The following is a 57,189-nucleotide window of genomic DNA, read 5'->3' as shown; positions in this document are numbered from 1 at the left end:
TTCAACGAAACCACCTACGCGAAAGGCATTCTGCCGATCGACACGTACAAAAAAGACCTGGATGCGATCGTCAGCGAGCCGCTGCACCTCGACTGGGAAGGCCTGCGCGAGTCCATCAAAACGCACGGCCTGCGTAACTCCACGCTCTCTGCCCTGATGCCGTCCGAGACCTCTTCGCAGATCTCCAACGCCACCAACGGTATTGAGCCACCGCGCGGCCACGTCAGCATCAAAGCATCGAAAGACGGCGTGCTGCGTCAGGTAGTGCCGGACTACGAAACGCTGGGCAACAACTACGAGCTGCTGTGGGAAATGCCAAACAACGACGGCTACCTGCAACTGGTGGGTATCATGCAGAAGTTTATCGACCAGTCGATCTCTGCCAATACTAACTACGACCCGACGCGCTTCCCGTCAGGCAAGGTTCCGATGCAGCAACTGCTGAAAGACCTGCTCACCGCCTACAAATTTGGCGTGAAGACCCTGTACTATCACAACACCCGTGACGGTGCGGAAGACGCACAGGACGACCTGGCCCCGTCAATTCAGGACGACGGCTGCGAAAGCGGCGCATGTAAGATCTAATGTAAATGCCGGGTGGCGCTCCGCTTACCCGGCCTACGATTTTGTTTGCCCGATTGACAAAATCTCTCACAGGACACACTCATGGCATATACCACCTTTTCACAGACGAAAAACGACCAGCTCAAAGAGCCGATGTTCTTCGGCCAGCCGGTCAACGTGGCACGCTACGATCAGCAAAAATATGACATCTTCGAAAAGCTGATTGAAAAGCAACTCTCCTTCTTCTGGCGTCCGGAAGAAGTGGACGTTTCCCGCGACCGTATCGATTTCCAGGCGCTGCCGGAACACGAAAAGCACATCTTCCTCAGCAACCTGAAGTACCAGACGCTGCTGGACTCCATTCAGGGTCGTAGTCCGAACGTGGCGCTGCTGCCGCTGATCTCGATTCCTGAGCTGGAAACCTGGGTAGAAACCTGGGCGTTCTCTGAAACGATCCACTCCCGCTCTTATACCCACATCATCCGCAACATCGTGAACGATCCGGCGGTGGTGTTTGACGATATCGTCACTAACGAGCAGATCCAGAAGCGCGCGGAAGGCATTGCGCACTACTACGACGAGCTGATCGAGATGACCAGCTACTGGCATCTGCTGGGCGAAGGCACCCACAGCGTGAACGGCAAAACCGTTACCGTGAACCTGCGCGCGCTGAAAAAGCAGCTGTACCTCTGCCTGATGAGCGTTAACGCCCTGGAAGCGATCCGCTTCTACGTGAGCTTCGCCTGCTCCTTCGCCTTTGCCGAGCGCAAGCTGATGGAAGGCAACGCCAAAATCATCCGTCTGATCGCTCGTGACGAAGCCCTGCACCTGACCGGCACCCAGCACATGCTGAACCTGCTGCGCAGCGGTACGGACGACCCGGAGATGGCGGAAATTGCGGAAGAGTGCAAACAGGAGTGCTACGACCTGTTCGTGCAGGCCGCCCAGCAGGAGAAAGAGTGGGCAGACTACCTGTTCCGCGACGGCTCCATGATTGGCCTGAACAAAGATATTCTCTGCCAGTACGTTGAGTACATCACCAACATCCGCATGCAGGCGGTTGGCCTCGATCTGCCGTTCCAGACGCGCTCTAACCCGATTCCGTGGATCAACACCTGGCTGGTGTCCGATAACGTGCAGGTGGCACCGCAGGAAGTGGAAGTGAGTTCGTATCTGGTCGGTCAGATTGACTCTGAAGTCAACACCGACGATCTGAGCGATTTCCAGCTCTGATGACCCGCGTAACGCTACGCCTTTCGGGTACAGAGGTGCTGTGCCAGGAAGAGCACCCTTCCCTGCTGGTGGCGCTTGAAGCGCATCAGGTGGAGGTAGAGTACCAGTGTCGTGAAGGCTATTGCGGCTCCTGCCGCTGCCGTCTGGTCGCAGGCCAGGTGGACTGGCTGACCGAACCGCTGGCCTTTATCAGTGAAGGGGAAATTTTGCCCTGCTGCTGCCGGGCAAAAGGCGATATAGAGATCGAGATGTAACAGTGTCGGGTGGCGCTACGCTTACCCGACCTACAAAACCGCAGTTCGTAGGCCGGGTAAGGCGAAGCCGCCACCCGGCAATTTCAGCGTTTATCCTTCAAAAAACTCACCGCTTTATCCGGGAAATCCGTAAACACCCCGTCCACTCCCGCCTGGTTATACAGTACGTCGTAAAGCTGATTCACGTCCGTCGCATAGTCCGGCAGCTGGTCTGCACGCACGGTATACGGATGCACCTGCATGTTGCTCGCGTGCGCCTCTTTCACCATCGCCGTCAGCTTCACGTGACCCGGCGTTGAGCCTTCCGCCACCAGCATGTGGTAATCCGGCCCAATGCCGTCGGCGTACTGAGCAATCTGCTTCATCGCGCCCGGCTTAAACATCCAGTCGTAGTTGTAGTTCACCCACTTCCCGTCCGGCTGTTTTTCCTGGGTTTCGTTCCAGTCGGTATAGGCAATCAGCTGCACCAGATTGAGATCCATCCCCATCTTCGGCTCCAGCTCGGTTTTGATGCGCTTCAGCTCCGCCGCATCGAAACATTGCAGGAAAACCTTATCCTGCTTGCTGGTGTAGCCGTACTTTTTCAGCACCTTCAGCGTTGTAGCGGCAATGTCTTTTCCTTCCTGATGGTGGAACCACGGCGCTTTGATTTCCGGATAGATACCGATGTTTTTCCCGGTCGAGTGGTTCAGCCCCTGAACAAACTCGATCTCCTCTTCGAAGGTGTGAATACGGAAGTCAGATTTGCCCATCGGGAAACGTCCCGGATAGACCTGCACCTTCTTGCCGTTTTCAATCTCGAAGCCCTCGGTAAACGTCAGCGAGCGGATCTCCGCCAGCGTGAAGTCGATGGCGTAATAGCGACCGTCTTTACGGGCGCGATCCGGGAAGCGTTCCGCCACGTCCGTGACGCGGTCAAGATAGTGGTCATGCAGGACGACCAGCCGGTCGTCCTTCGTCATCACCAAATCCTGCTCCAGATAATCCGCGCCCTGCGCATAGGCCATCGCCTTCGCCGGCAGCGTATGCTCCGGCAGATAACCGCTGGCGCCGCGATGGGCAATCACGATTTTATCCGCCGCCAGCGCGGAGCCGGTCATCAAACCAGCCAGCAGCAGGCCGGCTGCAAGTTGAGTGAATTTCATGACAAGGCTCCTTATTGACGACGCGCCAGCACTTCAGCATGGTGACGTTTTTCACCGATCATCACGACGATCAACAGCAGAACCGCCAGCACGCTGCCGCCAATCATCACCATAAAGCCACCGTCCCAGCCGAAGAAGTCGACGGTGTAACCGACGATGGCACTTGCCGCCACTGAACCGCCGAGGTAGCCAAACAGACCGGTAAAGCCCGCCGCCGTGCCTGCCGCTTTCTTCGGCGCCAGCTCCAGCGCGTGCAGGCCAATCAGCATCACCGGACCGTAAATCAGGAAGCCGATAACGATCATACAGGCCATGTCTACTGACGGATTACCCGGCGGGTTCAGCCAGTAAACAACCGTCGCGATGGTCACCAGGGTCATAAAGAACACGCCCGTCGCGCCACGGTTACCTTTGAACACTTTATCCGACATCCAGCCGCAGATCAGCGTGCCGGGAATGCCCGCGTACTCATACAGGAAGTAGGCCCAGGAGGACTTATCCAGCGCGAAATGCTTCACCTCTTTCAGGTAGGTTGGCGACCAGTCGAGGATGCCGTAGCGCAGCAGGTAAACGAAGACGTTCGCCACCGCGATGTACCACAGCAGCTTGTTGGGCAGCACGTACTTCATGAAGATCTGCTTTGCCGTCAGCTCTTCTTCGTGCTTCTCGCTGTAATCATCCGGGTAGTCGTTTTTGTACTCTTCAATTGGCGGCAGGCCGCAGGACTGCGGCGTGTCGCGCATCAGCGCAAAGGCGATAATCGCCACCAGGATCGCCCCAAAAGCAGGCATGTAGAGCGCGGCATGCCAGTCGTTGAACCAGGCCATCCCCAGCAGGAACAGCAGCGGCGGAAGCCCGCCCCCAACGTTATGCGCGCAGTTCCACACCGACACAATGCCACCACGCTCCTTCTGTGACCACCAGTGAACCATGGTGCGTCCGCACGGCGGCCACCCCATCCCCTGGAACCAGCCGCAGAGGAACAGCAGCACGAACATGATGGCAATGCTGGAGGTCGCCCATGGCACGAAGCCCATGAACAGCATGACCGCTGCCGCGAGGATCAGCCCGGCGGGCAGGAACACGCGCGGATTCGAACGATCCGACACTGACCCCATAATGAATTTCGAAAAACCGTACGCGATGGAGATCCCCGACAGCGCGAACCCCAGGTCGCCGCGAGAGAAGCCCTGCTCCACCAGATACGGCATGGCGAGCGCAAAGTTTTTACGTACCAGATAGTACGCCGCATACCCGAAGAAGATCCCGAGGAAGATTTGCCAACGCAGACGGCGGTAGAGAGGATCGATCTCTGCCTCTGGCAGTCGCGCCCGGTGTGGCGCAGGTTTAAAGATACTGAGCATAACAGCCTCCGTGGCCTTTCAAATAATGACCGGGCATCTCGCGCCCGGCTACAGAGGCGGCGATGTTAAGAAATCACGGTGAATGTTACTGTGAATCAACGCACAGATTGTTACAGAAATATGACAGGATGCGCAAAAAAGCGCATGAAATCACGTTTCACTTTCGAATTTCGCGCGTTTATGTTCGAAATCAAACAAACCACACGATCGCTGTGGCTAAATGCTAAAAAACGAACATAGAGGAAAGGCAATGACAATTCACGATCCACGCTCTAGCGATGTGATTATCATTGGCGGTGGCGCGACGGGTGCCGGCATCGCACGCGACTGCGCCCTGCGGGGGTTGAGCGTCACGCTTCTGGAACGCCACGATATCGCCACCGGCGCGACGGGGCGTAACCACGGCCTGCTGCACAGCGGCGCCCGCTATGCGGTCACTGATGCTGAATCCGCGCGCGAATGTATCGCTGAAAACCAAATCCTCAGGCGCATCGCCCGCCACTGCGTTGAACCCACCAACGGCCTTTTTATCACCCTTCCCGAAGACGACCTCGACTTTCAGCAAACCTTTATTACCGCCTGCACGGCGGCAGGCATTCAGGCTGAGGCGATCGATCCGGCGCAGGCGCGTCGTATTGAACCCTCGGTGAACCCGGCGTTACTTGGCGCGGTGAAGGTGCCTGACGGAACCGTTGATCCCTTCCGCCTGACCGCCGCCAATATGCTCGACGCGCGGGAACACGGGGCGCATATCCTGACCGGGCACCACGTTACCGGACTTATTCGTGAAGGCAATACCGTGCGCGGCGTGCGCGTGTTTGATGCGCAGTACAACGAACACCGCGAGCTGTATGCCGCCGTGGTGGTTAACGCGGCGGGGATATGGGGCCAGCGCATCGCGGAATACGCCGATTTATCCATCCGCATGTTCCCGGCCAAAGGTTCGCTGCTGATCCTCGATCACCGCATCAATAACCACGTCATCAACCGCTGCCGCAAGCCGTCCGATGCCGACATTCTGGTGCCGGGCGACACCATTTCGCTCATCGGTACGACGTCAACGCACGTCGACTACAGCGACATTGACGTCAACCGGGTTACCGCCGAAGAGGTGGATATTCTGTTGCGCGAAGGGGAAAAGCTGGCCCCGGTGATGGCGCAGACCCGTATTCTGCGTGCCTACGCGGGCGTGCGTCCCCTCGTCGCCAGCGATAACGATCCGAGCGGACGTAACGTCAGCCGCGGCATCGTGCTGCTCGATCACGCCGAACGTGACGGCATGGACGGGTTTATCACCATTACCGGCGGCAAGCTGATGACCTACCGGCTGATGGCGCAGTGGGCCACGGATGCTGTCTGCCGTAAGCTCGGCAATACCACGCCGTGCGTGACGGCGGAGCGGGCCCTGCCCGGCTCGCAGCACTCGACAGAAAAAACGCTGCATAAAATCATCTCGCTCCCCGCACCGCTTCGCGGCTCGGCGATTTACCGCCACGGCGACCGCACTCCGACCTGGCTTGGCGAAGGGCGACTCAGCCGAAGCCTGGTGTGCGAATGCGAAGCCGTGACCGCAGGCGAGGTGCAATATGCCGTGGAAAACCTGACGGTGAACAGCCTGCTTGATTTACGCCGCCGCACGCGCGTCGGGATGGGCACCTGTCAGGGGGAGCTGTGCGCCTGCCGTGCCGCCGGGCTGCTGCAACGTTTTCACGCCACCACGTCAACCCAGTCGCTTGCCCAGCTCAGCGATTTTTTAAACGAGCGCTGGAAAGGCATTCAGCCCGTCGCCTGGGGCGATGCCCTGCGCGAAAGCGAGTTTACCCGCTGGGTCTATCAGGGGCTTTGCGGTCTGGAGAAGGAGCACCCCCATGAAATTTGATATCGTGATCGTCGGCGGCGGGCTGGCGGGCCTGCTGTGCGGCCTTAAGCTGACGCAGCGCGGTCTGCGCTGCGCCATTGTGACTCGTGGTCAGAGCGCCCTGCACTTCTCCTCCGGATCGCTGGATTTACTGGGCGCGCTGTCGTTCGAAGATCTGCCGCCTGAACATCCCTACCGGCTGACGGGCGCAGAGAATATGGCCCGCTTTGCCTGTGAAACCGAATATCTGCTCACCACCTGCGGCGCACGTATGCAGGGTGACGCGGAGCTTAACCATCAGCGCGTCACGCCGCTCGGCACCCTGCGCGCCGCCTGGCTTAGCCCGGAAGAGGTGCCTGTCGCCCCCATCACTGCGGAACGCGTGCTGGTGGTGGGGATCAGCGGATTCCTCGACTTTCAGCCGCATCTGGCCGCCGCGTCTCTCAGGCAGCAGGGTGTTCAGACAGATACCGCCGAGATTGACCTCCCTGAACTCGACGTGCTGCGCGAAAACCCCAGCGAGTTTCGGGCGGTGAACATTGCCCGCCTGCTGGATAATGAACGTTACTGGCCGCAGCTGTACGCGGCGCTTCGACCGCTCGGCGAGACCTGCGACGCCCTGTTTATGCCCGCCTGCTTTGGCTTAACGGATAACCGGCTCTGGCGCTGGCTCTCGGCGCGTCTGCCCTGTACGCTCGGTTTACTGCCGACGCTCCCCCCTTCTGTGCCCGGCATCCGTCTGCATACCCAGCTTCAGCGTCAGTTTGTCGCCCAGGGTGGCGTCTGGATGGCGGGCGACGAGGTGAAAAAAATCACCCTGGCAGAAGGCGCGGCAAGCGAAATCTGGACCCGCAACCACGGCGATATCCCGCTTCGCGCACGCTATACGGTGCTGGCAAGCGGCAGCTTCTTCAGTAACGGTCTGCTGAGCAGTCGGGAGGGCGTGCGCGAGGCGATCCTCGGGCTGGACGTCCGGCAAAGCGCCTCCCGCGCGGACTGGTATCAGAGCGATTTTTTCACTCCGCAGCCCTGGCAGCAGTTCGGGGTGATTGTCGACGCCCAGCTGCACCCGCGGCTGGACGGGCAACCGGTTGAAAACCTGTACGCCATCGGCTCGGTTCTGGGCGGGTACGATCCCGTGGCGCAGGGCTGCGGCGGCGGCGTCTGCGCCGTCACCGCGCTGCACGTTGCGGAGCAGATTATTCAGCGCAGGGAGGCAGCACAATGAACGACACCCGGTTTGAAAACTGCATCAAATGCACGGTCTGTACCACGGTTTGCCCGGTCAGCGGCGTCGATCCGCGCTATCCCGGCCCGAAGCAGGCCGGTCCCGACGGAGAACGTCTGCGCCTGAAGGACGGAGCGCTTTACGACGAGGCGCTGAAATTCTGTATCAACTGCAAGCGCTGCGAAGTTGCCTGCCCGTCGGACGTGAAAATTGGCGATATCATCCAGCGCGCCCGCGCGCGCTACAGCACGCAGAAACCGACGCTACGTGACGCGATACTGAGCCATACCGATCTGATGGGCAGCATCTCGACGCCTTTCGCGCCGGTCGTCAATGCCGCCACCGCCCTGAAGCCGGTGCGCAGGCTGCTGGATGCAACGCTCAAAATCGACCATCACCGCAGCCTGCCGAAATATTCTCACGGTACCTTCCGCCGCTGGTATAAATCCGTGGCGGCAAAACAGGCGCGGTTCGCCGAGCAGGTCGCCTTCTTCCACGGCTGCTACGTGAACTACAACCATCCGCAGCTGGGGAAAGACCTGCTGAACGTGCTGAACGCCATGGGAACGGGCGTTCAGCTGCTGAGCAAAGAGAAGTGCTGCGGCGTTCCGCTGATTGCCAACGGTTTTATCGACAAAGCGCGCAGGCAGGCGAAAAGCAACGTCACCGCTTTACGTGAAGCGATCGTCGACAAAGGCATACCGGTACTGGCGACCTCGTCAACCTGTACCTTCACGTTGCGCGATGAATATCCGCATCTGCTGGATGTGGATAACACCGGCCTGTGCGAGCACATCGAGCTGGCGACCCGTTTTCTCTGGCGCAAACTGGACGGCGGGCAGACGTTGCCGCTGGGCAAATTGCCGCTGAAAGTGGTGTATCACACGCCATGTCATATGGAAAAGATGGGCTGGTCGCTCTATACGCTTGAGCTGCTGCGGCTGATCCCGGGGCTGGAGCTGACGGTGCTGGATTCACGCTGCTGCGGCATCGCAGGCACCTACGGCTTTAAGCGCGAAAACTACCCAACGTCACAGGCAATTGGCGCGCCGCTGTTCCGGCAAATTGAAGAGAGCGGCGCGGATATCGTCGTGACCGACTGTGAAACCTGTAAATGGCAGATTGAGATGTCCACCAGCAAACGCTGCGAACATCCTATTACCCTGCTGGCAAACGCGCTGGCGTAACCGTTGCCGGGGCCACCGCCCCGGCAGATTCTCACTCCACGAACAGCGACTCGACGACGTTGATCCAGCCGTGCTCGCTGGCGACCTCTTTGCCGTTCAGCCAGCGGCGCAGCATGTTCAGGGCCATCATCGCGCACACCTCCTGACGCACGGCCAGACTGTGGCGGGTAATACTCATCTTCACCCGCAGGGCGTGCGTTCCTTCCGGGGTTGCCAGGGCGAAGTTGAGATGCTCCTCATCCAGCCCGCCAACGAACAGCGCCAGCCCCGCGAAATGCTTCACTCTGCGCTCGGACGCCCAGCGCGCGGTCTGCGCGAGTGTCTCCTGCTGGAACGGCACCACTTCGCTGGCCAGCAGCGGCGCACCCGCCCGGGTCAGCTGGAGCGCCAGCAGCCCGCCGGTAAACTGCTCGCTTAGCGTCACGCTCAGCTGACGAGACTGCAAATGGCGGGCGATCTGCGCCGGCAGCCCTTCCGTGCCTTCGAAAATCAGGCTTTCCCCGGCGACGCGCTGCACTTCGGGCCACAGCGCCAGCATGGCGGCTTTCTCAGACGCCGGTCCGGTCATCTTCAGTTCAATAATCGGCATGGAGGAGCGATAGCCCATCGACACGCCGGGAGGCAATTGCAGATGATCGAGGCTCTGGGCCAGATCGCTCTCCGAGCGGCCAAACGTGGTCAGACGCAGGCACAGCGGCGGTTCCGGCAGGGTAAAACGGTCGCGCAGGCGCGGCAGGATCTGCTGCTCGACCATCACCTTAAATTCCGACGGCACGCCCGGGGTGAAGAACATCAGGCAGCGGTTCAGCTGAACGGCAAACCCGCAGGCGGTGCCGACCGGGTTATCAATCAGCTCCGCGCTGGCGGGGATCTCGGCCTGCTTGCGGTTGCTGGGGGCCATCACGCGGCCACGATCGGAGAAGAAACGCTCCATCTGCGTCAGCCACGCGTCGTGGAGAACCAGACCTTCGCCTTTGGCGGTGGCGGCAGCCAGCGCGCTGAGATCGTCGCTGGTCGGTCCGAGCCCGCCGTTCACAATCAGTACGTCGCAGCGTTCGCTGCGCTCGCGCAGAACGTTGACCAGCGACTCAAGATTGTCACCCACGGTGTTGCGGCGCGTTAACGGTAATCCTTGCTCAAAGAAGAGATCGGCGAGCCAGGCGGCATTGGTATCAATGATTTGCCCATGCAGCACTTCGTCGCCAGTGGATAACATTTCCACGTTTATCATTGTGTTCTCCCATTTCAATGGTCAAAACACTATAGCGCAATCGAAGACCGGAGGAAGAGAGAAACTGGCGCGACAGAACGCCGCGCCGAGAGGATCAGAAACCTGCGCTAACGCCAACGTACGGGCCGTCTGCCAGGGCGTTGTCGCGGTTGCCGTCTTTACCGGCCAGGTTCAGATAGCGATAGCCCGCTTCGATGGTGATCGGACGCATGATGGTCCAGCGCGCGCCGGCGTTAGCTTCCTGATAGCTGTCGATACCGCTGGAGAGGGAATCCGGAGAGTAGTAGTACTCACCGAACAGGCCAAAGCTGTCGCCAATTTTCCACTGCAAGCCGCCGCCCACTGCCGCCGCGTAACCTTCGTCACCGTCGTTCGGGTTGGTGTAGATCCCTTTACCGCCGACGGTCGCCAGGAACGGGCCGAGAGGAACGTTGAAGCCGAGACCCAGGCTTGCCGCATCGCCGTCGTCGTCGTTATGCGTCCAGCCGCCGGTCATTGCCAGGCCTGCGCTGTCCGTGCCAAGACCGAAGCCCAGGTGGGTATAGTCCTCGCCCGCCGAGCCGTTGAAGGAAATAGCGTTGGCCGCCGCCGATACACACATCAGGCCTAAGCCCATTAATGCCACTTTTTTCATTGTCGTGATCCCGCACAATTTATTCAGAGATGTCCAAAAACCGCGAGATTTTAACCTGACTTTCAGGGGGATCAATGGACTCTGCGTGCGTCGGGCAATTAGTTTGTAACGATTTGATAATATCGACATTTACATCATCAACAAAAAGCGCATTTTCACGCACAGCCCGCCCAGATTTTCACTGGGCATCAGCTGGAGATGGCTGCGGTGCAGGCGGGCAATATCGTTGGCCAGCGCCAGACCAATGCCGGACCCGGCGGCATCGCCCACGTTATCCAGCCGATGAAACGGCAGCATGGCCTGGGAGATCTGATCTTCGGCAATCCCCGGTCCACTGTCCTCCACGCTCAGCTCAACGGCATCGTTATCCGTGCGCAGGTACACCGTGACGATGCCCTGCTCCGGCGTGTATTTGATCGCGTTCTCCAGCAGGTTGGCGCAAAGTTCGCCCAGCAGCACGTCATCTCCCTCAATCATTACCGGCTGCTGTACGCCGTCATAACCGAGGTCAATAGCCTTGCTGCGCGCCTGCGCCAGCCGGGAAAAGCCGCTGTTTTGCACCACCTGAACCAGATCGACAGGGGCAAACTGTCGCTCACCCTGCTCTTTTCGCTTCACCGCCGAAAGCTGTAACAGCCTTTCGGTCAGCACGATGGTGTTATCCAGCGTCACGTTCATTGCCCGTAAACTTTCCTGCCACAGCGCCGGATCGTTACGCGTCAGGGCAACGGACACCTGGGTTTTCAGCACCGCCAGCGGCGTTTTGAGCTGGTGCGAGGCATCGGCATTGAAGCGCGCCTGCCGCGAAAGTACGCCGCGCAACCTGTCGATATAGCGGTTAAATGCCACAATCAGCAGCCGCGTTTCCGACCAGGGCAACAGCTCCGGCAGCGGGGCCAGCAGCCCTGGCTCGCGGCGCACCATCAGCGAGGAGAGCTGGCGCATCGGGCGCAGCACGCGGCGAAGCAGCCAGGCGGTTAAAATCAGCGTCAGCAGCACCAGTAGCCCCTGCGACACGAGCGAGGAAAACAGCAGCTGAGTGGCGAGATAGCGCCGCGACTGCAAGGTTTCGGCAACGTATATCTCCGCCATGCCGAACACGCTGTCTTCGTTAACCGGCTGGAGCAGCTTCGCCACGCGGATCGCCTGCCCGCGATACTCGGTATGATAAAACCAGGCCAGCGCAGGATAGTGGGTGGTGCGCGACGTGGAGGGTGGCATTTTCGGCAGATCGTCATAGCCGGAGATCGTCCGCCCGTCAGGATCAACAACCTTGTAATAGAGGCGATCGTTCATGTTCAGCTCAAAGCTGTCGAGCACCACCCAGGGCACGTTCACCTGGAGCTTGCCGTTGTGCACCACCAGCCGCTCTGACACCGTGCGCGCCGAGGATAACAGCGTGCGGTCATAGGCCTGCGTTGCCGCCTGTAGCGTGCTAACGTAGCTGTTAAAAGCCGACAGCCCCCATAACAGCAGCAGCGGCAACCCCAGAAAGAGCAAAAGTTGCAGGTAAAGCGACTGCGGCTTAACCCACTTCATCGCCGCACTCCAGCACGTAGCCCAGCCCACGGAGCGTGGTGATCCGCACGCCGCTGCCGGTCAGCTTCTTGCGCAGGCGGTGAATATAGAGATCGATGCTCTCGGGGCTAACGTCGTCGTTCAGGCTGAACACTTGGTCGAAGAGTTGCTGTCGGGAAACGGGACGGGTCCGGCGGTGCATCAGCACCTTCAGCAGAGAGAGTTCGCGCGGCGTGAGGGAAAGGGGTTCATCGCGCAGCAGAAAAAAGCCTTCATCATCGTACTCCAGCTCTCCCAGCCGCTGGCGCTCCTGGGTTCGCCCTTCACTGCGGCGCAGCAGCGCGCGCAGGCGGGCATCGAGTTCTTCCAGCTCGAACGGCTTCGGCAGATAGTCATCCGCCCCGGCATTCAGCCCTTTAACCCTGTCCGCCACGTTGCTGCGGGCGGTAAGAAACAGCACGGGAAGCGTCTGCCCGCGCTTTCTCAGGCGATGCACCACCTCCAGCCCGTCGAAGCCGGGCATGCCGATATCAAGAATGGCGACGGCATAGTTTTCCCCCTGCAAAAGGTGGTCGGCCGCCCGCCCGTCGTTGACGCAATCCACGGCAAATCCGTTCTGTACCAGCGCTTTCTCCAGCCAGTGAGCCAGCTCACGATTATCTTCCGCCAGTAAGAGACGCATATCACATCCTGTAAAGTTGGTGTCGCAGTGAAAGGGAAATGAAAGGTTATTGTTTTAACAATCACGCAACGGAACCGCTACAAGGTGGTTCACATAATCAGAAAAAAGACACCCGTACCCGTACTCCCGGTTCTCCGGCGTGAGGATAAACGATGAAAAAACAATTACTTTCTGCTGTTGCTGCAAGCGTATTGCTGTTGAGTGCCTCTGTCGTCCGGGCGCAGGAGGCGCCGTCCCGCACCGAATGTATCGCCCCGGCCAAACCCGGCGGCGGCTTCGACCTGACCTGCAAGCTGATTCAGGTCAGCCTGCTGGAGACGAAGGCCATCGAAAAACCGATGCGTGTCACCTACATGCCCGGCGGCGTAGGCGCGGTAGCCTATAACGCCATTGTTGCGCAGCGCCCTGCCGAACCCGGTACCGTCGTGGCCTTCTCCGGCGGCTCGCTGCTGAACCTGTCGCAGGGGAAATTTGGTCGTTATGACGTGGATGATGTGCGCTGGCTCGCCACCGTGGGCACCGATTACGGGATGATCGCCGTTCGCGCCGACTCTCCCTGGAAGTCCCTGAAAGATCTGCTGACCGCCATGGAAAAAGATCCGAACAGCGTGGTGATTGGCGCGGGCGCGTCTATCGGTAGCCAGGACTGGATGAAAGCCGCGCTGCTCGCGCAGCAGGCCAAAGTGGATCCGCACAAGATGCGCTACGTGGCCTTTGAAGGCGGCGGCGAGCCGGTGACGGCGCTGATGGGCAATCACGTGCAGGCGGTTTCGGGCGATCTCAGCGAAATGGTGCCCTACCTGAGCGGAGATAAGATCCGCGTGCTGGCGGTCTTCTCGGAAAACCGTCTGCCGGGCCAGCTGGCAGACGTCCCAACCGCCAAAGAGCAGGGTTATAACCTGGTCTGGCCGATCATCCGCGGCTTCTTTGTCGGGCCAAAAGTGACCGACGCCGAGTACCAGTGGTGGGTGGATACCTTCACAAAACTCCAGCAAACCGACGAGTTCAAAAAACAGCGCGATCTGCGCGGACTGTTTGAATTCAACCTGAACGGCAAGCAGCTGGACGAGTACGTGAAAAAACAGGTGAATGACTACCGCGAACAGGCGAAAGCCTTTGGCCTGGCGAAATAACCGGAGGCGCTATGAGCGATCGCATTTTTGCCGGGATATGGCTGCTGCTCTGCATTGGCGGGCTGTTCGTCGCCTGGCAGATCCACAGCGAATACAGCTATGAACCCGTAGGGCCACGCCCCTTCCCCGTCGGCATTGTCGGCCTGATGCTGCTCTGCTCGGTGGCGCTACTGCTGCGCCATCCGGACACCGTAGAGTGGCCGCCACGCCGCACCCTGCAACGTCTGCTGGTGATGGTGATTGTCCTGCTGATGTATGCGTGGGGCTTTGAGTGGCTCGGCTTCCCGATTGCCACTGCCCTGCTGACGATGGTGATTGGCATGCTGTTTAACGCCTCGCTGCCCGCGGCGGGGATCTCCGGGGTCGTACTGGGCATTTTGCTCTGGTACGCCTTCGACCGCCTGCTGGACGTGACGCTGCCGCTCGGCGCATGGTTTAACTAACGGAGCACGCTATGGATACCTGGATCTATCTCTCTCAGGGGTTCGCGGTAGCGATGACCCCGGAAAACCTGGTGATCGCCCTGATCGGCTGCTTCGTCGGGACCATCGTCGGCCTGCTGCCGGGCCTTGGCCCGATCAACGGCGTGGCGATTTTACTGCCGCTGGCCTTTGCCCTGCACCTGCCTGCGGAGTCGGCGCTGATCCTGCTGGCGACGGTGTACATCGGCTGCGAGTACGGCGGGCGAATTTCGTCGATACTGCTTAACGTGCCCGGCGATGCCGCCGCCATTATGACCGCGCTGGACGGCTACCCGATGGCGCAGCAGGGACGCGGCGGCGTGGCACTCTCAATTTCCGCCGTCAGCTCGTTCTTTGGCTCCCTGATCGCCATTGGCGGCATCATTTTGTTCGCGCCGGCGCTGGCCCAGTGGTCGCTGGCGTTTGGTCCTGCCGAGTATTTCGCGCTGATGGTATTCGCCATTGCCTGCCTCGGCAGCATGATGGCGCAAAACCCGCTGAAGTCGTTTTTATCTGCGCTGATTGGCCTGGGGTTAGCCACCGTCGGCGTGGATGCCAACACCGGGGTTTACCGCTTTACCTTCGACAGCGTTCACCTCTCCGACGGCGTGCAGTTTATCGTCGTGGTGATTGGTCTGTTCTCCGTCTCAGAAATCTTGCTGATGCTGGAGCATACCAGCAGCGGGCAGACACTGGTGCGTAAAACCGGACGTATGCTGTTCAATGCCAAAGAGGGGGCGCAGTGCGTGGGTGCCACCCTGCGGTCGTCGGTGATCGGTTTCTTTGTCGGCATTTTGCCAGGCGCCGGGGCAACCATCGCCAGCGCCATCACCTACATGACCGAGAAGAAGCTGAGCGGTAACAGCGACGGTTTCGGCAAAGGCGATATTCGCGGCGTGGCGGCGCCGGAGGCGGCCAATAACGCTTCGGCCTGTGGTTCGTTCATCCCGATGCTGACCCTCGGCGTGCCGGGTTCGGGCACCACGGCGGTGATGATGGGCGCGCTTACGCTCTATAACATCACCCCGGGGCCGGCGATGTTCACCGAGCAGCCGGATATCGTCTGGGGCCTGATTGCGGCGCTGCTGATCGCCAACGTGATGCTGCTGGTGATGAACATCCCGCTGATCGGCCTGTTTACGCGCATGCTGACCATTCCCCTGTGGTTCCTGGTTCCTGCCATCGCCGCCGTCTCTGCGGTTGGGGTGTACGCGGTGCACAGCACCACCTTCGACCTGGTATTGATGGTGCTGCTGGGGATCCTGGGCTACATCTTGCGCAAGATGCACTTCCCGATGTCGCCGCTGATTTTAGGATTTGTGTTGGGGGAAATGCTGGAGCAGAACCTGCGCCGCGCGCTCTCCATCAGCAACGGCAACATGGCGATCCTGTGGGAGAGCAACGTGACGAAGATCCTGCTGGCAATGGCGATTATGGTGATTGTCGTGCCGCCGGTGCTGCGCTGGGTCCGTCGACGCCAGCACAAACCGCAGCCGGATATCGGCTGATTAGCCCCTAAACAGGGCATTGACCCACTGCCTTAACGCCTGGCGGGAGATTTTAATCCCGCCATTTTTCAGTTCTGACGGCAGCGCCAGCCAGTGCACCGGCTGCTCAAAGCGCGCCAGCCTGCCCTGAACCCACTCTGGCAACAGCGTGATATCCGTGCCCGGCGCACATTCCACTACCGCCACCGGTCGCTGTCCGTACTCGGCATCGTCCAGCGGAACGACAAACGCCTGGCTTACCTGCGGATGCGTAACGATGACGCGTTCCAGCGCTTCCGGCTGGATCCCTTCTCCGCCGCTGAAAAAGAGATTGTCCATGCGGCCCAGAACGGCCAGGCGGCCGTTATGCCACTCACCGCGATCGCGGGTGGCAAACCAGCCCTGCTCGTTGACCAGCGGCAGTAACGCGCCGTCCCGCCAGTAGCCCGCCGCCATGCTTTCTGCCCGGATCCAGATTTCACCGTTCACCACCTGCACCTCTCTGCCCGGCAGCGCGCGGCCCACGTCCGGCGCGCCGTCGGCCTCTTTGGCGCAGACGGTGGAGGCGAACTCGGTCAGGCCATAGCCGCAGTAGGTGCGAATACCCTGCTCGCGCGCCTGTTCCGTCAGCTCAACGGGGATTTCCGCCCCCCCGAGCAGCACGGCCTTCAGCGCGACGGGATGGTGTGAATTGACCAGCCGCCACAGCTGCGTCGGCACCAGCGAGGCGTGGGTGCAGCCCTGGAGCGCCTGCTCCAGGGGCTGTTTTTCGCGCACGGTGAGGCGGCCTCCGCCCTGCAACCAGCGCCACAGAATCCCCTGACCGGAGACGTGAAACAGCGGCAGGGACAGCAGCCAGTCGTCATCACCGCCGTAAGGCATCAGGGACAGCACGCCTCGTGCGCTGGCAAGGTGGGCAGCACAGGTGTGCACCGCCGCTTTTGGCAGGCCGGTGGAGCCGGAGGTGAGCGTCATTGAGGCCAGACGTTCAGCCCGCCACGCCACGCTGGCAAGCTCCTCGCCCTCTCTCAACGCCAGCGCGGGCAGACCGTCATACTCACCGTTAAGCACCAGCGCAAAGCGCAGCGTCATCTGCGGCAGGAGAACGTCCAGCAGCGGGCGGGGAAGCTGAGGGTTTACCGGCAAAATGCGGGCGCCGCACTGAAGCAGGGCAAGCCAGGCCAGCAGCGTGCGCGGATGGTTGTGGGCGAGGAGCATGACGCCGTCGCCCTCCCTGACACCCTGAGCCTGAAAACCGGCGGCAAGACGATCGATGCGCTCGCACAGCTGAGACCAGCTGTGCGTGACATCGTCTAAACGCAGCGCGGGTTTATCACCACTCCGGGCGCGCCAGTGCCGCCACGGCCAGTCGTTAAAGCTCATCGCAACGGCTCCAGCGCCCCGACGTCAAGGCACGGTAAGGTGCTGTCCGGCCACGGGCGAAGCAGCTGCGCCTGCATCAGGCTCAGCGTATCAAGGCCGGGTACAGTCTCTGGCGTTAACCAGGCGGCAATGCGCGCCAGCTGCGTCAGCCCGAGGCTCGATTCTATGGACGAGCTGATCACCGCCATCATCCCCAGCGCATGGGCCGCTGCAACCTGCTCGCGCACCTTGTCGAGGCTGCCGGTCAGCGTTGGCTTAATCACCACGGCGCTGACGCCCGGTTCGGCGGCAAACGTGAAATCGGCTTCGCGCAGGCTCTCATCCCAGGCGATAGCAATGCCGGTTTCCCGGGCAAAGGCGCGGGAATCGTCGCGCGTTTTGCACGGCTCTTCGAGAAACGCGATGCGGCTGCGGTACGCCGGGTTGACGTACTTCGCAAACTGCTGTGCCTTCAGCGGCGTCCAGGCGCGGTTGGCGTCCAGGCGCAGGTGTAGATCGGGAATGGCTTCCAGCAGCAGGTTGACGACCATCCCGTCGCGCACCGCTTCGTACAGGCCAACCTTAATTTTCGCCACCTTCTCGCCCGGCATCGCGGAGAGCAGCGCGAAGAGTTCATCCGGATCGCCGGTACAGAGCGGCGCGGCGCGATAGTTCGCCGCGTCCGGCAAACTGCCGTCCAGCTCGGCCAGCGCACAGCTGATGCCGAACGCGGCGGAAGGAACGTCCGGCAGTGCCGGAGCCACTCCCTCGCGCCATTGGTGCGTCCAGGCCATCAGCGCCGCCTGCGCCTCGTCCAGCGTTTCCAGGCTAAAGCCCGGAAGCGGGGCGATTTCGCCCCACCCTTCCCGCTCGCCCTGCCGGAGGTGCACAAAAAGTCCGTCACGGGTTTTTAACCGCCGTTCACGCAGCACCACGCCCGCGTCCATCGGTATCTGCCAGCGGTAAACCTGCGCGCGACGCATTACGGGTTCCGTTTGTATTTGCTGAAGTCTGGCTGGCGTTTTTCGTTGAACGCGTTGCGCCCTTCCTGACCCTCTTCGGTCATGTAGAACAGCATGGTGGCGTTACCCGCCAGCTCCTGAAGGCCCGCCTGACCGTCACAGTCCGCGTTCAGGGCCGCCTTCAGGCAGCGCAGCGCCATTGGGCTGTTTTGCAGCATTTCGCGACACCAGCGCACGGTCTCTTTTTCGAGATCGGCGATCGGCACCACGGTGTTAACCAGGCCCATATCCAGCGCTTCCTGTGCGTTGTACTGACGGCACAGGAACCAGATTTCGCGGGCTTTTTTCTGGCCGACGATGCGCGCCATGTAGGAGGCGCCCCAGCCGCCGTCGAAAGAGCCCACTTTCGGGCCGGTCTGGCCGAAGATGGCATTTTCCGCCGCGATAGTCAGGTCACACATCATGTGCAGCACGTGACCGCCACCGATGGAATACCCTGCCACCATCGCCACGACCGGTTTCGGACAGGTGCGGATCTGGCGCTGGAAATCCAGCACGTTCAGGTGGTGCGTGCCCGCATCATCCTGGTATCCGCCGTAGTCGCCACGCACTTTCTGATCGCCGCCGGAGCAGAAGGCTTTCTCGCCTTCACCGGTCAGAACGATAACGCCGATATTGTCGTCGTAGCGGGCATCCGCCAGCGCCTGGATCATCTCTTTGACGGTCAGTGGACGAAACGCGTTGCGCACCTGCGGACGGTTGATGGTGATTTTGGCGATACCGTCGGCGGATTTGTGGTAACGAATGTCGGTGTAGCCTTCGGAGCAGTCCTGCCATTCAACCGGCGCGTAGAGCATGTTTTCATCAGGATAGATCATAGCGTGTCCTTTGTTCGATGACGCAGTATCTGAGCCAGACTCGCGGCAACCGCATCCGGGTTCTCCCGGTGGGCGTTGTGTCCGGCATGGGGGATAGCATGGCGCGTGGCGTTGAGTTCAGCGGCAAGGGCTTTGAACTTCTCATCACGTTCGCCATAGAGAAAGTAAAAAGGAAAATCACGCGCGGTGAGCGCGGGACGTAAATCAGGCTGAACGGCAAGCGAGGTGGCTTCCAGCATATCAGCCAGCCTCGGGCCGTTGTTCCGGCTGCGCAGCGCGATCAGCGCCTTGCGCTGTTCCTCCGTAAGGGAGGCAAAGACCGGCTGTTGATACCAGTCTGTAAAGACAGCTTCCAGCGGCTCGCTGCGAAAACGTGACGCCCAGCGTCGGTCAGCGATCAGCCGCGCCTGACGCGCATCGGTATCTTGCAGGCCAGGGTGTCCACCCTCCACAATCACCCCGTCTAACCCCGCCGGATGCTGGCAGGCATGAAACATCGCAATGCGGCCGCCGAGGGAGTACCCCACCAGCCAGTAGTTTAGTATGTTGTAACTAATAACAGTATGTATGAGCAGCTCGCTCATCTCTGCAAACCCCGCCACGCCCGTCTCCGCTGAACCACCGTGTCCGGGCAGGTCAAGGTAGAGCCGGGGATAGTCATCCAGCGACGCCCCAACGGTCTGCCACTCGTGACAGTCGCCGGAAAAGCCGTGCAGGAAAACCAGCCAGGGGTAGCCTGGTTTTCCGCGCTGAGTGACGCCTGTGAGGATCACAGGTGGCTCACCTGCGCCAGCAGATGTTGCAGCTTCTGCGCGCCGTCCGAATCGTTAACCACCAGCTCAATCAGCGTTGCGCCAGGCTGTCGCCAGGCGGCGTTCAGCGCCGTTTCCAGCGCGTCCCAGCTTTCCGGGCGATGGTACTTAAGGCTGAACATGGCGGCGGCGTGTTCGAACTGCACGTTTTGCGGCATCAGATAGAAGCGCTCACGTTCGCTTTGCGGCGTCGGCAGCAGGGAGAAAATCTGCCCGCCGTTGTTGTTAACGACAATCAACACGAAAGGAGCCGACGCCTGACGCAGGAGCGCCAGCGCGTTGAGATCGTAGAGGGCTGAGAGATCGCCCACTATCGCCAGCGTGGATTTCGCGCTGGCCCGCTGTACGCCCGCCGCGGTGGAGATCAGACCATCAATGCCGCTCGCCCCCCGGTTGCTGTACACCGGGTAACCTGCGGGCAGCTTCGAGAAGGCGTCAATCAGGCGCACCACCAGGCTATTGCCGACAAAAAGTTGCCCCTGCTCGGGAAGGTATTTGCGGATACGGTGCGCCAGACCGGCTTCACTGAACGCCTCGCACTGCGCTTTGGTGAGCTCCCACGCCTGACGCGAAAGTTCGGGGATCTCAACCGCCCAGGGCTTGCGTTTTTCTGCCGGATGAAGCTCTAGCCAGCGCTCAACGTCGCTGACCAGCCTGCGACCGCGGTGGTGCGCCGGGTCAAGGCGTCCTTCGAGCGGATCCACCAGCCAGTACTCTTCCGGCGTGCAGGTGGCCTGCCACTGGAGCAGGCGCTTGCCCGTCAGGCTCGATCCCAGCTGGACGACAATCTGCGCCTGCGCAAGCTCGGTGACCGCCTTCGCGTTCCCCAGCCAGAGGTCCGCGCAGGGCAGCGGCTGGCCCGTCTGGGAAAGCACGTCGCCAATCAGCGGCCAGCCAAGCGTGTTTGCCCACTCCGCCGCCAGCCTGCCTTCCGCCGCGCTCATCCGCCCGGCAATGACCACGCCGCGCTTCTGACGCCAGAAGAACCAGTCGCGCTGTTTCGCGCTTTCCAGATGCGTCTGCTCGCGCAGCCACGGTTTTTCGCTTTCCCACCAGTCGCCGAGCTGCTGCTGCCAGGCGAGGCCGGTATCGTTCATTTCGCCGTACAGCGGCTCGGCAAACGGGCAGTTGATGTGCAGCCCGCCGCTGCGCAGCGCGTTCATGGCGTGGTCGAGAGTGGAGACCAGCCAGCTGGCAGGAATATCCTGCGTGGGGCGCGGCAGCGAAACCGTCCGTGACGGATGCGAGGCAAACATGCCGGGCTGACGAATCGCCTGGTTAGCGCCGCAGTCAATAAGTTCAGGGGGACGATCGGCGGTGAGTAAAATCAGCTTTTCGCCGGTTAACCCCGCTTCAATCAGCGCCGGATAGAGGTTCGCCACCGCCGTGCCGGAGGTGACTATCACCGCCACGGGCGCTTTGCTGACTTTCGCCAGGCCGAGCGCCAGATGACCGAGTCCACGCTCGTCAAAATGGGTGTGATGAATAAAAGCCCGGTTTTCCGCCGCAGCAAGGGTGAGCGGCGTGGAGCGAGAGCCCGGGGCAATACACACGTGCCTGACGCCATGCCGGGTCAGGGCTTCAAGGATCACCGTCGCCCAGCGTCGGTTAAAAGAACTTACTGACATGAGATTGTCCAGTATCAAGAATGCGACACAGTATAAATAATAGAAAAAGTCAGAATTTTGATATGAATCGGGATTGCACGAATCAGTATTAATCCTTCAGGAGAAGGGAACGCAGCCCGGCGGCTTTGTTTTCGATCTCCTGCCACTCCTGTTCCGGATCAGAGCCGCTGACGATGCCCGCCCCTGCATAAAGACGCAGCGCGGCGTCGTGAACGCGGGCGGAGCGTAATGCCACGCAGAATTCACTTTGATCGACCGACAAATAGCCTGCCGATCCGGCGTACCACTCCCGGTCAAACGGCTCCACTTTCTCAATAAATTCTCGCGCCGCCTGACGCGGCAGCCCGGCCACCGCCGCCGTCGGTTGCAGAATATGCAAACACTGCTCGTCGTCAGCGTGTTTGAGTTCGGTCCAGATACAGCGGCGTAAATGCTGCACCTTGCGCAGACGCAGCACCTGCGCAGGCAGGATCTCCAGCGTCCGGGTCTGGTGCTGAAGACGCTGACAGATATCTTCCACCACCAGCATATTTTCCCGCTGATTTTTGTCGTCGTTCATCAGCCAGTCCCCCAGACGCTGGGCCTGCTTATCGTCAGAATGGCTGGCAACGGTGCCTGCCAGCGCTTCGGTGCGCAGCAGCGTGCCGCGTCGCCGCCACAGGCGCTCGGGGGTCGAGCCAAGAAACGCGTTGTCGGCATCGAAGACCATGCAAAAATGGTAGCAGTTGAGGTTCAGCGCGCGGCTGGCGGCCATCAGCGCAATGGCGTCTACGGGCTGCCGGCACTGCACATCGGTGGCGCGTGCGAGCACCACTTTCTCGACGTCGCCGCGAGCAATGGTATCCGTTGCCTGACGGATCAGCGCCAGCCATTCCGGTTTTTCTGGATGATGGGTTTCCTGCTCAATCTGAACGGACAACGGGCGGATCGGCGCGGCGTCGCGCAGGTTATCGACAAAATTCAATGCCAAACGGGCATCTTCGCGCAGCGAGGTTTCGCTCCACAGTTGCAGGCGCAGCGTGGCGACCCCGGCAGACCGTCGCCAGAGAAGACGCGGTAAAAACAGCGTGCCCTGCGCCGGGTTGAAGGCGTTCAGGCCGCAGATACGGGTGTCATTTGCCACGGCATGGGTGTGCAGGAACCGGGAAGCCGAGGCCAGAGAATCAAAATGGGCGAGGCTTCCGAGCGCGGCAAGTTCTTCATCACCGCTGCGCTGTTGCCAGTAAAACTGGGGATAGCACCGCTGTACGCCCAGCCAGGCCAGGGGATCGAAGGCATCGTTTAACGGGAAAGAGACGTCGAAATGACGGAAACCGGGTGTATCAGGCAACGCTTGCGCAAGCTGAGTGCGCAGGCTTTGCAGCGCGAGGAAAATCGAGTGCACGCGAACCTCTCCCTGTTAAAACCTTATATTATACGGGGTACTGACAATAAATAGCAGTACCCACGTGTAGGGAGGGGTTTAGCGGCTTAACGGCGGGCTAACAGCAGACCCAGCACCAGCCCTACGGCCGCACCGACGCCAATACCCTGCCATGGTTTTTCATGCACATAATCGTCGGCACGATACACCGCCTGTTTGGCGCGGTAGTAGTAGTTGTCGGACGCGTTACTGACGCGGTTTTTAACGTCATGCAGCGCCTGCTCGGCGCGGGCTTTGAGCTCAATGTACTTCTGATCGGCAGGATCGCCTGACGAGCGCAGCACTTCTTCCAGCGTTTCGCTTAGCAGCGTCAGGTCGTCGTCTGCTCGGGTTTCCCAGGATTGAAATGACATATTTTTCTCCATGTTAGTACACCAGTCCGATAACTATAGACAACGTCTCGCTATTGCGCCTGTTTCGCTTCGCGCGCCATGCCGACATGGGGGATGCCATCTTCGTCATAAACCCCGGTGACCGCGCTAAAGCCAAAATGGGCATAGAAAGATTGCAAATGCGCCTGTGCGCCCAGGTATAACGCCTTGTCTGGCCACTGTTTTTGGCATGCTTCCAGCGTCTTTTCCATCAGCTGATAGCCCAGCTTTTCACCGCGCGCGCTGCCGCTGACGATGACGCGGCCAATGACGACAGGGTCAAAATCGTCGTCGCTTTTCAGAATCCTCGCATACGCCACCAGCTCGTTATTCCGCCAGCCGAGGATGTGCCGGTTCTCGCCGATTAAGTCATCGCCGTCGATATCCTGATACGGGCAGGTTTGTTCAACCACGAAGACTTCACAGCGCAGCTTGAGCAGGGCGTAGAGTGACTGCACGGTCAGTTCGCTGTGGTGTAGATCTTGCCACTGGATCATGTGTTTCTCCTTCCTGGGGTTCATCACGTTATACTAAACCTCTTCCCATTGGGCAAAGGGCTGATTGCGTTATGGAACTGATTTTTCTGGGTACGTCCGCCGGCGTGCCAACCCGCTCACGAAACGTGACGGCAATTCTGCTGGATCTTAAGCATCCTACCCGGGGTGGGCTATGGCTGTTTGACTGCGGTGAGGGCACGCAGCACCAGCTGCTGCACACCTCATATCACCCAGGGAAAGTGGATAAAATATTTATTACGCATCTGCACGGCGATCATCTTTTCGGCCTGCCGGGCCTGCTGTGCAGCCGTTCAATGGCGGGTAACGCCAACCCGCTGACAATTTATGGCCCAGCGGGCATTCAGGAATTTGTTGAAACCACGCTGCGCCTGAGCGGCTCGTGGACCGACTATCCGCTGGAGGTGATTGAGATAGCCGAAGGCCAGGTGTTCGACGACGGTGATTATCGGGTGCACGCTTACCCGCTTAACCATCCGGTGGAATGCTACGGCTATCGCATTGAGGAGCACGATAAGCCCGGCGCGCTGAACGCCGCCGCGTTGCGGGCCGATGGCGTCATGCCCGGCCCGCTGTTCCAGCGCCTTAAGCTTGGTGAAACCGTCACGCTGGACGACGGGCGCGTCATTAACGGTCAGGATTACCTCGCGCCGCCGCAGCCGGGCAAAAAACTGGCTATTTTTGGTGATACCGCCCCCTGCCCTTCGGCGCTTCGGCTTGCCGGGGGCGTGGACGTGATGGTGCACGAGGCGACGCTGGAAGCGGCGATGGAAGAGAAAGCCAACAGCCGGGGGCACAGCTCAACGCGTCAGGCGGCGCGGCTGGCGCGTGAGGCTGGCGTTGGGAAACTGATTGTCACGCACGTCAGTTCACGCTATGACGTCCGCGGCTGTGAAAGCCTGCTGGCAGAGTGTCGGGAGGTGTTTCCCGCCTGCGAGCTGGCGGAAGATTTCGCTCAGGTCAGCGTTTAGTCCTTTATTTTTCCCTCAGGATGCCGATAACGATTAAAAGGCCAGCATTTCTCTTGAGGGTAGAATGGATAATTTCCAGAAAGATATTGATGACAGGGCGAATCTCACCCTGTCCAACCGTTTTGAACTGTTGCTGTTCCGTCTTGGCACCTCTCTTAACGAAAATAAATCCGAGCTGTTCGGCATCAACGTGTTCAAATTGCGCGAAATTGTGCCGATGCCGACCTTCACCAAACCGGCGGGCATGAAGTCGCCGCTGATGGGGATGGTAAACATTCGCGACCAGGTGATCCCGGTGATCGATCTGGCCGCCGTCGCTGGCTGCAAGCCAACCACCGGGCTGAACATTCTGCTGATCACCGAATATGCCCGCAGCGTGCAGGCCTTCGCCGTGGAATCGGTGGAGAACATCATGCGTCTTGACTGGAAGCAGGTGCACGCCGCCGAAACCGCCGTCAGCGGTCGCTATATCACCAGCATTGCCTGCCTGGATGACAAGACCGACACCAACGATCTGGCGATGGTGCTGGACGTGGAACAGATCCTGTATGACATCACCCCGGCGAATCACGATCTGCACGCCACCCATCTGGAAACCACCAAATTCAACATCAAGCCAGGCTCCGTCGCGATTGTTGCAGAAGACTCGAAGGTGGCGCGTTCGATGCTGGAGAAGGGTTTGCAGGCGATGGAGATCCCGGCTCAGCTGCATATCACCGGCAAAGACGCATGGGAGAAAATCACCCAGCTGGCCGCGCAGGCGCAGGCTGAGGGTGTCCCCGTCACCGACAAGATCGCTCTGGTATTAACCGACCTCGAAATGCCGGAGATGGATGGCTTTACGCTGACGCGCAAAATCAAAACCGACCCGATTCTGAAAGATATTCCGGTGGTGATCCACTCGTCCCTTTCCGGCAACGCCAACGAAGATCATATTCGCAAAGTGAAGGCGGACGGCTATGTGGCGAAGTTTGAGCTGAACGAGCTGTCGTCGGTGATTGAGGAAGTGCTGGAGCGGTCGATGAAGAAAATTGACGGGCCGTTAATTAGCCGGAAGCAGCTGGCTTAGTCGGGTGGCGCTACGCTTACCCGACCTACAAAACCCGCAGGCCCTGCAAGCGTAGCGCCGCTGGACAATAAAAAACCCGCCGAGGCGGGTTTTTTGTTTTTACATCAGCGGCATCGCGCGCTGAACAATCTCAATCAGCGGCTGCGGATAGATACCGAAGATCAGCACCAGCAGCGCGGAGATGAGCACCACAATCCCGCCGGCGCTGTACTGCCAGTTGGATGGCGCATCGCGGTTAAGCTGCTGAGGCGCGCTCAGGTACAGGCTCACCGCTACGCGCAGGTAGTAATAGAGACCAATCGCGGAGCCGATAACGACACCGGCAGTCAGCCACCACAGACCCGCCTGCACACCGACGGCCAGCACGTAGAACTTACCGATAAAGCCCAGCGTCATCGGGATACCCGCCAGCGAGAGCATCATCACGGTCATTACCGCCGACAGAATCGGACGGTGCCAGAACAGGCCACGGTAGGAGAACAGGGAATCTGCATCCGGTCCACGGTACGGGCTGGACATCAGGCTCACCACGCCGAAGGCGCCGAGGCTGCTGAACAGGTAACCGGCCAGATATACACCCACGGTTTCCATCGACATCTCACCGCTTTGCAGCGCAATCAGCGCCACCAGCAGGTAGCCCAGATGGGAGATAGAGGAGTAGCCCAGCAGACGCTTGATGTTGGTCTGGCTCAGCGCCATCAGGTTACCGAAGATGATGGACACGAACGCGATAATGCCCAGCACCACGCGAACCGCTTCGCTGTCACCCACCGGCGCGTACAGGAACAGACGCATAACCACGCCGAAGATAGCGATTTTACTCGCCGTCGCCAGGAAGGTAGAGACCGGTGCAGGCGCACCCTGGTATACGTCTGGCGTCCACAGGTGGAACGGCACCAGAGAAAGCTTGAAACCAAGGCCAACAATCATCATGCCCAGACCCGCCAGCAGCAGCGGCTCGTGCATCATGCCGTCGTCCAGGCTCTTGCCGAGCGCCATGAACGAGAGGTTGCCCGTCTGCGCGTACAGCAGCGCAATACCGAACAGCAGGAACGACGACGCGGCAGCAGACAGAATGGTGTACTTGATTGCCGCTTCCAGCGAGCGTTTCTGGCGGAAGGCGTAACCAATCAGGCCGAACAGCGGCAGTGAGATCAGCTCAATACCGAGGAACAGCGCGGCCATGTGGTTCGCGTTCGCCAGCAGAATGCCGCCCAGCGCGGCAATCAGTACCAGCAGGTAAAACTCTTCTTTGTTGTCGTTGTAACCTTCCAGCCACGGGTAGGCAAAGGTACAGGTTGCCAGGCTCGCCAGCAGCACCAGACCGGTGTAGAGCATGGCGTAGCCGTCAACGCGCATCAGCGGCGTGACGTCCATCGCGCCCGCCTGGCCAACAAACCAGAGGGAGACTAACGCAGCGTTCAGACCCAGAACGGACAGGGTCGCATTCAGGAAGTGATTGCGTCGCCACGCAATGGAGAGCATCACAACCACCACCGTCAATCCGACGATCAGCAGCGGTAGCAGCGCGATCAGTTGTTGTGGAGTTATTGTCATGGCGAATTACGGCCTTGTAGTAGAAGCAGAATTAACAAACCACTGCTGGATGTTACCCATCGCGCTGTGCGAGGTATCCAGAATCGGCTGCGGATAGAAGCCCAGCAGCACCAGCAGTACGACCAGCAGCAGGATGATGAACAGCTCACGCAGCGACATCCCCGGCAGTTCTTGTGCAGCAATTTCGCTCTTCGCTTTACCGAAGTATGCGCGGTGCAGCATCGCCAGTGAGTACACGGACGCGAACACCAGACCGAAGGTAGAGATGACGGTAATCATCGGAACCACCTTGAAGCTGCCGAACAGGATCATAAACTCGCCGACGAAGTTACCGGTACCCGGCATACCCAGCGTTGCCACCGCGAAGAACATGGAGAGCGCAGGAAGCCATTTCATTTTGCCCCACAGGCCGCCCATCATGCGCATGTCGCGGGTGTGCAGACGCTCGTAGAGCTGACCGCACAGGATAAAGAGACCGGCTGCGGACAGGCCGTGCGCAATCATCTGGATCACCGCACCCTGGTACGCCAGCTGGCTGCCGGTGTAGATGGCAATCAGCACGAAGCCCATGTGGGAAACGGAGGTGTACGCAATCAGACGTTTGATGTCGTACTGCGTGAAGGCCATCCACGCGCCGTAGAAAATACCGATCACGCCCAGCCACATGGCAATCGGCGCGAACTCTGCGGATGCGTTCGGGAACAGCGGCAGGGAGAAGCGCAGCAGACCGTAGGCCGCGGTTTTCAGCAAGATACCCGCCAGGTCAACGGAACCCGCCGTTGGCGCCTGTGAGTGCGCGTCCGGCAGCCAGCCGTGCAGCGGTACTACCGGCATTTTCACCGCGAAGGCGATGAAGAAGCCCAGCATCAGCAGGTATTCCACGCCGTGGGACATCGGGGTCTTCAGCAGATCTTCATAGTTGAAGGTCCAGACGCCGGTGGCGTTGTAATGCACAAACACCAGCGCCAGGATGGCAATCAGCATCACCAGACCGCTCGCCTGGGTATAGATGAAGAACTTGGTGGCCGCCGTGATACGCGTTTTACCGTCGGAGGCCTTGTGGCCCCACAGCGCGATCAGGAAGTACATCGGCACCAGCATCATCTCCCAGAAGAAGAAGAACAGGAACATGTCGATGGCCAGGAACACGCCGATTACGCCGCCCAGGATCCACATCAGGTTCAGGTGGAAGAAGCCCTGGTATTTTTCGATTTCTCGCCAGGAACACAGTACCGCCAGAACGCCGAGCAGACCGGTCAGTACCACCATCAGCAGCGACAAACCGTCAATCGCAAGGTGGATCGTGATACCGAAACGGGGGATCCACGGCAGAATGAACTCAGACTGCCACTGTGGAAGGCCCGCAGACTGAGTCAGTGAGTAGCCACCCTGCAACCACAGTTGCAGGCCAAGCGCGAGCGTCAATCCCATGGTGATCAGCGCGATCCAGCGCGGCATCTTCACGCCAAAGCGTTCAGTCTGCCAGCACAGGAAGCCGCCGATGAAGGGAATTAATATTAGCCAGGGTAGTAACATGGCGATTTATATTCCTTTTTAAGGCCCCCAACAGGGGCCTGATTTTCAACGAATTCGAATAAAATTCACTTAACGATCAACGCAACACCATCAGCAGCGCCAGTACAACAACCGCACCGATGCTCATGGACGCCACATACCAGCGCAGATAACCGTTCTCGCTGAACAGCAGGCCTTTACCTGCAAAGCGAGAGAGGATCGCCGGGATATTCATCAGGCTGTTCAGTGGATCGCGCTTCAGCAGCCACGCAATGCCCAGGAACGGCTTCACGAAGATCATGTCGTACAGCCAGTCGAAGCCCCACGCGTTGTACCACCAGGTGCCCAGCAGACGGCCCGGCGCGCTGTTGGCAACGGCGGTCACCAGCGTGCGTTTACCCAGCCACAGCCAGGCGGCAATCAGGATGCCCGCAATTGCGACCACGCCGGAGGTGATTTCAAGCGTCAGAACGCGACCGTGCTCAAGCTCGGTTGTCGCCGGCAGTACGCCCTGCAACGGTGGCACAATCATCGCGCCAACGAAGGTGGAGAGGACCAGCAGCACAATCAGCGGCAGGTGATGGGTAATCCCCTTCCCTGCGTGAGCGTGAATTTGTTCTTTACCGTGGAATACGATGAAAATCATACGGAAGGTGTACAGGGAGGTCATGAACGCACCGACCAGACCCGCAACCATCAGATTGATATGACCATTCGCCATGGCGCCCGCAAGGATTTCGTCCTTACTGAAGAAGCCCGCGGTAATCAGCGGCAGTGCCGCCAGCGCCGCACCGCCCACCAGGAAGCAGACATAGACCAGCGGGATGGACTTACGCAGTCCGCCCATTTTGAAGATGTTCTGCTCGTGGTGGCAGGCCAGGATCACCGAACCGGATGAGAGGAACAGCAGCGCTTTAAAGAACGCGTGCGTCATCAGGTGGAAAATGGCTGCGTCCCACGCCTGAACGCCCAGCGCCAGGAACATGTAACCAATCTGGCTCATGGTGGAGTACGCGAGAACGCGCTTGATGTCAGTCTGCACCAGCGCGGCAAAGCCAGCCAGCACCAGCGTAACCGCACCGACGATACCCACCAGATGCAGAATTTCCGGGGTCATCAGGAACAGGCCATGGGTACGCGCAATCAGGTAGACACCGGCGGTAACCATGGTCGCGGCGTGGATCAGCGCGGAGACAGGGGTTGGACCCGCCATCGCGTCGGCCAGCCATGTCTGCAACGGCAGCTGCGCGGATTTACCCACGGCGCCACCCAGCAGCATCAGCGTTGCCCACCACAGCATGTTGTTGCCTGCTTCGAAGTGCGCCGGCGCCAGTTCCACCATTTCGCGGAAGTTCAGCGTGCCCAGTTCGTTGTAGAGAATGAACAGCGCGAAAGCGAGGAACACGTCACCCACGCGGGTCACGACGAACGCTTTCATGGCCGCTGCGCCATTCTTCGGATCGGTGTAGTAGAAACCGATCAGCAGGTAAGAGCACAGGCCCACGCCTTCCCAGCCCAGATACATCAGCAGCAGGTTATCGGCCAGCACCAGAACGACCATGCTGGCGATAAACAGGTTGGTGTAGGCGAAGAAGCGGGAATATCCCTCTTCACCGCGCATATACCAGGAGGCGAACATGTGGATCAGGAAGCCCACGCCGGTGACCACGGAGAGCATGGTCAGAGACAGACCATCCAGCACCAGGTTAAAACCGATGTTGAAGTTACCGACCGACATCCAGTTCCACAGCGGTACGCTGTAGGCCTGACGCCCGTTGTTAAAGAAGTCGATACCCGCATACGCTGTGACCAGCGCCGACAGGCCGATAGCGCCAATGCCCACGGTCGCGGACAGATTCTCAGACCAGCGGCCGCGAGAAAATGCCAGCAGCACGAAGCCAATCAGCGGAAAAATAATGGTTAAGGCAAGCATGTTCATCCACGCAACTCACTTACTGAATCGATGTTCAGGTTCTGGCGGCGACGATGGAGCTGTAGCAACAGCGCCAGGCCAATACTCGCTTCAGCAGCCGCGAGGCTGATGGCGAGAATGTACATCACCTGACCATCGGTCTGGCCCCAGTAGCTGCCGGCGACCACGAAGGCCAGCGCGGAAGCGTTGATCATGATTTCCAGACCGATCAGCATAAACAGCAGATTGCGGCGGATAACCAGACCGGTTAAGCCCAGAACGAATAAAATCGCAGCGAGGATCAGTCCATGTGTTAAGGGGATCATGCGCGTTCCTCCGTTTTTCTTTTCGCGCGGTCGTCAGTGCGGTTGCTCAGCACCTCGCCAGCACGCTCTTCGCGGCCAACGTGGAAGGCCACAACCAGACCCGCCAGCAGCAGCATTGAGGCCAGCTCAACCGCCAGAACGTACGGACCAAACAGGGTGATACCCACGGCTTTCGCGCTGATTGGCGTCCCGTCGATCCCCTGGTCGTTGACGCCCAGAATGGCGTAAACAATGACCGCCAGCATAATGGCCGACAAAATTGCCGGGCCGATCCACACCTGCGGTTTCAACCACTGACGTTCCTGCTCAATTTCAGAGCCGCCCAGGTTCAGCATCATCACCACGAACACGAACAGCACCATGATGGCCCCGGCGTAGACGATGATTTCCAGCGCACCGGCGAAGTGCGCGCCCAGCGCAAAGAACACCCCGGAAATGGCCAGCAGCGAAATGATCAAGTACAGCAGCGCATGCACCGGATTGGTGTGCGTGATCACTCGCAGCGTAGCCAGGATGGCGATAAGGCCACAGATATAAAAAGCGAATTCCATTGCCCTCTCCTTACGGTAACAGGCTCTTGACGTCGATAGGCTTAGCTTCGTTCTCTGCTTCGCCTTTATCTTTGCCGTCGATTGCCATACCCGCCATCCGGTAGAAGTTATATTCCGGGTATTTGCCCGGACCGGAAATCAGCAGATCCTCTTTCTCGTACACCAGATCCTGACGCTTGTACTCACCCAGCTCGAAGTCCGGGGTCAGCTGAATCGCCGTGGTTGGGCACGCTTCTTCACACAGACCGCAGAAAATGCAGCGTGAGAAGTTGATGCGGAAGAACTCCGGATACCAGCGGCCATCTACCGTCTCCGCTTTTTGCAGAGAGATACAGCCCACCGGGCACGCTACCGCACACAGGTTACAGGCAACGCAGCGCTCGGCACCGTCCGGGTCGCGCGTCAGCACGATACGGCCACGGTAGCGCGGCGGCAGATATACCGGCTCTTCCGGGTACATCCGGGTTTCGCGTTTAGCAAACGCGTGCAGGCCGATCATCCAGATACTGCGTACCTGGGTGCCGAAACCTACCAATAATTCTTTTAAGGTCATGATCTCAAAGCCCCTTATGGCTGCTGCCAGAGAATGACAGCCGCCGTTACCAACAAGTTGACGAGCGTCAGCGGCAGGCACACTTTCCAGCCGAAGGACATTACCTGGTCATAACGCGGACGCGGTAAGGACGCACGAATCAAAATGAACATCATCATGAAGAACGCGGTTTTCAGCGCGAACCAGATGAACGGCGGTAAGAACGGGCCATGCCAGCCACCAAAGAACAGCGTTACCATCAACGCGGAAATGGTGACGATACCGATGTACTCGCCCACGAAGAACAGACCGAACTTCATGCCGGAATATTCGATGTGGTAACCGTCGGCCAGTTCCTGTTCGGCTTCTGGCTGGTCAAACGGGTGACGGTGACACACCGCCACGCCCGCGATAGCAAAGGTCACAAAACCAAAGAACTGCGGGATAACGTTCCAGATGTCGGCCTGGTTGTTGACGATGTCGGTCATGTTGAATGAACCGGCCTGCGCCACCACGCCCATCAGGGAGAGCCCCAGGAACACTTCGTAGCTCAGCGTCTGCGCGGAAGCACGCATCGCGCCCAGCAGCGAGTATTTGTTGTTACTGGACCAGCCTGCAAACAGCACCGCGTAAACCGCGAGGCCTGCCATCATCAGGAAGAACAGAATGCCGATGTTCAGGTCAGCGACAACCCAGGTCGGGCTGACGGGAACAATAGCAAACGCCAGCAGCAGCGAGGTGAAGGCGATCATCGGTGCCAGCGTAAAGATCACGCGGTCCGAGAAGCGCGGAACCCAGTCCTCTTTGAAGAACATCTTGATCATGTCCGCCACCAACTGGAGTGAACCACCCCAGCCCACGCGGTTCGGTCCGTAACGGTTCTGGAACAGACCGAGAAGACGACGTTCACCAAAGCTCATGAACGCGCCGCAGGTGACGACCACCAGCAGAATCACAACCGCTTTCAGAATGCTCAGCAGGATATCGATAAGATCCGGCGTTAACCAACTCATGCTTTTGCCTCCTGAAGGTTATCAAGATGCGCACCCGCCAGAACCGGCGCGATGCCAGGCATCCCCATCGGCAGACCCACCTGCCCTGCTGACAGACGTTCAGAAATAATCAGCGGCAGGCTGATGGTCTGGCCGTCGTAGCTAAAGGCAATGTTCGCACCCGCGTTCACGCCAAGCTTCGCGGCATCCGCCGGGTTGAGCTTGATGTACGGCTGCGGCATACGCTGCTGGAATACCGGAGAACGCTGGGACATTTCGTCGCTACCGAACAGGTGGTAGTACGGCGCAATACGCCACTGACCTTCCTGAGCCTGGAAGCTCGCCGGAACGGTAGTGAAGAAGTCCAGACCGGTTTCGGAGGCTTCAATCAGTCGCACGCCCGGATCGCCGTGGCGCAGGTGACCGCCCACTTCAGCCTGGAACTTGTTCCATGCCTGCGGGGAGTTCCAGCCCGGTGCCCATGCAAACGGGATTTGCGAACGCGGCGCAGACGGCTGGTTGTTCCCTTCCATCGAGAAGGCAAACATGGTGTCTTTATCCTGCGGCTGGCGCGGTTCGTGCACGCTGATGTTGGCGCGCATCGCGGTACGACCGCTGTAGCGGTGCGGTTCACGCGCCAGTTTCTGACCGCGAATGCGGAAGCTTGCGTCAGGCGCGGCGTCTTTAATACCCGCCAGCTGAGGCAATTTCTCAACAACCGCGTCGATAACGTGGTCGAGCTGCGTCCAGTCCACTTCACGGCTCTGCACGGTGCTGTGCAGGGAGTGCAGCCAGCGCCAGCTTTCCAGCATCACGGTGTTGCTGTCGTAGTACGCCGGGTCATAAACCTGGAAGAAACGCTGTGCGCGGCCTTCGTTATTGATAACCGTACCGTCACTTTCTGCAAAGCTTGCCGCAGAGAGTACCAGGTGCGCTTTGTCCATGATCGCGGTGCGCTGATGGTCAATGACCATCACCAGCGGCGCTTTGGAGAGCGCTGCGTCAACGCGTGCGGCAGACGCGTGGCGATGCAGGTCATTTTCCAGCACCACAACGGCGTCAGCGGCACCGGATTCCAGTTCGCTTAACGCTTCTTCCAGCGAGCCGCCGCCAATCATGCCCAGACCGATGCTGTTTACCGCACGGGCAATCATGGTCACACCGACGTCAGCGCCGCGGCCTTTCAGGGCTTTAGCAACGTTCGCGGCGGCCTGAATGATTTCAGCGCTTCCGGCGTTGGTACCGGAGATGATCAGCGGTTTTTTCGCACCTGCGAGGGCCTGAACAATCACGTCGACCTTGTTTTGCAGGTCGCGATCCAGTTCAACGGCTGGAGAGTTGCTGTCCAGCGCGTGGGCAATGGCAAAGCCCAGACGCGCCTGGTCTTCAACCGGCGCGCAGTAGGTCCACGCGGCGATATCGTCCAGACGGGTGTTGTCGACGTTAGTCACAAACAGAGGATGTTTCGCGCGCTGGCCGATGTTGAGGATCGCCGCAATCTGCCAGTCAGCCACTTTCTGCGCCGCTGCCATTTCACGTGCTTTACCCTTCACCGCCTGACGAACCGCCAGAGCCGCGCGGGCGCCGGTCTGCGTCAGGTCTTCACCCAGCACCAGAACCGCATCATAGGATTCGATTTCGCGCAGCGCAGGCGTATGAACGCCGCCTTCACGCAGCACCTTCAGCACCAGCTGAAGACGTTCCTGCTCGCCCTGAGCGATACCGGTATAGAAGTTTTCCGCACCCACCAGCTCGCGCAGCGCAAAGTTGCTTTCGATGCTGGCGCGCGGGGAGCCGATGCCGATCACTTTCTTCGACTGGCGCAGAATATCTGCCGCGCCCTGCATCGCCTGCTCGGCGTTGAGGGTGATGACGTCGTCGCCACGACGCTGAACCGGCTGACGCGGACGGTCTTTCAGGTTCACGTAGCCATAGCCGAAACGACCGCGGTCGCAGAGGAAGTAGTGGTTAACGGTACCGTTGTAACGGTTTTCGATACGACGCAGTTCGCCGTAACGCTCGCCCGGGCTGGTGTTACAGCCGAGGGAACACTGCTGGCAGATGCTTGGCGCAAACTGCATGTCCCATTTACGGTTGTAGCGCTCGGAGTGGGTTTTATCCGTGAATACGCCGGTCGGACAGATTTCTACCAGGTTACCGGAGAATTCGCTCTCAAGCGTACCGTCTTCCGGACGACCGAAGTAGACGTTGTCGTGCGCGCCATACACGCCCAGATCCTGACCGTCTGCGTAGTCTTTGTAGTAACGCACGCAGCGGTAGCAGGCGATGCAGCGGTTCATTTCGTGCGAGATGAACGGCCCCAGATCCTGGTTACGGTGGGTACGCTTGGTAAAGCGATAGCGACGGAAGCTGTGACCGGTCATGACGGTCATATCCTGAAGGTGGCAGTTACCGCCCTCTTCACAAACCGGACAGTCGTGCGGGTGGTTGGTCATCAGCCACTCCACCACGCTTTCACGGAACTGTTTGGCTTCTTCGTCATCAATCGAAATAAAGGTGCCTTCGGCGGCTGGCGTCATACAGGACATCACCAGGCGACCACGCGTGTCTTCCGCGTTTTGATATTGCTTCACCGCACACTGGCGGCAAGCACCGACGCTGCCCAGCGCCGGATGCCAGCAAAAGTACGGAATATCGAGGCCAAGCGACAGACAAGCTTCCAGCAGGTTGTCCGCCCCGTTGACTTCGTATTCTTTGCCGTCTACATGAATCGTAGCCATTAGCATGCTTCCAGTTGGCTCAGTCGAAACCGAGCGTTAATCAAAATTCTTGTCGTTACCAGCGCGCTTTCAGCAGGTTCGGCTGAATACCATTAATCGAATGGGTATTGCTGAACGGCTGCTTGATGCCTGCTTCGAATTCGTCGCGGAAATATTTAATCGCGCTTTGCAGTGGCTCGACGGCACCCGGTGCGTGGGCGCAGAAGGTTTTACCTGGCCCCAGGAATCGACACAGTTGCTCAAGTGTCTCGATATCACCCGGCTGACCTTCGCCACGCTCGATAGCACGCAGGATCTTCACGCTCCACGGCAGACCGTCACGGCACGGTGTACACCAGCCGCAGGACTCACGGGCGAAGAACTCTTCCAGGTTACGCACCAGCGAGACCATGCCGATCTCGTGGTCGACGGCCATCGCCAGCGCCGTACCCAGACGGCTGCCCGCTTTACCAATGCTTTCGAACTCCATTGGCAGATCAAGGTGGGCTTCGGTCAGGAAGTCCGTCCCCGCCCCGCCCGGCTGCCAGGCTTTGAATTTCAGGCCATCGCGCATGCCGCCTGCGTAGTCTTCAAGAATTTCGCGTGCGGTGGTGCCAAACGGCAGTTCCCAGACGCCAGGGTTCTTCACGCGCCCGGAGAAGCCCATCAGCTTGGTACCCGCATCTTTGCTTGAGGAGATGCCCTGATACCACTCCACGCCGTTCGCGAGGATAGCCGGGACGTTACACAGGGTTTCGACGTTGTTGACGCAGGTCGGTTTACCCCATACGCCGGAGCTTGCCGGGAACGGTGGCTTGGAACGCGGGTTCGCACGGCGACCTTCCAGGGAGTTAATCAGCGCGGTTTCTTCCCCGCAGATATAACGCCCGGCACCGGTGTGCACGAACAGCTCGAAGTCAAACCCGGTGCCCAGGATGTTTTTACCCAGAAGGCCGGCTTCGGTGGCTTCGGCAATGGCGCGACGCAGGTTTTCAGCCGCTTCGATATACTCACCGCGCAGGAAGATGTAGCCACGGTACGCTTTCAGCGCGAACGCGGAGATCAGCATGCCTTCCACCAGCAGGTGCGGCAGCTGCTCCATCAGCAGACGGTCTTTATAGGTGCCCGGCTCCATTTCATCGGCGTTACACAGCAGGTAACGGATGTTCATGGATTCATCTTTTGGCATCAGGCTCCACTTCAGACCGGTGGAGAAGCCCGCACCGCCGCGCCCTTTCAGGCCAGCGTCTTTTACTGCGTTTACGATCTCATCCGGCGCCATGCCGCCAAGGGCCTTACGCGCGCCGGCGTAGCCGTTTTTGCTCTGATATTCATCGAGCCATACCGGCTGTTTGTCATCGCGCAGACGCCAGGTCAGCGGATGCGTCTCAGCAGTACGAATTACAGTTTTCATTTGTACTGCTCCAGCAGGTCAGGAATCGCTTCCGGCGTCAGATGGCTGTGAGTGTCCTCATCAATCATCATGGTCGGCCCCTTGTCGCAGTTACCCAGGCAGCAGGTTGGCAGCAGAGTAAAGCGTCCATCGAACGTGGTCTGGCCCGGCTTGATATTGAGCTTTTTCTCAATCGCAGCCTGAATGCCCTGATAGCCGGTAATGTGGCAGACGACGCTGTCACAGTAGCGGATCACATGGCGGCCTACCGGCTGACGGAAGATCTGGCTGTAGAACGTGGCTACGCCCTCTACGTCACTTGCCGGAATGCCCAGCACTTTTGCGATCTCGTAGATCGCCCCATCCGGCACCCAACCACGCTGTTTCTGTACGATTTTCAGCGCTTCAATGGACGCCGCACGCGGGTCTTCGTAGTGGTGCATCTCATGCTCAATGGCGGCACGCTCTGCTTCACTCAGCTCAAAAGCCTCGGTTTGTGGTTGTTGATTCTCGTGCATAATTAGCGGTCCACATCTGACATAACAAAATCGATACTACCCAGATACACAATCAGGTCGGAGACCAGACTGCCGCGAATGGCGGCCGGGATCTGCTGCAAGTGCGCGAAGCTTGGCGTACGCACGCGGGTACGGTAGCTCATGGTGCTGCCGTCACTGGTGAGGTAGTAGCTGTTGATACCCTTGGTCGCTTCAATCATCTGGAAGGATTCTTGTGCCGGCATGACCGGGCCCCAGGAAACTTGCAGGAAGTGGGTGATCAGGGTTTCGATATGTTGCAGCGTGCGCTCTTTCGGTGGCGGCGTCGTCAGCGGGTGATCCGCCTTGAACGGGCCTTCCGGCATGTTGTTGAGGCACTGCTCAAGAATGCGCAGGCTCTGGCGCAGCTCTTCCACTTTCAGCATCACGCGGGTGTAGCAGTCGGAAACGCCGCCGCCCACCGGGACTTCAAAGTCGAAATTCTCGTAGCCAGAGTAAGGACGGGCTTTACGCACGTCGAAGTCAATACCGGTCGCGCGCAGGCCTGCACCTGTGGTCCCCCACTCCAGCGCTTCTTTCGCGCCGTAGGCCGCAACGCCCTGGGAACGGCCCTTCAGGATGGAGTTACGCAGCGCGGCTTTCTCGTAAGACGCCAGACGTTTCGGCATCCAGTCGAGGAATTCACGCAGCAGGCGGTCCCAGCCGCGCGGCAGATCGTGCGCCACACCGCCGATACGGAACCAGGCCGGGTGCATACGGAAGCCGGTAATCGCTTCCACCAGATCGTAAATTTTCTGACGATCGGTAAAGGCGAAGAAGACCGGGGTCATCGCGCCAACGTCCTGAATGAACGTGGAGATGTACAGCAGGTGGCTGTTAATACGGAACAGTTCAGACAGCATCACGCGAATCACGTTAACGCGATCCGGGACGGTGATACCCGCCAGTTTCTCAACGGCCAGCACGTAAGGCATTTCGTTCACGCAGCCGCCGAGGTATTCGATACGGTCGGTATACGGAATGTAGCTGTGCCAGGACTGACGCTCACCCATTTTCTCAGCACCACGGTGGTGGTAGCCGATGTCAGGGACGCAGTCGACAATCTCTTCGCCGTCAAGCTGAAGAATAATACGGAATGCACCGTGCGCAGACGGGTGGTTCGGACCGAGGTTGAGGAACATGAAGTCCTCGTTTTCGGTACCGCGCTTCATGCCCCAGTCTTCCGGCTTGAAGGTCAGCGCTTCCATCTCCAGATCCTGCTTGGCTTTGGTCAGCTCAAACGGGTCGAATTCGGTGGCACGTGCCGGATAGTCTTTACGCAGCGGGTGGCCGGTCCAGGTCTGCGGCATCATGATGCGCGTCAGGTGCGGGTGGCCGTCGAAGGTCATGCCGAACATTTCCCAGGTTTCACGCTCGTACCAGTTAGCGTTAGGGAAAAGTTTGGTGATCGTCGGCAGATGCATGTCGTTTTCAGACAATGCCACCTTGAGCATGATATCCGTGTTGCGGTCTATTGATATCAGGTGGTAGAAAACGGAAAAATCCGCAGCAGGGAGGCCCTGGCGGTGCGTTCTTAGACGTTCGTCCATGCCGTGTAAGTCAAACAGCATGACGTAAGGTTTTGGCAATTTCTTGAGGAAATCGACAACTTCCAGTAATTGTTCACGCTTCACCCAAACAACGGGTACCCCGGTGCGGGTGGCCTGAACAGTAAAGGCATCCGGCCCAAAACGGTTGCGCAGTTCGCCAATGACGGGGTCATCGAGATGATCCCGGGTCTGCCAGGCAGCTTCTTGCGCGGTTAAGTCGGTCATATTGTTCACCATTGCAAATGGTCCGTGGTGACTGTTAAGCCTGGCTTCGCGCTATTTGAGTAGTGATATGCGAAGGTGTTCTCCAGGCCCACAGGCGCAAATTAAATTTCGTCAGGCGTACGCAGGTTGGTGACGGCAATACGTTCACCACGTTTACGCTCGCGCTCGGACTGCATGTTCGCGCGATAGACACCCTGATCGCCAACAACCCATGAAAGTGGGCGGCGTTCTTTACCGATTGACTCCTGGAGCAGCATCAGCGCCTGCATATAGGCCTCTGGACGCGGCGGGCAGCCCGGGATGTAAACATCCACCGGAATGAACTTATCAACGCCCTGCACAACGGAATAAATGTCGTACATACCGCCGGAGTTTGCACATGCACCCATGGAGATAACCCATTTTGGCTCCAGCATCTGGTCATAAAGACGCTGAATAACCGGTGCCATCTTGGTAAAGCAGGTCCCGGCCACCACCATCAGGTCAGCCTGACGTGGAGAAGCACGCAGTACCTCGGCCCCAAAACGCGCAACGTCATGCACCGCAGTGAATGACGTCACCATTTCAACGTAGCAGCAAGAAAGGCCAAAGTTGTAGGGCCAGATGGAGTTCTTACGACCCCAGTTGACCATATCGTGCATGGCATGCTCGAGCTTGCCCATGTACACGCTTTTGTTGACTTCTTGCTCCAGGGGGTCAGTTACGATCTCCTGTTTTTGCAGGGGGTAACGGTCATTCTCACCGTTAGGATCTATGCGGGTGAGCGTATAATCCATCTTATTGCCTCGCTGTTACTGCTGACGATTAGAGATACTGTTTTCCGGGTTGATGTGTTCACGGCGTGAACGCACAGGTGTCCAGTCCAGCGCGCCAATACGCACCAGATAAACCAGACCGGCCAGTAACACTAAAATGAAAATTGCGGCCTCGACAAAGCCCACCCAACCACTTTCGCGAATGGAAGTAGACCACGCGAAGAGGTAAAGCGCTTCCACGTCAAAAATGACGAAGAACATGGCTACCAGATAGAACTTGGCAGACAGGCGTAAGCGAGCGGTACCTACGGAATCAATACCTGATTCGAAAGGTGTGTTTTTGTGCCTTGCGCGGGCGCGACCGCCCAGGAACCAGCCGCCGACTAACATCAGGCAGCACAGGCCAATGGCTACAATAAGAAAGATTGCGAATGCCCAGTGATGAGCGATGACTTCTGTGGATGTTGACATACTCATTGCTTACTCATCAAAAGTGATACCGACGACACTGCTCTTGCTGGCAGATGGGCATCACATCGATTCATGGGGAGGAACAAAATAACCTTACACTAACTGTCAGAAATGAGACATAGACAGCAAAATGATGGGGTTTTTTACTCCTATCTATAACCTTTTGTCAACTTTAACAAAGGTTTCTTCACATTAAATTACATCGAGCGATTCTCATTAACATTTGGTGCCCTTTAACCTTGGTGGCCAGGTGACTTTACGTCAAATGCATCTTGTTGAATCGTGTCCGTTTTGGAAGTAAAAAAAATAACCCTCCTATTTTGACAGGATTTGCCAACGATTCCTCCCCCTAAATAGGAGTATTTTCTTGATCTGAGACACGCTTTTGTTAATTCAATCAAAAAAACAGCAACATATTTCCTGTTTTTTTAACATCGGCAGGGTAAGAGGGAAGATAGAACAGCTATTGTTCACATATTAATCAAAAGCATTTGTCTTATTGATAATTAAGCGCTATTTCACTTATCCACACGCCTCCTGCGGTTATGAATAGCAAAAAAAACCACTCGCATGAAAAAATCATGCGAGTGGCTCTTTTTTACACTTACATTTTGTTACGAGAATTTTGAGGAAACGATCACTCAAAATCCCCTTCCACGATCAGCGAGTCATCCCCTCCTTCAGGAGTAGCATGCGCGTACTGCCATGGATTATGGTAGTTTTCCATTGCTTCGAATACCACCTTTGCCAGCTCGTTGTTGCTGCCGGCGTTATGGCACAGCATGTACTCCGTATCCGGCAGCGAGGGAAGCCCCTCTGATTTGCCCAGCACGCGCAGGTCGGGGCTCATCATCTCAACCGGACGGGCCGTTACGCCAAGCCCGGCCTTCACCGCCGCTCGCACTGCGGGCAACGTGGACGCCACGTACGCCAGACGCCAGGGGATACTGGCCTCGTTGAGCGCAGCCAGCACCATATCGCGGAACGGACTGGGATCGTCCAGCAGAACCAGGGGTATTGGCTCACCTTGTTGCAATACGTACTCCGCGGCACAGTACCAGTGCGTAGGAGAAGTACGCAGCGTCAGGCAGTCAAACTGGCCGGGTCGATGCGTGGTGACCACCAGGTCAACCTCGTTCTCTTTCAGCATCTCAACCATGAAGGCATTGCGTTTAACGCTAACGTCCAGGGCAAGCTTCGGATAAACCGAGCTAATTCGATTGAGAAGGAAAGGTAAAATGGTATCTGCTGATTCATCTGACGCCCCTAATGTTAACACTCCCTGAAGGTTGCTAAACATTAATGACATACAGGCTTCATCATTAAAGCGCAGTATCTTCCTGGCATAACCCAGAAGCTGAATACCATGTTCTGTTAAAAGCTTATTACGTCCATGGCGCGCAAAAAGCTCTTTACCAACCAGTTGTTCCAGTCGCTGCATTTGCTGACTTACGGCGGACTGGGTACGGCATACTGCGGCAGCAGCTGCTGCAAAAGTGTTGAGATCGGCGACCGCAACAAACGTTCTCAGCAGATCGAGGTCGAGATTCATTATCGGACGATTTGCATTTATCATATCTTTTCACTTTCAGGTTGCTCGTGCGGAGCTGCCCGGGTTGAAGCTGTGTGTAACGGTTAAGCAATTCCTTCTGAAGTGTTTCCCTCGCATCCCGGCCCGGCAGACTGCCTGACAGATAGTTATTGTACTGTGGTATATCAACAGTCAGAAATCACGTTTCATGACGTTATTTTTATTCTCTTGCGTTCAGGTTATTTCGTTGTGTGCAGGTAGATGTAAATTCCATAAAGAGTAAGACATGTTTTCTGCCATCTATATCGCAGCGTTGCCAACGTCGCAAGATGTGACTTACCCAATCGGCCAGAGATAACTTTAACAATAACAATCGATTAATACAGGAAAGCAGAATCCGATATACGTAACAGGCCTATCGCTCTGCTGCATTCCCGAAACACATCTTAACCCAAATCCACTATATTTATAAGTCTTATTGCACTAATACGGATTTAACGCCAATGATAAGCAACTACACTCTTTTTATTAAAATTAACGAAAGTTGCATTTTCGTCGTTAATAATAAATAAAGTTTAATTTAGATTCAGGCCAATCATTAATAACCCTTAACATTAATTTCACATGAGTAACTTTTAACCTGGCTTTGCTAATATGGCAATCTGTATCTGAGCATTCAGGTTTTACGAATGGTCACTCAGAGGGACTACTGCCTCAGCCCGGATCGTCTTTTTATTTACCCAGAATAATATTAATACTTATATGCTATTTTCAGCATAAAAAACCCAGAAATAAGCGTAATCACGGTGATTTCAGGCACAAAATCACTCCGTCATTAGATTAAGCGATCACAGCGGCGCTGCCCGACTGGACAAAATCTTCTTCTGTGCGCCCTTCAAAACGAGGCGCGGTGGGAGTACATTGTTCCGTGCTGCTTCCACGGCAGGAAGTTGCAATAATAGCGAAAAGGTTAAAGGTTCATGTCCCCTATCGAAAAATCCAGCAAGCTCGACAACGTCTGTTACGACATCCGTGGCCCGGTACTCAAAGAGGCAAAACGCCTTGAAGAGGAAGGCAATAAGGTTCTGAAACTCAACATCGGCAACCCCGCGCCATTTGGTTTTGAAGCGCCGGATGAGATCCTGGTGGATGTGATCCGTAACCTGCCAACGGCACAAGGCTATTGTGATTCAAAAGGCCTTTACTCCGCCCGTAAAGCCATTATGCAGCACTACCAGGCTCGTGGAATGCGCGACGTCACCGTTGAAGATATTTACATTGGCAACGGCGTCTCGGAACTGATCGTTCAGGCGATGCAGGCGCTGCTGAACAGCGGTGATGAGATGCTGGTTCCCGCGCCAGATTATCCGCTGTGGACGGCTGCGGTCTCTCTGTCCAGCGGTAAAGCGGTGCACTACCTGTGCGATGAGTCGTCGGACTGGTTCCCGGATCTGGATGATATTCGCGCGAAAATTACGCCACGCACCCGGGGTATTGTGATCATCAACCCGAACAACCCGACGGGCGCGGTCTATTCAAAAGAGCTGCTGATGGAGATCGTCGAGATCGCCCGCCAGCACAACCTGATCATCTTTGCCGACGAGATTTACGACAAGATCCTGTACGACGCGGCGCAGCACCACTCTATCGCAGCGCTGGCGCCCGACCTGCTGACCGTCACCTTTAACGGACTGTCTAAAACCTACCGCGTGGCCGGTTTCCGTCAGGGCTGGATGGTACTGAACGGTCCGAAAAAACATGCGAAAGGCTACATTGAAGGGCTGGAGATGCTGGCATCCATGCGTCTGTGCGCCAACGTACCGGCACAGCATGCGATCCAGACGGCGCTCGGTGGCTATCAAAGCATCAGCGAGTTCATCGTCCCGGGCGGCCGTCTGTATGAACAGCGCAACCGCGCATGGGAATTGATTAACGACATCCCGGGTGTTTCCTGCGTGAAGCCTAACGGCGCGCTGTATATGTTCCCGAAAATCGACGCGAAGCGCTTTAATATTCACGACGACCAGAAAATGGTGCTCGACTTCCTGTTGCAGGAAAAAGTGCTGCTGGTTCAGGGTACGGCGTTTAACTGGCCGTGGCCGGATCACGTGCGTATCGTGACCCTGCCGCGCGAAGACGATCTTGAGATGGCCATCAGCCGCTTCGGGCGCTTCCTCTCCGGGTATCATCAGTAACTGGCCTTTCTGCCGGGTGGCGCTGCGCCTGCCCGGCCTGCACCATCCGCAAATTTGCATCTTCCCTCCCCTCCCCGCACAATGAAGTCTGTCGCAGTGAAGACATAAGGTAACCTATGAGTCAGAGTCATTTTTTTGCCCACCTCTCCCGCCTGAAACTCATCAACCGCTGGCCGCTGATGCGCAACGTACGCACTGAAAACGTGTCAGAGCACAGTTTGCAGGTTGCCATGGTCGCGCACGCGCTGGCCGCGATTAAAAACCGCAAATTCAACGGACAGGTGAATGCCGAGCGTATTGCCCTGCTGGCGATGTACCACGACGCTTCGGAAGTGCTGACCGGGGATCTGCCCACGCCGGTAAAATACTTCAATTCGCAGATTGCGCAGGAATATAAGGCCATTGAGAAGATTGCCCAGCAGAAACTGATCGACATGGTGCCCGAAGAGCTGCGCGATATCTTCGAGCCGCTGATCGACGAGCATCAGTACACGGATGAGGAAAAATCCCTGGTCAAGCAGGCCGATGCGCTGTGCGCCTACCTGAAATGTCTGGAAGAGCTGTCCGCCGGGAATAACGAATTCCTGCTGGCGAAATCGCGCCTGGAGAAAACGCTGGAATCCCGCCGCAGCGAGGAGATGGACTACTTTATGCGCGTGTTTGTGCCAAGCTTCCATCTGTCGCTGGATGAGATCAGTCAGGATTCGCCGCTGTAATTTATTGCCCAGCGGCGCTGCGCTTGCAGGGCCTACGGCCGGGTAAGGCGTAGCCGCCACCCGGCGATGTTCTCAGAACGGGAATAACACCGGAATCAGCACCACGCATACCAGCATCACCAGCACGGTGAACGGCACGCCAATCTTCACGAAGTCGCTGAACTTATAGTTCCCCGGCCCCAGCACCAGCGTATTGACCGGAGAAGAAACCGGCGTCATAAACGCCGCGGACGCCGCCATCGCCACCATCATCGCAAACGGATACGGCGAAACGCCCATGGATTTCGCCATCGCCAGCGCAATGGGCGCCATCAGCACCGCCGTGGCGGTATTGGAGATGAACAAACCAATGGTGGCACACATGACGAACAGGCAAATCATCATCAGGTACGGGCCATACCCCCCGCCCGCATCCATCAAGCCTTTAACGATCAGGTCTACCCCGCCGGTTTTCTGAAGCGCCAGGGCAAACGGCATCATCCCGACAATAAGAATAATGCTCGGCCAGTGAATCGCCTTGTAAGCGCTTTCGGCGTCGATACAGCGGAATTTGCCCATCAGCAGACAGGCGATTATTGCCGCCACCGGGTTAGGGATCTCGTCGGTCAGCATCAGCGCGACCATCAGCACCAGACAAAAAATCGCGTGGGGCGCCTGGCTGTGCGCCGGGGATGCATCGCTCTCTTCAATCGGCATATTCAGCACCACAAAGTCGCGGCCTTTCTGCCCGAGCTGGCTAATCAGCTTCCAGTTGCCGACCACGAGGAAGATATCCCCCAGCAGGAGCGGCTCGTCCACGACCGCCCCTTCAAGGGCCACGCCATCGCGCTTCAGGCCCACCACGTTCAGCCCGTAGCGGGTACGAAAGCCGATTTCGCGCACGGTTTTGCCCAATAATTCTGATTCGGGGATCAGGGAGACCTCGGCCATCCCCACATCCAGCGCCTGGTCGGAGAAATACTCGCCGCGCAGCACCATCGGCTCCAGCAGCTGCTCGCTACAGAACTCTCGCAGATCCACGTCCGCCGTGGACATATCGATCAGCAGGACGTCACGCGCGCGGAACTCTGATACCCCGTTCACGTTAACGATCACCCGACGAAAACGACGCCAGCGCTCAACCCCGATGACGTTCGCGCCGTAGCGTTCGCGTAGCTTAAGATCATCCAGCCGCTGCCCCACCATCGGCGATCCCGGGCGGATGGCCAGACGCCGGGCGCGCCCGGTCAGACGGTACTCTTTAATCAGATCGCGGAAAGAGCGCCGCTTCCAGCCCTCTTTGGCTTTGTCCTGCTTCTCCCCTTTCAGCGCGAAACGGGTCAGTAGCATATAGATAATGCCCATTACCAGCACCACCAGGCCGATCGGCGTGACGCTGAAAAAGCTAAATCCTTCAAGCCCCTCACGGATCAGCTCGCTGTTCACAACGAGGTTCGGGGGCGTCGCGACCAGCGTCATCATGCCGCTGATGAGCCCGGCGAAGCTTAACGGCATCATCAGCCGCGACGGAGAGATCTGCATTCTCATGCAGACGCTCAGCACCACCGGAATAAAGATGGCCACGACCCCCGTTGAGCTCATAAACGCGCCCAGCCCGGCAACCGTCAGCATCAGGTAAATCAGCATTTTGGTTTCGCTGCTGCCCGCCACCTTAACCAGCCACGATCCCATCATCGTCGCCACGCCGGTGCGGACCAGCCCGTCGCCGATGATAAACAGGGCGGCAATCAAAATGACGTTGGGATCGCTAAAACCGGAAAAGGCTTCCGGCAGGGAAAGCGTACCGCTCAGAACAAACGCAACAATCACAAACAGGGCGACGGCATCCATGCGCACCTTGCCCGTGGCAAACAGAATGATGGCGATTAACAGCAGGCTCAGGACCCAAATCAGTTCACCGTTCACAACATGTCCTTGTCAGTGGAGGAGAAGCCATTCTGCCATAAAAAAAGCCCCGGTAATGCGGGGCTAAATCATGGGATTACATTTTTAGCGAGACGGTTACGATCCCGTCAGAGGCCTTTGAGACGTCGATGGCGGTCAGGGTGTTAATCACAAAATCCGCCTCCTCCAGCCGGGGGGAACCCGCCGGTACGTTAACGGCAATGACGTGGCTCCCGGCATTCAGACCGGCCAGAACGCCTGCCGCCGCGTCTTCCACCACCACGCACTCCGCAGGGGCAAGGCCCAGCAGTTCAGCGCCGAGCAGAAACGCATCCGGTTCAGGCTTGCCGCGCTTCACGCGCTCAGCGGTAATGAAGACGTCCGGCGTCGGTAAACCGGCCGCCTTATGACGGGCATGCGCGACGGGAATCGAGCCGGAGGTGACGATAGCCCACGGGATCTGCGCTTCATTCAGGTGCTCAAGCAGTTCGCGCGCACCGGGCAGCGCGGTAATGCCGTCGGTATCGGTGGCTTCAATCTGCTCCAGATAGCTGAACTCCGCCTGAATTTCTTCCTCAGAACGTCCCGCCAGGAAGTGCCGCAATGAGGTAATGGCCTGTTTGCCATGGATAAAATTCAGTACGTCCTGATGGTCGATGCCGTGCCGGTCGGCCCAGTGGCACCACGAGCGTTCCACCACCGGCAGCGAATCCACCAGCGTACCGTCCAGATCAAACAGAAAACCTTTACACTGCACACGCACCTCCGTCAGGCATTAATGATTTGTTGAATTTCGTTGCTGCTTAAATGGTACTGACGCGGACAGGCGTGCCACGCGCTCAGCATACGTTGATATTTATCCCACATGGGAGTCTGGGCGTTGAAGCCGTGCGTACCCGCATCAAAATGGGTATAGCGCCCTTCGGTATTCACCATAAAGCGCACATAGCTTAGATAGCGCGCTTCCGTCGCGGCATCAAAGCCCAGGAACGTCACGCGGCGCTCGTCAATGGACTGCCGATCTTTCAGGTTGGTCCAGGACACATGCAGCGCGTGGTACATCTCCATGATGTCGATAACGATACGGCAGGTTTCTTCTTTCAGCTCGCCAAATTCACGATCCAGTTCGCGCATTTGCAAGCCAAAGCCACGTTCTACAATGGTTTGCAGGCGGCTGTAGCGCGCAGCGTTATCGGGATCAAGCATAGTCATCATCTTGTACTGGTTAGACAAAATCAGACGTTGAGCATGGGTCATTTCCATCTTTCGACTCCTGTAGCGCATTGCACTGTAAAAAAAAGACACGGTAACTGACTGTTACTGTGCCTTCTTTTGATCGTCGTTTCGATGATCAATCACAAGTCATCGAGGAATGTTTTATCAAGCTGTTTAAACGCGCGCTTTAACGTGTCCGCCAGCGCCTGATAGTCCGGCTTGCCTTCAACCGGGGCGAGCGCCTGCCCGGCCTCCTCCAGTTTTCCACGCACTTCATAAAACCAGTGTAAAATAGAAGGCGGAAGTGGCGTGACGGAACGTTTACCTAACCACCACAACCCCTGCATCGGTAGGCTTAACGCAAAGAGCGCTGTCGCGACGGCAGGCCCAAGCTGCCCACCTAATGCTATCTGCCAGCACAGGGTAAAGACGGCAACAGGAGGCATAAAGCGGATCGCATAGCGCGTGGCGCGGATGGTACGGTTCTCAATAAACATCGGTGCCAGGCGCTTTTCCATCGGCCACGTCTTAGCGTAATGCTGTCCCCGACGAAACAGACTAAAAAAATTTACGGACGGGATTTCGGGTGTCGACATGGCTGTACCTCAACTTCACATATAAAAATTAAAATTTTCGTGCAAAACCACAACAGGCTATGACAACGTTCAAAATATTTTGTCATCGCTACCCCGTATCGGGTATCCTGTGCCAGCCTGATAGGGCCGTAGACGAGAAGCGTTAACTCGTCAAATTATCGCATATTATGCCATTGTCTGAAAAATGTTCAAAATGGCTTAAAATCATAGGTATTTCTTCCATCCTGCCAGAATGTTCGTTTGGCATGATGTTAATCATAAACGTCTGGGTCAGCTTGCGTTACGCTTTTAGGCTCATTGACGTTTTTTTAGCCACGTATCAATTATAGGTACTTCCATGTCGAGTAAGTTAGTACTGGTTCTGAACTGCGGTAGCTCTTCACTGAAATTCGCCATCATCGATGCGCTCAACGGTGACGAGTACCTCTCTGGTTTGGCCGAATGTTTCCATCTGCCTGAAGCACGTATCAAGTGGAAGATGGACGGCAGCAAACAAGAAGCGGCTTTAGGTGCAGGCGCCGCTCACAGTGAAGCGCTGAACTTTATCGTTAACACTATTCTGGCACAAAAACCAGAACTGTCTGCTCAGCTGACTGCGATTGGTCACCGTATCGTCCACGGCGGCGAAAAATACACCAGTTCCGTGGTGATTGACGACTCTGTGATCCAGGGCATCAAAGACTCTGCGTCTTTCGCACCGCTGCATAACCCGGCTCACCTGATCGGTATCGCTGAAGCACTGAAATCCTTCCCGAATCTGAAAGACAAAAACGTGGCCGTGTTTGACACCGCGTTCCATCAGACCATGCCGGAAGAGTCTTACCTCTATGCCCTGCCGTACAGCCTGTATAAAGAGCACGGCGTACGTCGTTACGGCGCACACGGCACCAGCCACTTCTATGTGACTCAGGAAGCCGCAAAAGTACTGAACAAGCCGGTTGAAGAAGTCAACATCATCACCTGCCACCTGGGCAACGGTGGTTCTGTTTCTGCTATCCGCAACGGCAAGTGTGTTGACACCTCTATGGGTCTGACCCCGCTGGAAGGTCTGGTAATGGGTACCCGTTCCGGTGATATCGACCCGGCGATCATCTTCCACCTGCACGACACCCTGGGCATGAGCGTTGACGACATCAACAAAATGCTGACCAAAGAGTCTGGCCTGCTGGGTCTGACCGAAGTTACCAGCGACTGCCGTTACGTTGAAGACAACTACGACAGCAAAGAAGACGCTAAGCGTGCAATGGACGTTTACTGCCACCGTCTGGCGAAGTACATCGGTTCTTACACCGCGCTGATGGACGGTCGTCTGGACGCGGTTATCTTCACCGGCGGCATCGGTGAGAACGCGGCAATGGTACGTGAGCTGTCCCTGGGCAAACTGGGCGTACTGGGCTTCGAAGTCGATCACGAGCGTAACCTGGCTGCCCGTTTCGGCAAGTCTGGCTTCATCAACAAAGAAGGCACCCGCCCGGCTATCGTTATCCCAACTAACGAAGAGCTGGTCATCGCGCAAGACGCGTGCCGCCTGACTGCCTGATTCCACACCGCCAGCAATGCTGGCGGTGCTGTTTTGTAGCCCGCCCAACGCGGCGGTAACGAAAGAGGATAAACCGTGTCCCGTACTATTATGCTGATCCCTACCGGAACCAGCGTCGGCCTGACCAGCGTCAGCCTCGGCGTGATCCGCGCTATGGAACGCAAAGGCGTTCGTCTGAGCGTCTTTAAGCCTATCGCCCAGCCTCGTGCCGGTGGCGATGCGCCAGACCAGACCACCACCATTGTGCGTAAGAATTCCAATCTTCCTGCGGCTGAACCGCTGAAGATGAGCCACGTTGAGTCTCTGCTCTCCAGCAACCAGAAAGACGTGCTGATGGAAGAGATCATCGCCAACTACCACGCTAACGCGCAGGACGCGGAAGTGGTGCTGGTTGAAGGCCTGGTCCCGACCCGTAAACACCAGTTTGCCCAGTCCCTGAACTTTGAAATCGCGAAAACCCTGAACGCAGAGATCGTTTTCGTGATGTCCCAGGGTACTGATACCCCAGAGCAGCTGAAAGAGCGTATCGAACTGACGCGCAGCAGCTTCGGCGGTGCGAAAAATACCAGCATCACCGGCGTTATCGTTAACAAACTGAACGCACCGGTTGATGAACAGGGCCGTACGCGTCCTGACCTGTCCGAAATTTTCGACGACTCATCCAAAGCGAAAGTTATCAAGGTTGACCCGGCTAAGCTGCAAGATTCCAGCCCACTGCCTGTTCTGGGCGCGGTGCCATGGAGCTTCGATCTGATTGCCACCCGCGCAATCGATATGGCGCGTCACCTGAACGCTACCGTGATCAACGAAGGCGATATCAACACCCGCCGCGTGAAGTCCGTGACCTTCTGTGCGCGCAGCATTCCGCACATGCTGGAGCACTTCCGCGCAGGTTCCCTGCTGGTGACCTCCGCAGACCGTCCGGACGTGCTGGTTGCTGCCTGCCTGGCGGCGATGAACGGCGTGGAAATCGGTGCAATTCTGCTGACCGGTGGCTACGAAATGGACGCGCGTATCAGCAAGCTGTGCGAACGTGCGTTCGCGACCGGCCTGCCGGTCTTCATGGTGAACACCAACACCTGGCAGACCTCCCTGAGCCTGCAAAGCTTCAACCTGGAAGTGCCGGTTGATGACCACGAGCGTATCGAGAAGGTTCAGGAATACGTTGCGGGCTACATCGACGCAGACTGGATTGAATCCCTGACCGCGACCTCCGAGCGCAGCCGCCGTCTGTCTCCTCCAGCCTTCCGCTACCAGCTGACCGAGCTGGCGCGTAAAGCGGGCAAACGCGTGGTTCTGCCAGAAGGCGACGAACCACGTACCGTTAAAGCGGCGGCCATCTGTGCTGAGCGCGGTATCGCGACCTGTGTGCTGCTGGGTAACCCGGACGAGATCAACCGCGTTGCGGCGTCTCAGGGCGTTGAGCTGGGCGCGGGCATCGAAATCGTTGACCCAGAAGTGGTGCGCGAAAGCTACGTTGCCCGTCTGGTTGAGCTGCGTAAGAACAAAGGCATGACCGAAGCCGTTGCGCGCGAGCAGCTGGAAGACAACGTGGTGCTGGGCACGCTGATGCTGGAGCAGGACGAAGTTGACGGTCTGGTTTCCGGTGCGGTTCACACCACCGCGAACACCATCCGCCCACCGTTGCAGCTGATCAAAACCGCACCGGGCAGCTCTCTGGTTTCCTCCGTGTTCTTCATGCTGCTGCCTGAACAGGTTTACGTTTACGGCGACTGCGCGATCAACCCGGATCCAACCGCAGAGCAGCTGGCAGAAATCGCTATCCAGTCTGCTGACTCCGCGACTGCCTTCGGTATTGAACCGCGCGTAGCGATGCTCTCCTACTCCACCGGTACCTCTGGTGCAGGCAGCGACGTAGAGAAAGTCCGTGAAGCAACCCGCATTGCGCAGGAAAAACGTCCCGATCTGATGATCGACGGCCCGCTCCAGTACGATGCTGCCGTCATGGCTGACGTGGCGAAATCTAAAGCGCCAAACTCGCCGGTTGCAGGTCGCGCTACCGTGTTCATCTTCCCGGATCTGAACACCGGTAACACCACCTATAAAGCGGTACAGCGTTCAGCAGACCTGATCTCCATCGGGCCAATGCTGCAAGGCATGCGCAAACCTGTGAACGACCTGTCCCGTGGTGCGCTGGTTGACGATATCGTCTACACCATCGCGCTGACGGCGATCCAGTCTTCGCAGCAGCAGCAGTAATGTTAAAAAGCCCGGTGGCGCTAGCGCTTACCGGGCCTATGGTTTTGTAGGCCGGATAAGCGAAGCGCCATCCGGCAAGAAAGGCGACCACTTAACCGGTCGCCTTTTTTTATTACAGCAGCTCCCGCGCCGCCGACACAATGTCATGCGCCGTCAGGCCATACTCTTTTTGCAGGAAGTCCTGCGTGCCCACCTGACCATAACGTTCCTTCACACCTACCCGACGCATAGGCACCGGACAGGTTTCCACCAGCACTTCCGCCACCGCCGATCCCAGCCCGTTGTGAATGCTGTGGTTTTCGCAGGTCACAATACGCCCGGTTTTCTCGGCGTAGTTTTTCACCAGCATCCGATCGATGGGCTTCAGGGTAAACATGTCGATGACCGCTGCGCTTACCCCCTCCTGTTCAAGCTGGCGCGCCGCTTCCAGCGCTTCCGCCACCATAATGCCGTTGGCAATTAGCGTGATATCGCTTCCCTCGCGCAGCACGTTGCCCTTGCCGATGGTGAAGGTTGACCCAGGGGCATAGACGCTCGGCGCCTGCTTGCGGATGGTGCGCACCCAGTAGAAGCCTTCGAGATCGATAAGCTGACGCAGCACGTCGTCGAACATCACCGCATCGGTGACTTCCAGCACCACAGAATGCGCCAGACCGCGCACGATGCCCATATCCTCGAACGACATGTGCGTCCCGCCGTTGTGGCAGGCCGTCACGCCCGCATCCGAGGCAATCACCTTCACGTTATTGCGCTGGTAGTCCAGCGACATAAACAGCTGGTCGAAGCAGCGACGGCTGGCGAAGGCGGTAAAAGTATGCACGAACGGCTTACGTCCGGTGAGCGACAGCCCGGCGGCCGTTCCGATCACGTTGGCCTCCATAATGCCGCAGTTGATGACGTGCTGTGGATAATCCCGCGCTACGCCGTCCATCGCCATCGAACTCATCAGGTCCGCCTCGAGCGCAACGATCTCGCTCCCGGCCTCAATCTGCCTGGCCACAAAGCCCGCGTAGACCTTACGCATCTCAACCGAATCTTTCTGTCCTGCCGGTGCAACCTTAATCATGTGAAGCCTCCAGTTGGCGAATCGTCTCGTTGAGCGCCGCTTTGCTCTCCTCGGTTAATCGCAGGTGATGCGAATTACTGAGCTGTTCCAGGTACGGCACCCCCTGCCCTTTGATGCTGTCGAGGATCACCACCCGCGGACGCGCATCGGCCTCAGGGATCGGTGAAGTCACCTTCAGCAGTGCCGGAATGTCGTCCCCTTTGACCGTCACCACGTCAAAGCCAAAGGCGCGGAATTTGCCCTCCAGGTCGAAGGCACAGATGATTTCGTCCAGTTCACCGTCGAGCTGCTGTTTGTTCCAGTCCACGAACACGGTCAGGTTGTTCAGTCGATGGTGAGCGATAAACTGGAAAGCTTCCCAGCACTGGCCTTCGTTCAGCTCCCCGTCACCGACGATGCAGAACACGCGGTTTGGCCTTCCTGCCAGCTTGTGCGACAGCGCCATGCCGCCCGCAATCGAGATCCCCTGCCCCAGCGAACCGGTGGTGGCATCCACGCCGCGGGTTTTCAGGCGATCCGGGTGGCTGGGCAGACGCGTTCCGTTCTGGTTCAGCGTGCTCAGCTCTTCAACCGGGAAGTAGCCCTTAATCGCCAGCGTGCTGTAGAGCGCCGGGCCCGCATGGCCTTTCGACAGCACAAAGTAATCGCGCTCTGGCCAGTCCGGGTCGGCCGGGTCTATTTTCATCACCGCGTCGTACAGCACCGCCAGCGTTTCAACGACTGACATGCTGCCGCCGTAGTGGCCAAAGCCCAGCTGCGTCAGGGATTTCAGGGTCTCAAGACGGATCTGACGCGCCAGTTCGGTTATCTCATTCTCATTCATGATTTGGCTCCGGGGTTTTCCTGCGCGTTACCGCCCGCAGGTTTGTTTTTAGCGAAGATGTTGTAAGCCACCAGCAGCGCGAACAACACAACAACCAGTCCGGTGATGGCAAGCGGCGACAGGAAGCGCGCAAGATTGCCGAGCACAATCCCGACCGCACCAAAATCAGCGTCCGAGAAGGTGGTATTCGCAAAGCCAATCGCGCCCAGAACAGGCAGCAGGAGGACCGGCAGGAAGGTGATCAGCAGGCCGTTGGCAAACGCGCCAATCATCGCCCCGCGACGTCCGCCGGTGGCGTTCCCAAACACGCCCGCCGTTGCACCGGTGAAGAAATGCGGCACCACGCCCGGGAGGATCAGCACCCAGCTAAACTGACCGCAGATCAACAAGCCCACAATCCCGCCGAGGAAGCTGAACAGGAAGCCAATCAGCACCGCGTTTGGCGCATACGGGTAGACCACCGGGCAGTCCAGCGCAGGCCGCGCGTTCGGCACCAGTTTTTCAGAGAAGCCGGTAAAGGCCGGGACGATTTCCGCCAGAATCAGGCGCACGCCTTGCAGGATGATGAAGACGCCTGCTGCGAAGGTGATCGCCATGATAATGGCGTACACCAGGTAGTTTTGCCCGCCGCTGAAGGTGGACTCCACGTACTCGCGCCCGGCGCTCACCGCCATGATCAGGTAGATAATCATCATGGTCAGGGAAATTGAGATCGAGCTGTCACGCAGGAAGCTGAGGTTCTTCGGCAGGTTCATCTCTTCGGTGGAGCGGGAGCCTTTGCCGACCCTGCTGCCAATCCAGCCGGACAGCACGTAGCCCAGCGTACCGAAATGACCGAAGGCGATCTCATCGTTGCCGGTGATACGCTTCATATAGCGCTGCGCAATCGCCGGGAAGAAGGCCATAATCAGGCCGAGGATCAGCGAACCGGTAAAGACCAGCCCTACTCCCTCGAAGCCTGCAACCGTGAGGATCACGCCGATCATGCACGCCATGTAGAAGGTGTGGTGCCCGGTCAGGAAGATATACTTCAGGCGGGTAAAGCGCGCGACGATAATATTCGCCACCATCCCGAAGGCCATAATTAGCGCAGTCGAGGCACCGTATTTTTCCAGGGCAATGGATACAATCGCTTCATTGTTGGGAATAATGCCCTGAATATTAAAAGCGTGCTCAAACATACCGCCTAACGGATTTAAAGAGCCTACCAGCACGGTGGCGCCACCGCCCAGAACAATAAAGCCAAGAATGGTTTTAATCGTGCCTTTTACCACATCAGAAAACGCTTTTTTCTGCGCGACAAGACCAATTAAGGCAATTAACCCTACCAGGACAGAAGGGACTTTTAAAATATCAACAACGAAATTCAGCGTTTCAAGGATAAACATATCCACCTCGCCTAATCAGGATTATTGTCTTTCGAACCAGGCGCGCAGCTGCGCTTCGAGTTCGTTGATATCGATAATATTGTTGATGACCACCAGCTGGCTTTCCGGCACGCTGGCGCTGGCCGCAATGTCTTTCGCCATCACAAACAGGTCCGCCGCGCCCGGCGTGGCCGAGGAGAGGTCGGAGTGTTCCACCTCGGCCTCAATCTCCAGTTTTTTGAGCACCTTTTTAATATTCATTTCGACCATAAAACTGCTGCCCAGGCCGGAGCCGCAAATAGCCATAATTTTCATTGTTATCCCCTTTTTTGAGTAGAGTACGCCCCATCACGCTGACGCGTAATGTTGAGATGAAACGGATTAAAGAATTAAATCAGAAGCGGCCGATGATGGTTTTTATCTCCTCCAGCGTATTCGCCCGGTGTAATTCAGCCATATCTTCGTCGCTGGAAAATAATTCCGCTAACGCCGAAATCATTTCGATATGGCTATGTTTGTCCGGCGCAGCCAGCATTACAATCACATCGACGGGGTCAAACTCACCGGCACCAAAAGAGACGCCCTGTTTCAGTTTTAATAATGACAGACCGAGACCTTTCGCCCCCTCTTCCGGCCTTGCATGCGGCATTGCCAGGCCGGGAGCCAGTACATAGTAGGGTCCTAGCGCGTGGTGCTGCTCGATGATCGCCGTGACGTATTCCGGCGCAATCACCTGCAAATCCAGCAGCGGTTTCGCGCACAGCTCCAGCGCCTGCGGCCAGTTTTCAACGCTATCCTGTAGCGTTATGGTTGTATCATATATCCACTTTTTGAGCACTCTTCACTCCCGCTAAAGCCCAGACATGGGCAAACTCTATTCAACCCATCAATCAATGACTGCGATCGCGATCACAAAGATAGCGCTACCAATAACTAACATGCAGAACTGTGATAGCGCTATCAAATTGCTATCATGGTGTGAAATCACAGCAAAAAAAGGGATTTAAGGCGTATACTGCCTGTCACGTAAA

52 protein-coding genes (1 of these 52 only partly in view) are annotated in these 57,189 nt (G+C 57.9%); 15 read left to right on the top strand and 37 right to left on the bottom strand.

Features of this window, described 5'->3' with window-relative positions:
- The 3 genes from nrdA to yfaE all read left to right on the top strand — a co-directional run.
- Positions 1-585, top strand: partial view of a class 1a ribonucleoside-diphosphate reductase subunit alpha gene (gene nrdA / locus E0L16_RS06500; protein ID WP_023300610.1) — the end only. It extends 1,701 nt beyond the left edge of the window; only the last 585 of its 2,286 coding nucleotides appear in the window; the start codon falls outside the window, past its left edge; it ends in the stop codon at positions 583-585.
- Between the two features lie 81 nt (positions 586-666).
- Complete coding sequence (gene nrdB, locus E0L16_RS06495) at positions 667-1,797, top strand: class Ia ribonucleoside-diphosphate reductase subunit beta (RefSeq protein ID WP_058663033.1); 1,131 nt, start codon at positions 667-669, stop codon at positions 1,795-1,797.
- Positions 1,797-2,051 (top strand): class I ribonucleotide reductase maintenance protein YfaE, encoded by a 255-nt coding sequence (gene yfaE, locus E0L16_RS06490; protein ID WP_063868240.1) that lies wholly within the window; start codon positions 1,797-1,799, stop codon positions 2,049-2,051. The genes nrdB and yfaE overlap by 1 nt, the downstream gene beginning before the upstream one ends.
- Positions 2,052-2,134: 83 nt before the next feature.
- On the opposite strand, the gene glpQ is transcribed toward yfaE, so the two are convergent.
- Both glpQ and glpT read right to left on the bottom strand, forming a co-directional pair.
- A complete protein-coding gene (gene glpQ / locus E0L16_RS06485) occupies positions 2,135-3,196 on the bottom strand; it encodes a glycerophosphodiester phosphodiesterase (protein WP_131636558.1) in 1,062 nt (353 codons plus the stop codon).
- Between the two features lie 11 nt (positions 3,197-3,207).
- On the bottom strand, positions 3,208-4,560 hold the full coding sequence (gene glpT / locus E0L16_RS06480; RefSeq protein WP_063868234.1) for a glycerol-3-phosphate transporter: 1,353 nt from the start codon (positions 4,558-4,560) through the stop codon (positions 3,208-3,210).
- A 250-nt stretch (positions 4,561-4,810) separates the two neighbouring features.
- Between glpT and glpA the strand changes: the two genes are divergently transcribed.
- Genes glpA through glpC form a run of 3 tightly spaced genes read left to right on the top strand, consistent with a single transcriptional unit; the run spans position 4,811 to position 8,833 of the window.
- A complete protein-coding gene (gene glpA / locus E0L16_RS06475; protein WP_131636557.1) occupies positions 4,811-6,439 on the top strand; it encodes an anaerobic glycerol-3-phosphate dehydrogenase subunit A in 1,629 nt (542 codons plus the stop codon).
- Positions 6,429-7,646 (top strand): glycerol-3-phosphate dehydrogenase subunit GlpB, encoded by a 1,218-nt coding sequence (gene glpB / locus E0L16_RS06470; RefSeq protein WP_131636556.1) that lies wholly within the window; start codon positions 6,429-6,431, stop codon positions 7,644-7,646. Before glpA ends, glpB begins: the two co-directional genes overlap by 11 nt.
- On the top strand, positions 7,643-8,833 hold the full coding sequence (gene glpC / locus E0L16_RS06465) for an anaerobic glycerol-3-phosphate dehydrogenase subunit GlpC (RefSeq protein ID WP_131636555.1): 1,191 nt from the start codon (positions 7,643-7,645) through the stop codon (positions 8,831-8,833). The genes glpB and glpC overlap by 4 nt, the downstream gene beginning before the upstream one ends.
- Before the next feature lie 31 nt (positions 8,834-8,864).
- Here the strand turns inward: glpC and E0L16_RS06460 are convergent, their stop codons facing one another.
- The 4 genes from E0L16_RS06460 to tctD all read right to left on the bottom strand — a co-directional run bounded on the left by E0L16_RS06460 (position 8,865) and on the right by tctD (position 12,898).
- Positions 8,865-10,064, bottom strand: coding sequence for a nicotinamide mononucleotide deamidase-related protein YfaY (locus E0L16_RS06460; protein WP_131636554.1), 1,200 nt, complete (start codon positions 10,062-10,064; stop codon positions 8,865-8,867).
- Positions 10,065-10,158: 94 nt separating this feature from the next.
- Positions 10,159-10,698 carry a YfaZ family outer membrane protein gene (locus E0L16_RS06455; protein WP_063450369.1) on the bottom strand — a complete coding sequence of 180 codons (540 nt, stop codon included), beginning with the start codon at positions 10,696-10,698 and terminating at the stop codon, positions 10,159-10,161.
- Positions 10,699-10,827: 129 nt separating this feature from the next.
- Entirely contained in the window at positions 10,828-12,237 is a 1,410-nt protein-coding gene (locus E0L16_RS06450) for a sensor histidine kinase (RefSeq protein ID WP_131636553.1), read from the bottom strand.
- On the bottom strand, positions 12,224-12,898 hold the full coding sequence (gene tctD, locus E0L16_RS06445) for a transcriptional regulator TctD (RefSeq protein ID WP_017693014.1): 675 nt from the start codon (positions 12,896-12,898) through the stop codon (positions 12,224-12,226). The genes E0L16_RS06450 and tctD overlap by 14 nt, the downstream gene beginning before the upstream one ends.
- A 152-nt stretch (positions 12,899-13,050) precedes the next feature.
- On the opposite strand from tctD, the gene E0L16_RS06440 reads away from it, so the two are divergent.
- From E0L16_RS06440 to E0L16_RS06430, 3 genes are read left to right on the top strand one after another with little or no spacing between them, the layout of a single operon-like run.
- Positions 13,051-14,031, top strand: coding sequence for a Bug family tripartite tricarboxylate transporter substrate binding protein (locus E0L16_RS06440; protein ID WP_131636552.1), 981 nt, complete (start codon positions 13,051-13,053; stop codon positions 14,029-14,031).
- Between the two features lie 11 nt (positions 14,032-14,042).
- Positions 14,043-14,474: a tripartite tricarboxylate transporter TctB family protein gene (locus tag E0L16_RS06435; RefSeq protein WP_063450373.1), complete on the top strand. Its 432-nt coding sequence runs from the start codon at positions 14,043-14,045 to the stop codon at positions 14,472-14,474.
- A gap of 11 nt (positions 14,475-14,485) precedes the next feature.
- Positions 14,486-16,000 (top strand): tripartite tricarboxylate transporter permease, encoded by a 1,515-nt coding sequence (locus E0L16_RS06430; RefSeq protein ID WP_063450374.1) that lies wholly within the window; start codon positions 14,486-14,488, stop codon positions 15,998-16,000.
- Here E0L16_RS06430 and menE read toward each other — a convergent pair whose 3' ends face one another.
- The 8 genes from menE to E0L16_RS06390 form a co-directional block, all read right to left on the bottom strand.
- On the bottom strand, positions 16,001-17,362 hold the full coding sequence (menE, locus tag E0L16_RS06425; protein ID WP_131636551.1) for an o-succinylbenzoate--CoA ligase: 1,362 nt from the start codon (positions 17,360-17,362) through the stop codon (positions 16,001-16,003).
- On the bottom strand, positions 17,359-18,324 hold the full coding sequence (gene menC / locus E0L16_RS06420) for an o-succinylbenzoate synthase (protein WP_131636550.1): 966 nt from the start codon (positions 18,322-18,324) through the stop codon (positions 17,359-17,361). Before menC ends, menE begins: the two co-directional genes overlap by 4 nt.
- Complete coding sequence (gene menB / locus E0L16_RS06415) at positions 18,324-19,181, bottom strand: 1,4-dihydroxy-2-naphthoyl-CoA synthase (RefSeq protein ID WP_013098093.1); 858 nt, start codon at positions 19,179-19,181, stop codon at positions 18,324-18,326. The genes menC and menB overlap by 1 nt, the downstream gene beginning before the upstream one ends.
- A complete protein-coding gene (menH, locus tag E0L16_RS06410) occupies positions 19,178-19,954 on the bottom strand; it encodes a 2-succinyl-6-hydroxy-2,4-cyclohexadiene-1-carboxylate synthase (RefSeq protein ID WP_131636549.1) in 777 nt (258 codons plus the stop codon). The genes menB and menH overlap by 4 nt, the downstream gene beginning before the upstream one ends.
- Entirely contained in the window at positions 19,951-21,621 is a 1,671-nt protein-coding gene (gene menD, locus E0L16_RS06405; protein ID WP_131636548.1) for a 2-succinyl-5-enolpyruvyl-6-hydroxy-3-cyclohexene-1-carboxylic-acid synthase, read from the bottom strand. Before menD ends, menH begins: the two co-directional genes overlap by 4 nt.
- An 88-nt stretch (positions 21,622-21,709) precedes the next feature.
- Complete coding sequence (gene menF, locus E0L16_RS06400; RefSeq protein ID WP_131636547.1) at positions 21,710-23,005, bottom strand: isochorismate synthase MenF; 1,296 nt, start codon at positions 23,003-23,005, stop codon at positions 21,710-21,712.
- 86 nt (positions 23,006-23,091) lie between these two features.
- Positions 23,092-23,397, bottom strand: a complete 306-nt coding sequence (elaB, locus tag E0L16_RS06395) for a stress response protein ElaB (RefSeq protein ID WP_063450380.1) — start codon at positions 23,395-23,397, stop codon at positions 23,092-23,094.
- A gap of 50 nt (positions 23,398-23,447) precedes the next feature.
- A complete protein-coding gene (locus E0L16_RS06390; protein WP_131636546.1) occupies positions 23,448-23,912 on the bottom strand; it encodes a GNAT family N-acetyltransferase in 465 nt (154 codons plus the stop codon).
- Positions 23,913-23,983: 71 nt separating this feature from the next.
- Here E0L16_RS06390 and rbn point away from each other — a divergent pair, with 71 nt between their 5' ends.
- Both rbn and E0L16_RS06380 read left to right on the top strand, forming a co-directional pair.
- Positions 23,984-24,901 (top strand): ribonuclease BN, encoded by a 918-nt coding sequence (rbn, locus tag E0L16_RS06385; RefSeq protein WP_131636545.1) that lies wholly within the window; start codon positions 23,984-23,986, stop codon positions 24,899-24,901.
- A 64-nt stretch (positions 24,902-24,965) separates the two neighbouring features.
- Positions 24,966-25,970, top strand: a complete 1,005-nt coding sequence (locus E0L16_RS06380; protein ID WP_063868203.1) for a chemotaxis protein — start codon at positions 24,966-24,968, stop codon at positions 25,968-25,970.
- Between the two features lie 99 nt (positions 25,971-26,069).
- On the opposite strand, the gene nuoN is transcribed toward E0L16_RS06380, so the two are convergent.
- The 14 genes from nuoN to lrhA all read right to left on the bottom strand — a co-directional run bounded on the left by nuoN (position 26,070) and on the right by lrhA (position 42,581).
- Positions 26,070-27,527 (bottom strand): NADH-quinone oxidoreductase subunit NuoN, encoded by a 1,458-nt coding sequence (gene nuoN / locus E0L16_RS06375; RefSeq protein ID WP_131636544.1) that lies wholly within the window; start codon positions 27,525-27,527, stop codon positions 26,070-26,072.
- Positions 27,528-27,533: 6 nt separating this feature from the next.
- Positions 27,534-29,063 carry an NADH-quinone oxidoreductase subunit M gene (gene nuoM / locus E0L16_RS06370; RefSeq protein ID WP_063450385.1) on the bottom strand — a complete coding sequence of 510 codons (1,530 nt, stop codon included), beginning with the start codon at positions 29,061-29,063 and terminating at the stop codon, positions 27,534-27,536.
- A gap of 76 nt (positions 29,064-29,139) precedes the next feature.
- On the bottom strand, positions 29,140-30,981 hold the full coding sequence (nuoL, locus tag E0L16_RS06365) for an NADH-quinone oxidoreductase subunit L (RefSeq protein WP_063868199.1): 1,842 nt from the start codon (positions 30,979-30,981) through the stop codon (positions 29,140-29,142).
- On the bottom strand, positions 30,978-31,280 hold the full coding sequence (gene nuoK / locus E0L16_RS06360) for an NADH-quinone oxidoreductase subunit NuoK (protein WP_003861496.1): 303 nt from the start codon (positions 31,278-31,280) through the stop codon (positions 30,978-30,980). Before nuoK ends, nuoL begins: the two co-directional genes overlap by 4 nt.
- Positions 31,277-31,831 carry an NADH-quinone oxidoreductase subunit J gene (gene nuoJ, locus E0L16_RS06355; RefSeq protein ID WP_006811379.1) on the bottom strand — a complete coding sequence of 185 codons (555 nt, stop codon included), beginning with the start codon at positions 31,829-31,831 and terminating at the stop codon, positions 31,277-31,279. The genes nuoK and nuoJ overlap by 4 nt, the downstream gene beginning before the upstream one ends.
- Positions 31,832-31,841: 10 nt before the next feature.
- Positions 31,842-32,384: an NADH-quinone oxidoreductase subunit NuoI gene (gene nuoI / locus E0L16_RS06350; RefSeq protein WP_002913152.1), complete on the bottom strand. Its 543-nt coding sequence runs from the start codon at positions 32,382-32,384 to the stop codon at positions 31,842-31,844.
- A gap of 14 nt (positions 32,385-32,398) precedes the next feature.
- Positions 32,399-33,376, bottom strand: a complete 978-nt coding sequence (nuoH, locus tag E0L16_RS06345) for an NADH-quinone oxidoreductase subunit NuoH (RefSeq protein ID WP_022648828.1) — start codon at positions 33,374-33,376, stop codon at positions 32,399-32,401.
- Positions 33,373-36,096: an NADH-quinone oxidoreductase subunit NuoG gene (gene nuoG / locus E0L16_RS06340; RefSeq protein ID WP_063450388.1), complete on the bottom strand. Its 2,724-nt coding sequence runs from the start codon at positions 36,094-36,096 to the stop codon at positions 33,373-33,375. The genes nuoH and nuoG overlap by 4 nt, the downstream gene beginning before the upstream one ends.
- 55 nt (positions 36,097-36,151) lie before the next feature.
- A complete protein-coding gene (gene nuoF, locus E0L16_RS06335; protein WP_063450389.1) occupies positions 36,152-37,489 on the bottom strand; it encodes an NADH-quinone oxidoreductase subunit NuoF in 1,338 nt (445 codons plus the stop codon).
- Complete coding sequence (nuoE, locus tag E0L16_RS06330; RefSeq protein ID WP_006176513.1) at positions 37,486-37,986, bottom strand: NADH-quinone oxidoreductase subunit NuoE; 501 nt, start codon at positions 37,984-37,986, stop codon at positions 37,486-37,488. The genes nuoF and nuoE overlap by 4 nt, the downstream gene beginning before the upstream one ends.
- Before the next feature lie 2 nt (positions 37,987-37,988).
- Positions 37,989-39,791 carry an NADH-quinone oxidoreductase subunit C/D gene (nuoC, locus tag E0L16_RS06325; protein WP_003861484.1) on the bottom strand — a complete coding sequence of 601 codons (1,803 nt, stop codon included), beginning with the start codon at positions 39,789-39,791 and terminating at the stop codon, positions 37,989-37,991.
- 89 nt (positions 39,792-39,880) lie between these two features.
- A complete protein-coding gene (gene nuoB / locus E0L16_RS06320) occupies positions 39,881-40,555 on the bottom strand; it encodes an NADH-quinone oxidoreductase subunit NuoB (RefSeq protein WP_003861482.1) in 675 nt (224 codons plus the stop codon).
- Positions 40,556-40,570: 15 nt separating this feature from the next.
- Positions 40,571-41,011: an NADH-quinone oxidoreductase subunit NuoA gene (gene nuoA, locus E0L16_RS06315; RefSeq protein WP_003861475.1), complete on the bottom strand. Its 441-nt coding sequence runs from the start codon at positions 41,009-41,011 to the stop codon at positions 40,571-40,573.
- 631 nt (positions 41,012-41,642) lie between these two features.
- Positions 41,643-42,581, bottom strand: a complete 939-nt coding sequence (lrhA, locus tag E0L16_RS06310; protein ID WP_063868197.1) for a transcriptional regulator LrhA — start codon at positions 42,579-42,581, stop codon at positions 41,643-41,645.
- Positions 42,582-43,516: 935 nt separating this feature from the next.
- Here lrhA and alaA point away from each other — a divergent pair.
- Together alaA and yfbR are read left to right on the top strand one after the other, a co-directional pair.
- Positions 43,517-44,731: an alanine transaminase AlaA gene (gene alaA / locus E0L16_RS06305; protein ID WP_003861471.1), complete on the top strand. Its 1,215-nt coding sequence runs from the start codon at positions 43,517-43,519 to the stop codon at positions 44,729-44,731.
- A gap of 116 nt (positions 44,732-44,847) precedes the next feature.
- The gene (gene yfbR, locus E0L16_RS06300) at positions 44,848-45,447 is read left to right on the top strand and encodes a 5'-deoxynucleotidase (protein WP_107533424.1); all 600 of its coding nucleotides are present in this window, start codon (positions 44,848-44,850) and stop codon (positions 45,445-45,447) included.
- A 72-nt stretch (positions 45,448-45,519) separates the two neighbouring features.
- Here yfbR and E0L16_RS06295 read toward each other — a convergent pair whose 3' ends face one another.
- The 4 genes from E0L16_RS06295 to yfbV form a co-directional block, all read right to left on the bottom strand.
- On the bottom strand, positions 45,520-47,352 hold the full coding sequence (locus E0L16_RS06295) for an SLC13 family permease (RefSeq protein ID WP_131636543.1): 1,833 nt from the start codon (positions 47,350-47,352) through the stop codon (positions 45,520-45,522).
- A gap of 76 nt (positions 47,353-47,428) precedes the next feature.
- A complete protein-coding gene (locus E0L16_RS06290) occupies positions 47,429-48,088 on the bottom strand; it encodes a sugar phosphatase (protein WP_063450393.1) in 660 nt (219 codons plus the stop codon).
- 11 nt (positions 48,089-48,099) lie between these two features.
- The gene (locus tag E0L16_RS06285) at positions 48,100-48,594 is read right to left on the bottom strand and encodes a YfbU family protein (protein WP_023617380.1); all 495 of its coding nucleotides are present in this window, start codon (positions 48,592-48,594) and stop codon (positions 48,100-48,102) included.
- Between the two features lie 92 nt (positions 48,595-48,686).
- Positions 48,687-49,142, bottom strand: a complete 456-nt coding sequence (gene yfbV / locus E0L16_RS06280) for a terminus macrodomain insulation protein YfbV (protein WP_059312846.1) — start codon at positions 49,140-49,142, stop codon at positions 48,687-48,689.
- A gap of 337 nt (positions 49,143-49,479) precedes the next feature.
- On the opposite strand from yfbV, the gene ackA reads away from it, so the two are divergent.
- Positions 49,480-50,682, top strand: coding sequence for an acetate kinase (gene ackA, locus E0L16_RS06275; RefSeq protein WP_041908924.1), 1,203 nt, complete (start codon positions 49,480-49,482; stop codon positions 50,680-50,682).
- A 75-nt stretch (positions 50,683-50,757) separates the two neighbouring features.
- On the top strand, positions 50,758-52,902 hold the full coding sequence (gene pta / locus E0L16_RS06270; RefSeq protein WP_102750750.1) for a phosphate acetyltransferase: 2,145 nt from the start codon (positions 50,758-50,760) through the stop codon (positions 52,900-52,902).
- Positions 52,903-53,014: 112 nt separating this feature from the next.
- Here pta and E0L16_RS06265 read toward each other — a convergent pair whose 3' ends face one another.
- The 5 genes from E0L16_RS06265 to E0L16_RS06245 all read right to left on the bottom strand — a co-directional run bounded on the left by E0L16_RS06265 (position 53,015) and on the right by E0L16_RS06245 (position 56,996).
- The gene (locus tag E0L16_RS06265) at positions 53,015-53,968 is read right to left on the bottom strand and encodes a transketolase family protein (RefSeq protein ID WP_063868189.1); all 954 of its coding nucleotides are present in this window, start codon (positions 53,966-53,968) and stop codon (positions 53,015-53,017) included.
- The gene (locus E0L16_RS06260; RefSeq protein ID WP_131636542.1) at positions 53,961-54,791 is read right to left on the bottom strand and encodes a transketolase; all 831 of its coding nucleotides are present in this window, start codon (positions 54,789-54,791) and stop codon (positions 53,961-53,963) included. The genes E0L16_RS06265 and E0L16_RS06260 overlap by 8 nt, the downstream gene beginning before the upstream one ends.
- Positions 54,788-56,179 carry a PTS ascorbate transporter subunit IIC gene (locus tag E0L16_RS06255; RefSeq protein WP_063450398.1) on the bottom strand — a complete coding sequence of 464 codons (1,392 nt, stop codon included), beginning with the start codon at positions 56,177-56,179 and terminating at the stop codon, positions 54,788-54,790. The genes E0L16_RS06260 and E0L16_RS06255 overlap by 4 nt, the downstream gene beginning before the upstream one ends.
- A gap of 21 nt (positions 56,180-56,200) precedes the next feature.
- Positions 56,201-56,473, bottom strand: a complete 273-nt coding sequence (locus E0L16_RS06250; RefSeq protein WP_003861447.1) for a PTS sugar transporter subunit IIB — start codon at positions 56,471-56,473, stop codon at positions 56,201-56,203.
- 79 nt (positions 56,474-56,552) lie between these two features.
- Positions 56,553-56,996, bottom strand: coding sequence for a PTS sugar transporter subunit IIA (locus tag E0L16_RS06245; protein ID WP_131636541.1), 444 nt, complete (start codon positions 56,994-56,996; stop codon positions 56,553-56,555).
- Between the last annotated feature and the right edge of the window lie 193 nt (positions 56,997-57,189).

Source organism: Enterobacter quasihormaechei (assembly GCF_004331385.1).
Lineage (GTDB): Bacteria > Pseudomonadota > Gammaproteobacteria > Enterobacterales > Enterobacteriaceae > Enterobacter > Enterobacter quasihormaechei.
Note: the sequence above shows the minus strand (reverse complement) of the source record. Positions and strands in the feature narration are given on the sequence as shown.

What these genes read in the sequence shown, in the direction of transcription:
- nrdB (WP_058663033.1), top strand. Translation starts at nt 667, where the DNA reads ATGGCATATACCACCTTTTCACAGACGAAAAACGACCAGCTCAAAGAG.
- yfaE (WP_063868240.1), top strand. Translation starts at nt 1,797, where the DNA reads ATGACCCGCGTAACGCTACGCCTTTCGGGTACAGAGGTGCTGTGCCAG.
- glpQ (WP_131636558.1), bottom strand. Translation starts at nt 3,196, where the DNA reads ATGAAATTCACTCAACTTGCAGCCGGCCTGCTGCTGGCTGGTTTGATG.
- glpT (WP_063868234.1), bottom strand. Translation starts at nt 4,560, where the DNA reads ATGCTCAGTATCTTTAAACCTGCGCCACACCGGGCGCGACTGCCAGAG.
- glpA (WP_131636557.1), top strand. Translation starts at nt 4,811, where the DNA reads ATGACAATTCACGATCCACGCTCTAGCGATGTGATTATCATTGGCGGT.
- glpB (WP_131636556.1), top strand. Translation starts at nt 6,429, where the DNA reads ATGAAATTTGATATCGTGATCGTCGGCGGCGGGCTGGCGGGCCTGCTG.
- glpC (WP_131636555.1), top strand. Translation starts at nt 7,643, where the DNA reads ATGAACGACACCCGGTTTGAAAACTGCATCAAATGCACGGTCTGTACC.
- E0L16_RS06460 (WP_131636554.1), bottom strand. Translation starts at nt 10,064, where the DNA reads ATGATAAACGTGGAAATGTTATCCACTGGCGACGAAGTGCTGCATGGG.
- E0L16_RS06455 (WP_063450369.1), bottom strand. Translation starts at nt 10,698, where the DNA reads ATGAAAAAAGTGGCATTAATGGGCTTAGGCCTGATGTGTGTATCGGCG.
- E0L16_RS06450 (WP_131636553.1), bottom strand. Translation starts at nt 12,237, where the DNA reads ATGAAGTGGGTTAAGCCGCAGTCGCTTTACCTGCAACTTTTGCTCTTT.
- tctD (WP_017693014.1), bottom strand. Translation starts at nt 12,898, where the DNA reads ATGCGTCTCTTACTGGCGGAAGATAATCGTGAGCTGGCTCACTGGCTG.
- E0L16_RS06440 (WP_131636552.1), top strand. Translation starts at nt 13,051, where the DNA reads ATGAAAAAACAATTACTTTCTGCTGTTGCTGCAAGCGTATTGCTGTTG.
- E0L16_RS06435 (WP_063450373.1), top strand. Translation starts at nt 14,043, where the DNA reads ATGAGCGATCGCATTTTTGCCGGGATATGGCTGCTGCTCTGCATTGGC.
- E0L16_RS06430 (WP_063450374.1), top strand. Translation starts at nt 14,486, where the DNA reads ATGGATACCTGGATCTATCTCTCTCAGGGGTTCGCGGTAGCGATGACC.
- menE (WP_131636551.1), bottom strand. Translation starts at nt 17,362, where the DNA reads ATGAGCTTTAACGACTGGCCGTGGCGGCACTGGCGCGCCCGGAGTGGT.
- menC (WP_131636550.1), bottom strand. Translation starts at nt 18,324, where the DNA reads ATGCGTCGCGCGCAGGTTTACCGCTGGCAGATACCGATGGACGCGGGC.
- menB (WP_013098093.1), bottom strand. Translation starts at nt 19,181, where the DNA reads ATGATCTATCCTGATGAAAACATGCTCTACGCGCCGGTTGAATGGCAG.
- menD (WP_131636548.1), bottom strand. Translation starts at nt 21,621, where the DNA reads ATGTCAGTAAGTTCTTTTAACCGACGCTGGGCGACGGTGATCCTTGAA.
- elaB (WP_063450380.1), bottom strand. Translation starts at nt 23,397, where the DNA reads ATGTCATTTCAATCCTGGGAAACCCGAGCAGACGACGACCTGACGCTG.
- E0L16_RS06390 (WP_131636546.1), bottom strand. Translation starts at nt 23,912, where the DNA reads ATGATCCAGTGGCAAGATCTACACCACAGCGAACTGACCGTGCAGTCA.
- rbn (WP_131636545.1), top strand. Translation starts at nt 23,984, where the DNA reads ATGGAACTGATTTTTCTGGGTACGTCCGCCGGCGTGCCAACCCGCTCA.
- E0L16_RS06380 (WP_063868203.1), top strand. Translation starts at nt 24,966, where the DNA reads ATGGATAATTTCCAGAAAGATATTGATGACAGGGCGAATCTCACCCTG.
- nuoN (WP_131636544.1), bottom strand. Translation starts at nt 27,527, where the DNA reads ATGACAATAACTCCACAACAACTGATCGCGCTGCTACCGCTGCTGATC.
- nuoM (WP_063450385.1), bottom strand. Translation starts at nt 29,063, where the DNA reads ATGTTACTACCCTGGCTAATATTAATTCCCTTCATCGGCGGCTTCCTG.
- nuoL (WP_063868199.1), bottom strand. Translation starts at nt 30,981, where the DNA reads ATGAACATGCTTGCCTTAACCATTATTTTTCCGCTGATTGGCTTCGTG.
- nuoK (WP_003861496.1), bottom strand. Translation starts at nt 31,280, where the DNA reads ATGATCCCCTTAACACATGGACTGATCCTCGCTGCGATTTTATTCGTT.
- nuoJ (WP_006811379.1), bottom strand. Translation starts at nt 31,831, where the DNA reads ATGGAATTCGCTTTTTATATCTGTGGCCTTATCGCCATCCTGGCTACG.
- nuoI (WP_002913152.1), bottom strand. Translation starts at nt 32,384, where the DNA reads ATGACCTTAAAAGAATTATTGGTAGGTTTCGGCACCCAGGTACGCAGT.
- nuoH (WP_022648828.1), bottom strand. Translation starts at nt 33,376, where the DNA reads ATGAGTTGGTTAACGCCGGATCTTATCGATATCCTGCTGAGCATTCTG.
- nuoG (WP_063450388.1), bottom strand. Translation starts at nt 36,096, where the DNA reads ATGGCTACGATTCATGTAGACGGCAAAGAATACGAAGTCAACGGGGCG.
- nuoF (WP_063450389.1), bottom strand. Translation starts at nt 37,489, where the DNA reads ATGAAAACTGTAATTCGTACTGCTGAGACGCATCCGCTGACCTGGCGT.
- nuoE (WP_006176513.1), bottom strand. Translation starts at nt 37,986, where the DNA reads ATGCACGAGAATCAACAACCACAAACCGAGGCTTTTGAGCTGAGTGAA.
- nuoC (WP_003861484.1), bottom strand. Translation starts at nt 39,791, where the DNA reads ATGGTGAACAATATGACCGACTTAACCGCGCAAGAAGCTGCCTGGCAG.
- nuoB (WP_003861482.1), bottom strand. Translation starts at nt 40,555, where the DNA reads ATGGATTATACGCTCACCCGCATAGATCCTAACGGTGAGAATGACCGT.
- nuoA (WP_003861475.1), bottom strand. Translation starts at nt 41,011, where the DNA reads ATGAGTATGTCAACATCCACAGAAGTCATCGCTCATCACTGGGCATTC.
- lrhA (WP_063868197.1), bottom strand. Translation starts at nt 42,581, where the DNA reads ATGATAAATGCAAATCGTCCGATAATGAATCTCGACCTCGATCTGCTG.
- alaA (WP_003861471.1), top strand. Translation starts at nt 43,517, where the DNA reads ATGTCCCCTATCGAAAAATCCAGCAAGCTCGACAACGTCTGTTACGAC.
- yfbR (WP_107533424.1), top strand. Translation starts at nt 44,848, where the DNA reads ATGAGTCAGAGTCATTTTTTTGCCCACCTCTCCCGCCTGAAACTCATC.
- E0L16_RS06285 (WP_023617380.1), bottom strand. Translation starts at nt 48,594, where the DNA reads ATGGAAATGACCCATGCTCAACGTCTGATTTTGTCTAACCAGTACAAG.
- yfbV (WP_059312846.1), bottom strand. Translation starts at nt 49,142, where the DNA reads ATGTCGACACCCGAAATCCCGTCCGTAAATTTTTTTAGTCTGTTTCGT.
- ackA (WP_041908924.1), top strand. Translation starts at nt 49,480, where the DNA reads ATGTCGAGTAAGTTAGTACTGGTTCTGAACTGCGGTAGCTCTTCACTG.
- E0L16_RS06265 (WP_063868189.1), bottom strand. Translation starts at nt 53,968, where the DNA reads ATGATTAAGGTTGCACCGGCAGGACAGAAAGATTCGGTTGAGATGCGT.
- E0L16_RS06260 (WP_131636542.1), bottom strand. Translation starts at nt 54,791, where the DNA reads ATGAATGAGAATGAGATAACCGAACTGGCGCGTCAGATCCGTCTTGAG.
- E0L16_RS06255 (WP_063450398.1), bottom strand. Translation starts at nt 56,179, where the DNA reads ATGTTTATCCTTGAAACGCTGAATTTCGTTGTTGATATTTTAAAAGTC.
- E0L16_RS06250 (WP_003861447.1), bottom strand. Translation starts at nt 56,473, where the DNA reads ATGAAAATTATGGCTATTTGCGGCTCCGGCCTGGGCAGCAGTTTTATG.